This window comes from Ornithinibacillus scapharcae TW25, assembly GCF_000190475.1.
Lineage (GTDB): Bacteria > Bacillota > Bacilli > Bacillales > Amphibacillaceae > Ornithinibacillus > Ornithinibacillus scapharcae.
Map to the genome: position 1 here is coordinate 1 of NZ_AEWH01000040.1, position 43,215 is coordinate 43,215.

The window sequence follows — 43,215 nt, forward strand, 5'->3', positions numbered from 1 at the left end:
TGGATTAAAGAAGTAAAAGCGATTATCCAAACTAGAGATGGAGTAATCCTCCGCACGGCTAATTTAAAAAGTTATGTTTTCAACAGAGTGTTTTATCTTTTTCGCATAACTGTCTTTGTTCTTCAGGGCTTTTCTATAGGATAATTCATCCATCTCAATCCCAGTAACTTTTACACGAAAATGGTAATGAAGATAAAAGTTAAGTCTACCAAGACCACAGCCGAAATCAACAAATTGGTCACTACCATTCACTTCATATTGGTTAAAAAGTATCTCTAATGCTTCATATGGCGTTGGCTCATACGGATAATAATGCGTGACATTGTCAGGGCTTCCTTTTCCGTGCGTTTTTATGTTAAGAAGTTTATCGTAATCATGCTCGTTCATATGTTTTCTCCCTATGTTTGGTTGGTTGACATAATGTTAAGCTAGGATTGGACAAACATTAGCAAATTTACCTATCCTTTAGCTTTTTATATTCTAACGTGATTTAACTTGTATTGGAACATCAACAAGTTTACTATTAAAACTAGAGCTTAGAAAGGACGAACTAGATGGACAAACGAGTTTACTTTTTGATGATTGTATCTTTCATTGTTGGAATGGTTGAATTAATCATTAGTGGATTACTGGACTTAATAGCAGAAGACTTAGATGTCTCATTAGGGGCAGCAGGTTTTCTGGTAACAATCTTCTCCCTAATATTTGCGATTGCGTCACCAATTCTCTTAATCGCTACTGCAAAAATAGAACGAAAGAAATTAACATTAATTTTTTTAGTACTTTTCTTAATAGGAAACATTATTTCTGTCATTAGTCCTACATACAGCGTTTTATTGGTTGGTAGAATTATCACGGCACTCAGTGGAGCATTATTAATCATCCTCTGCTTGGTGTTAGCTCCGAGAATTGTTGAACCAAAATATCGTGGTCGAGCTATCGGAATTGTGTCAATGGGAGTTAGCGGGTCATTAGTACTTGGAGTTCCAATTGGATTAATGCTAGGAGAAGCCTTTAGCTGGCGTGCTCCTTTCATCCTAATTTCTGTATTGACTGCACTTTCCATCGTCGGGGTTTACTTCTGGATGGATAAGGTGGAACCACGCCCATCCATCCCAATCGGAATTCAGTTAGCAACTTTAAAGAGCAGAAGAATCTTATTTGCTCACATTACTACTTTTCTATACATGACAGGACATTCCGTGTTATACACATATCTCAAGCCTTTCTTACAGGAAAATATAGATATGGGGGCAACATGGGTGAGTGTTATCTTCTTGATATTTGGTATAGCTGCCGTTAGTGGGGGCGGAATTGGTGGTACTTTAGCTGACATTCTCGGGACAAAGAAAACCATTATTACCGCTATTATTATCTTCAGTATCGTCATGATGGTGATTCCATACACTACAAGCATTTTACCAATCTTCTTACTAGCACTAGTGATATGGGGGATTATGAGCTGGGCAATATCACCAGCCATGCAAAGTTATTTAATTGAAAGCTCACCAGAGACAGGTGAAATTCAACAAAGCTTAAGTAATTCTTCCTTACATTTCGGGATTGCAGTTGGTGCCTTTATTGGTGGGATTATTATTGGGCAGGCCACCACTCATGTCAATGCATTAGTTGGAGGGATTTTAATCATCCTTTCATTAGGAACAATGTTCATCTCGTTGAATAGTGGAGTAAAAGCTACTCAAAAGGAATAATGCTAATAAGGCAAGCCATAAGAAAGCCCTTCAGAGTAAAAGTACTCTGAAGGGCTCTTACAATTAAGCTACATCATAGCCTTGTTCTTCAACTGCCCCTTGCATTTGAGTTTATTTCTTACATATCGCGATACCAAGAGGGAATTTTTTATCTCCAACACTATCAGCAGGTTGGATTAATACACCCTTTTGATAAAAATACTCCACATTTTCATAGTCATGAAACAAGTCCTTAAATTCCTGAACGGTCAGTTGATGCACATGAAACTCCTGGCCACTAGGCTTTCCTCTCCCTTCACCAAATGGAGTGGAAAGAATCAGTGTGCCACCAGGCTTTAACATCCGATAAATATTTGTTAAAAACTGTTCTTCCTCTTTCACATGCTCAATTGTCTCAAAGCTAATAATACAATCAAAAACTCCTAGCTCTTTCGGTAGTTCCGGATCCACGACATTTCCAAGCCTAAAAGACGAACGAGGATGATAATACGTTGCGCGTGCATATTTCACAGCTTCCTCGCTAATATCAATCCCAACAACTTCCTTCACTGAATGTACGTTAGACTTCGCAATAATGTGGGTACCATAGCCCGAGCCACTAGCAAAATCAAGAACCCTTCCGTACACATACTCTCGTGCAAAATGATATCTTGCTATATGCTCCAGCAATAACCCATTCATTATTTTCATTTTTTCGGGTATCACTCTTTCCCCTGTATCCTTAAGCAATTCCTTCACCGCATTTCTTCAATATATGCTTAGTGTATCACGCCCTAATTTCAGGTGTGAAACTTTTTATACAGAAATGTGATTAAAAGGTATTTTTTTCTATTTATAGCTAAAGCTAGTAGATAAAAAGGAAGGAATAAAAAAATATGATACAATTAGAAACCGAATTAGAAGGTAAGAAAGCATATTTTGGAGAAGCACGAGGTTTGGCTAAGCAGTTTGGTCTTAGTATGTGCGGAAGTTGGGAATATGACGGAGCTTTCTTTGATGCAGTATTGCATCGCGAAAATGGCGAAACAATTTATCTTCGTATGCCATTTCATGTGTTGGAAGGAATATTAGATCGTAATGACGCTTTTATCGAATTCGGAACACCTTTTGTCATCAAGCATGTCGTACATATCGGACTAGATAAAGATGAAAACTCTTTGTTGGCAGCTACAGGTCTTAATCAATTCCAAGAACCACTCGATAAGGATGGATATATTCGAGACAAAACGAAATGGGAAGAAGCTGGTGAAGATGTTTCCAATGAATTCGCCCGTGCAATTGTAGATGTTCGAAACAAATCCATATCGTAAATAAAAAACAACCAATCTTATCATGAGATTGGTTGCTTACATTACAACAGTATTCCAGGATCTGAAAATAATTCCATATTAACAAAAGGCGAGTCTGAATTTAGTTTACCTTTAATTTGTTTTACTAAGACCTTTTCACCTGCAAGCCACTTATTAAAATCGAAAATAACTGGTCTTTGATCTCCTCCTATAGAGAACCATGCTTTCATGTCCTTTGGAAGATAAGCTGCAGTATGGATAGTACCTGCCCAGGCGCCATATTTTTCGGAAAACACACCTTTATCGGTATCATTCATAAGTTGAAAGGCTTGGTATGCGCTCTGCACTTCCGTCCCTAATGTTCGCATTGTTTCCTGACGACTGACGGACTCATCCATGCGATAGCGATTTTCCTCTGTTAATTTTTCAAAATGATTGGTACATACAAGACCTTGGTGCACATCCACTTTTCGTGGTGAAGCCTCTACGACACAAGTCTTCCCCTTTTTATCTAACAGTACATAATTAAAGGAATGCCTGTGGGGTATTTCTCTTAGCAGATCAATCGCCTCTTCAACCGAAGCACAAGATTCCAGAATGATCCTTCCAACCATATTACAGACGAAACCACCGCCTGACTTTTTCCGGTTAACGAAGTTGTAACCCATCGCAAGTCCCTCTTCGTTCAATCCATCAATCCGTCCCGTAAGTTGCATAGAAGGTCCAACCATCGCATATCCTTGGTCAGTAGGTTGGTAGAACATATATTGTCCCTCATAGGAGGCTGGATGGTTATCATAATTCCGAATCAAATAGTCATCACTAGTAAAAATAGAGCAACCACTTCTCCCATACTCTAAATAATAGCCACCGAACTCACGGATCGCATCATGCATATCCCATTTTAGTGCATCTGCCAAACCTGTTATCTCATCCCAAATTCTGGGAGCAAATTTCATCATAGCACTTTTCACTTCTTGTTCATCAATAGAAAAGTGATACTTCCTCTTTGAACCCCACTGTTTTTCACGATTGGGGAAGATAGGGGATTCTCTTAATAATTCACCTTGCATGTATCCAAAATCGTAGTGACTTCCACGAAATTGAATAATATCACTGTATACTCGTTTCATCATACTTTCCCCCTTGATAAACCAGTTTAGATTATTTTCTATGAGATTAAAAAAATTATGCTTCATTGCATAAAAGAAGCAGGATTAGCCAGTCCACTACATGAGGTGATGATGATGTCTAAAGATGAAGAAAAGAAAAAGTTTAATATGCCTAACCAAGCTAATACAGACGGAGAATTCGAGGTACAGAACGGACTTAGAGCAAATTATCCTTTTGACTACTTAAACAAGATGGTTGGGGATTCCGTTAAAGAACATAAAGAATTAGAAGCAGCGAATGAAGTGATTGCCGAGAAGGAAATTGGACAGACCTTTCATAATTCATGAAAAAGAAAAATTCTCTCAAGTATTCATTGAGAGAATTTTATATGACCAAATTAAAAAGCACAATCCTTAAGAATTGTGCCTGTGTTTTATTCTTCTGCCATTGCTTCTGCTTTTGTTCGCTGAACCGTTCCACGTGGGTGATGTGGCGGTGCATAGATTGTATATAGCTTTATTGGCTCATTCCCTGTATTAATCAGGTTATGCCAAGTTCCTGCAGGTACCATAATAGCTGAATCCTCGCGAACCTTTCGCTCAAGTGTCAAATTGTCTCTGCTCTTCCCCATTCGAACAACACCTTGCCCCTCTTCAACACGTAAAAACTGATCTGTATCGTGGTGTACTTCTAAACCGATATCTCCCCCAACAGGAATACTCATCACGGTGACCTGAAGATGTTCACCAGTCCATAAAGCAGTTCGATAATTTTTATTTTGCTCACTTGCCGCTTCAATATCTACAACAAATGGATTCGGGCCGTAATCTTTTAACTGGACTCTAGACTTCATTTTCTCAGCTTGCCAAATGCCCCATCTCATATCTGGTGTTTGATAGTACCCAGTATTCGTATATGTCGGGACATAGTAGGGAGCTGGATATGAATAACCATAAGGAATATAGTACATATCTTCCATCCTCTCACAGAATTTCTAAACTATTCTATGCAAATGGATAGGTAAATGTACATATCATTTCGATTTGATTATCTGCTAAACTTGAAAATACAAGTGATAATGATTCGAACATCCTTCATTAAATTCCGCGTTACATTGCAGGCATCTACTGGTGTTCATATACTCACTTATGGTATGCTCTATCTCACATACACCACACAGGATTGCCTTTACCTCAAATTCATTCTTCTCCCAAACCATAATCTCGTGTTCTTCACACTCTTGATGGCATTGATAGCATGGGTAATATTTATCACAACATTTGAATTTAATTGCAATGACATCTTGCTTGCTGTGATAATGCTTGCAACGAGTCTGATTGTCAACAGTTGGACCATAAACGGTTATCATTTTGTAGCAATCCCTTCTTTTAGAATATCCAATAGATCGATTAGATCTTCCACAATATAGTCAGCATTTACGTCCTTCCACTGGCTATCTTTTTTCCAAGCTCCAATCATTCCTACATTTCGAGCACCTTCCACGTCATTGACTGGATGATCTCCAACAAAAATCGCTTCCTTAGGTGAGACCTGCATTTCTTCTAGCGCTCTTCGAAAAATCAGTGGATTTGGTTTCTTTATCCCTTCCCACTCGGAAATTAAAATACAATCAAAATAGTCCTCAATCCCAAGGGCTCTAATATTATCCAATTGAAACTGACCCTTTCCATTAGTAATCATGCCAAGCTTATATGAGGATTTCTTTAATTCATCTAATGTGGGTATTAGATTGGGAAAAGCCACACAGTGATGATGAAACTCATCTATGTAATCCTGAAGCAATGTTTCCCAGCTTAGGTTAATATTAAATTCCTCGATTAATTGTTGGTAAACTTTATCTTTCCATACATACCCTCTTGCATCTAAATCTATAAACCTATCTATGTACACTTCTTTTGGAATGTGACTTAACCAAGTACGCAATCTATCATACTGTTTACGAATAAAACTTTTTACAGAAGCATCGCGATCAAGTAGCGTATTATCTAAATCAAATATTACTGCTTTATACAATTCATCGCCCTCCAGACCTTTGTTATTCGCTTTTTAAAAAACTGGACCACAATGGATCCAGTTGTAAATTTCTTCAGCCTAAACTCTCCTACGGATTATAAGTAACACAAAATAGACTTTTCTATCCAGTACATAAATTCTGTGCTTGGACTTTGTTTTTCATATTGCTTCATTCTTAAGTACATGTCCATTCCATCTGATACATCATGCCACAGGTCTGTAAACACAAAATCATAATTACCTTTCGCTAGATCATATTTAGCATGTTCAAAGGCATCGGCTTGAATGATGGTAATTTTATCGGCATGTGTAAATTGCGGCAAAATATGAGTCTTAAATAAGTTTACTACATCCTCATTCATATCGACGATTGTTACACGCTCTACGGTTTCCTTTTCTGACACCATATAGGCATAGTAACCAAGTCCAAGGCCATAGGTAAGGACATTACCAGTGGCTCTATCAACAGCTTCCTTCATCGTTTCAATTTCGTTTGGTGTAATGGTCATCCAGATTCGATCGTTTTCTAACACAGCAGGATACACAAATTCTGTATCAAAGAAACCAATCTGTGGGATTTGCCTTCCTGGTTTGGATTGGACGATATCATCACATACAAAGCCCTCATATGGCTTATATTTTTCGTATTTCAGTTCACTGTTTCCTATTTTAATAGATGGTATTTTGATGTTTTTGTAGTAAGGGTTTTGGTTATATTCCGTTGTATCAAGGTGATGAATCATATTAGGAAAATAACTTTGAAAAAAGTCTCGATCAGCTCGATTATCCACTATATCTAAACCAAATGCCGCAGCTAAAATAACCGAGAAAGCATACTCGTGAGACACACCATTACGAACAAGCGCGTCCACCTCTTCTTTTTCTATATAGTCTGGTGCTTTATTTAAATAGTTACTAAGGAAAGCAAATATTTTTTGATTATCTTGTATGACTTTTTGGTCCATTTTTTCACCTATTTTTCATGTAATACATTCATTATATCATGTTAACAAAGTCCCCTTCTCTGCTTTATTAACTCTATTTAACCATTAGTCTCTCACCGCTCACCCGGATAAAACTCATAACGAAACCATTTAAAAGCTGAATCACCAAATTCCCTATGTACAAGTTTGGTTTCGCCTAGTTCTAGTTGGACTTCGAGAAGTTCATCATGGACAACCTCATCCGAATCATTATAAGTGGCTACTCGAACTTGACCATTAAATTCCCACTCTGTATGAAAGTTTTTCGCATATACGTACGTAGCAAGTTTATCCCCATTGTGAAAAGGTTGCACATACACAACTAGCTCTTTAGTGGTTGCTTGATCCTTATTACTTTCATATACCAGCTCTAGTTGTTTTTCTATATCTTCTTGAATGTTTTGTTCCAATTCCTTCGTTCTTTTTTCTTTCTTCTTTCTTCTGTTTTTCCGCTTCTGTGATCCCATCTTGATTTACTGCATTTGAACTAACCTCGTCTGTTTCCACTGGTAAATTAAGATAAATAAAGTAAGATACCAGTACGAAGTTAACTAAAACTGCCATTATCGTTGATTTGATTGTAGTCTTTAGTGGATATTTTCCTAGAATTATTGCCATTAAAGCTATGAACGCTGTATATCGTACAACTCAAAAATGGAAAACGAGAATTGTTTAAGCTTGAATTTCCTGCTAAGGACGGCCAAGTGAACATGTGGTTAGATTATTTTCACGAACAGAGTATACCTGTTTTCTTTACAAATGAAGTGCTATACAGGAAGGATAGAAAAACAATGGAGGATGAGGATAGGATAAAGGCTTTGGATGCAGATAACCTTTTACTATCTGTCCCGTCTGGTGTTGAGTGGAAGCAATTGCGGAAAGAACTTCAGAAAGAATGGAATGATAGGTTCCCAAGACTAAACGGCTTTGGGTCCAAGTCTACAAGTGTACCTAAAGATTATCATAGGTCCCGTCTTAGTTTTGGCTTCAACACGGTTATTGTCTTTGGATCGTTGTTTCTAATTACTTATCTAGTAATTAAGTTAGTAGAAAATGAAGTTATATCCAATGTTCATTTTATCCCAATAGTTATCATGCTTCTATTAGGAGGACTGCTGTACTTCTATTTAATACGAGATCGCTTACGCTGGTTTCATCTGCTATTTTACATCGGAAAAGTATTTCTCTTCAGTTTTGCTTGGTTAATAAGTATAGAAGAAACAGAAAAAGTCACCTATCAGTTTGTTGAGGATATAATAGTTATCTCCGTATTCTTCCCATTAGTCGCTTGGATTCCTTACTTAATCTTAAAACGAATAGGTAATAATAAGACTAAATAATAGAGGAGGATTAGGGAAGGTTCCTTGGTTAGATAAAAATATGGGACAAGAGACCTATCCCCTTGTCCCTTATCCCACGATTTGTACTGTTTTGTCTATTAGTTGTCCATCTTTCATTTGGAAATGTAGATCGCCGTATTTTGTGAGTTCCTGGTCATGGGTAACTAATACAATGGTGACACCTTCTTGATGTATATCGCGCAGGATTTTCATAATTTGATCTCGATTTTCCACGTCAAGATTTCCAGTAGGCTCATCACATAGAATTAATTGGGGATCGTTCATTAGAGCCCTTGCTATGGAAGTACGCTGTTTTTCGCCGCCAGAAATCTGAGAAGGCATATGGCGTTTCCTATGTAACATTCCAACTGCTTCTAATAGACTTTCCGCCTTTTCTTTTACTACTTCTTTTGGCTCATATGGCAAACGTGGTATCATCACATTCGTCAGGACATCAAACTGGTTGAAAAGTTGAAAGTCCTGAAAGATATAGCCGATATAATCCCTTCGGAAACTTCTTCGTTCCTCTTCATCTACGACTCTAGTATCCATACTCCCGATAAGCACTTGCCCCTCATCAACTTGTTCAATAGCAGATAATAGTCGTAGTAGAGTTGTTTTTCCAGAACCTGATGGTCCCGTTACATTTACCCATGTTCCCGAATCAATACTAATATTGATATCCTTTAGAACGTGGATTTTCTCTGTACTCGTTTGATACGTTTTACTAACATGACTAAGCTTTAATTGCAATTCTTCCCCCCTCCTTTACGTTCACTCGGTTTAGGGTATAAATCGAACTGCCTAGCGTTACAGAGAAGATTAAAAGAAATCCTCCTGTTTGCCAAAGAACTGTAGTCCCAGCGATACCCATGAACATCACGGAAATAAGCAAGCTTATTAACCAGCCAATAAAAATCGTAATTCCAGCCCATAACAGAACTTCTTTAACGAAGTAGTTTCTAATAGCCTTTTTTCCCCAACCAAGATATAAGAACAATTGAATCTCAGATAATCGCTTTATCCACATTCTCCTTAGCGATTGATAGACAGTTACTATACTCAATACATAAAGAAGTACTGTAATAACAATAAACAGTCCTTCAATTTCCCCATGTATATAAGACCCAAGTCTAGTCTGTGTAGTTCTTTCAACATTTTGTATTAAAAAGAATGGAAGAAAACAAGTTAATATCGTTATTAGTAGAAGTTGTATACAGGAAGCAAGTAGACTATTACGATAGAACCAAATATTTTGTAATGTAATAGTAAACTTCTGCCCATTAAGTTGTTTCGAATTTCTCCTCACCAATAAATCAGCCCAAACAAACAGTAAAATCAAGACACCACTAAAGCTGCCCGCTAATAAAAGATACCCCCAATTTCCTTCGACCATTCCAAAGACTGTGTATCCAACTAAAGTTATAAAGATTGGTAAGCCCAATAACCAGCACCATTCATTATACCGAGACTTACGAATCAACTTTTCTGACCAGCCAAGTTTTCCTAGTAATAGTTCATCACTTTTCCGATCTGATAATAGATTAAAAAATGTAAATGTAACAAAAGTAATGGCAATTAATCCGTAAAAAATTGTTAATACTACCTGAAGTAGATTCCAGCTTAAAACCACCGTTCCTGAAGCACCTAAGGTTGTAAAAGGTTGAACAACTTTTCCTATCCCTTCGACATCTACAGTAATATCGTGTAAGGATGCACCAGCCACAATATCCACTGTATATCCTTTATCTTTCCACTCATTAGCAAGTTCCTCAATTAATTCGGCTGCTTTCTTATCATAGCCCGTAATTCCTGATACCTTAACACGAATAGCATCTATCGGAGCATTTCCCTTTATCTTTTCCGCCCATTTTAACGATATCAAACCATGAGCCGGAGTTGTAACGAAGCTACCAGGAACTGCTGATGGATGAAGTTTAATAGTAGGCTCAGATTTTAGATAAGGCATATCGCTCCCATAAATCCCCAATGGTGCAGAAGCTAGTTCTTCTGTGTTTTCCTTTATCGAGAAAAAGCCAACATTATAAAATTCAAATGCATCATCTCTATTAATTGGTTCTCTTGCTTCATCTAGTTCAAAGAATTCAACTTCCTGAATATCCCGATATAAGGGTACATGGTATGCATTATCCTTTCCAATTTGTTTAACAGCAAGATTTGTAGCGTCAATAATCTCATATAAAACAGGATTGAGTTGATAACCTATATTTTGACTGAACTTTATACTACTTCCACCTAACATATTTTCACCAGTTCCATCATCAGGTGCAAGTTTCCCATTATCATCTACATAAAGATGAAGGTGTTCAAATGGAGATGGTCCATCCTCTGGTTTAAAAACAAATTTTTCCTCGTTATGCTTTCTTTTTCTACTAACATATTCATCTATAACCTTATGATATTCCTCTGGATACTGATGCACTGCCTGAAGTGGGTTATCATTAATAAAGTGACTGTTCCAATCCATTACTTCTGATTCAGTAGCTACTTCTAGATTATCTAATGTCAAGTGAATAGTATTTGGTACTGGAACACCTTTCAGACTCACAATAGGAATTGCTACATCTTGATCAACCGAATAGATCCATTTACTCTCCACTTGTTCCTCTAATAAGCTTAAATCATAATTTGTTAATTTACCTTCCTCTTCAACATCAACCGCTACCACTTGATGATATGAGGTAGGAAAATAAAACGCAGCAATATCTTCTGAGAAGAAATTATTAGCCACTTCAAAAGAAGAGGGATACCTAATGCTAGGCGAAAAATCATACATGTATGCATCTTCATCATACTTATATGAGTTGACTCCGTCACTTGTATAGTACTCCACTTCATAGTATTTTAGATTCTCTTTCCGTTCAATCATCCAAGTACGTTCTATCGCCGTGAACAACCCAATTGAGGCAATAGGTGCAGCAATTTCAACCTGTGGGTGGCTTTTGATCCCTTCCCATTCCCCTATTGTTATTCCACCATTACCGACACCAAGGTAGTTCTCTTCAATAACATTTAACTGTTTTTCAAGCTCTGTTCGCGCTTCTGGTGGCCTTATTAGAATATCATACGATCCACGGGAAAAATTTGTAATATCCCGTTCCACTTGCTCGTTAGCTGTAGATAGCGAGGAAAACGTGTAAGAAACTGTGCTTATTATTATAATAAGCACAGTCAACACAAAGTATCTTATATTGTTAGAATGCAAATTTATTTTATTCATCTATCTATATGTGATTTCGGCTTTACCATAAAACCAAGGACTAGGTCCATAAGTGGAATTGGTTACCTGTGCTGAGGTTGTAAATATCTTAGAGGAATTGGTACTCCAGGATTTAGTGAACTTTTTACTATATGAACCATATCCCTTTTTATTTGTGCCATCGCCAAAATCAATGTAAAAATAACTAGAACCAGAATAGTTAGTGTTCACAGTTAAGGTATACTCTTTATAAGCAACCCCGTTCAGATAAGCAGGACTGATATTTGCAGTTGTAGCTGCATTTAAATTAACTTTTTCTGAATCAATAATCTCCGCAGCAGAAACCGTAGTCCCATTAAAAGCTATTACTAAAACCAGTGTAAAAAGAGCAAACATCATTTTTTTCATGATAATACCCTCCTCAATTAAATTAACTTAACGATTTTGATTTAACTTTGACTATCTTAGACTTATTAGTGTACATAATGACAAATTCTTTCACTCCTTTCTCCAAACCCGTACACTAGGTACACTATAATTTATTTGGTTAATATTTACAATTTTCTATAGACACATTCAATTCGATAAATTGGTAAGAAAAATTATTTATATACGTTTTAATTTTAAAATTTTTCTAGTATATCTATATAAATAACTATACAAATACTATAAACATAAAAAATCTAGGAAATATTGAATTTAAAACAAAAACGAAAAAAGAGGGACAATAATAATGTAGTCCCCCAAAGAAATTTGAAAACCAATTTTAGCCGAAAGTGTAGCGATTAATAACCCTTACAAAACTAACTCTCCAAGTTCAGCTAGTATTCTTATGATGATTTTCTTCTTCAGATAAATTAGTGAATATTTCGACAACCACCCTTGTAAAATTTCTTTAAAAATTAATGATATCCCCTAAACTCAAATGATTCCCCTCTTGCTCAACGAATTCTTTTCTAGAACCTTTTCATTAAATGCTAATGACCCATTCTTCGGGATACTTAAAATAGTCCAATCCTTATCCTTTATCTGTTTTCCAATAAATAAGATTTGTCCTACATGATAACTAATATGAGAGATTTCCGTTTGGATCGCTTGAATGACACTGATTGGTTCTTGTCTTAGTGTGACCGTTTTATGTAAATCACTACTCTGAAGGTTCTCTATGGTGCCAAAAAGCAATTTCCAACCTTGCTCCCAAATTTGCATTAACCTTTCCATAGAATGACCATCATCAACAAATTCCGCGTCCCTATCTCGATAATCCTTTTCCCCATCTGTAGATAAGAAGTCTACCCATCTAGAATGCATATTACCGCTTAGGTGTTTGATAATAATAGCTATATTATTTGATTCCTCACTAGGTTTCCAGTGGATTTCTTCCTCAGTTAATTGTGCTATTCCTTTCTCCGCACGTTCTTTTAGGTGTTTAAACTGATGCTTAATGATAGTTAGATATTCCTCCTCAAGTGCCATCATCCTTCTCCCTCTCACCTATTTTTAAAAAATATTCTTGTTTTAATATCCCCATATGAACGATGTCATGCCACTTCCCATTACGATATAGTGCTTGGCGGCTAATACCCTCACGCTTAAAGCCAATTCTACTATATAGCCCAACAGCTCTTTCATTAAACGCAAATACCTTAAGGGAAATACGATGTAGATTCAATTCCAAAAAAGCATATTCCAGTAGCAGTAATAGCGCTTCTCTCCCGTATCCTTTCCCCCAAAATTCCTTCTCGCCTATATCGATAATACATTCCGCATTTCTATTCTTCAGGTCGATCTCCACTAGCGAAGTGATTCCAATTGCATTATCTCTATTCTTCTCTTCTATCATATAGCTCTTGGAAGAACGAGAGTTTACTATAACCTCTTCAACGAATTCCCGAGTTTCTTCTAGTGAGTATACGTCTAATAAAGGATTAGTCGAATTCATTACGTCTATATCGTTTCTCCAAGAGTGATATAGCTCTACATCCCCCAATGACATTTTCCGTAACCTAATTCTATTTGATTCAAACAAAATGATCCCCCCTTGTTTCGTTAAGCAATGCTCCCGCCATGCATGGAAAACACATAAAAATCCTCTTCATCCGTTAGAGTCCAGCCATCAAAATAGGAACTCGCATGAAAAACATCTAGAAAAATATTCCCACACTGTACGATGAGAATTGGACATTGTTCTAATAACTGAACATCTTCTATTGTTCTACCAACTAATAACTCATTGACTGTTCTCCACTCTTGTTGATTGGATAGAATATCTGTCTCTCCTAGCAATATTCCATCAGTATCCCTAATCCTCCAAGGGCATTCAATAACGAGCGAGCCCTTTTTAAACTGTATAATGAAATGAATCTCAGTATCAATAGCGATTATTTTTTGACCAATAAATTCCTTAAAGTCAATTTTGCTAGCCTTTGTATGCCATAATTTTCGTGCATGTGTAACGATCATTTGGTGGATCTTATCCAATGTATAGCCATGATCATTATCTCCGTACTGAAAATCGTCCATGACATCACTGATTCCTTGCCATTTTATTTGTTCCTCTAGTAATTCGTGTTGAATGGCACAATCATAAATTTCTTTAACTATTGTCATCGCGTGTTCCGTTGGGGTTAATAATCTCACATGTAGTTGTTGGAGATGAAAGTCTATGCATTGTTCTTTTGAGGGTATTTCTCGTTGGAGGCTATTCATCGCATCTTCAAACATCTGTTCAATTTCAAAAATATTTAACTGTTCCTTCATGCTCATACTAGCTAATTTCTTCACATTCAGATCATCCAAATATAAAGCATGATATGCCCATTTCACGTAATCTGTTGGCTGTACTCTATCCGTATATATTTTGTAATATAACGCTAATAACTCCATCATCTCACGCCATTCTTCTAAAGTTATATATCCCCTTGGAAACTACCTTTTGTAATGATTCTAAGTATACGATTTAACATGTATATTGCAATTGACAAGACAATAATGAGGTATACGAACTGAATAATCGTTAATAATATTCCACTCTTGAACCACTCTTTCATCATAGCCCCACCGTAGTAAATCACACATCCAGCGATAAGCGAGGTTATGATATAGGTGAATAGTATACCAATGTTTTGCATCTTCGTTAGTTTCTCAAGGGTTTCTCGATGTTTGGTTATGAAGTAGATAACTACTCCTATAATCCCGAGAACAGATAGTACGTTATCCATTGTTTTCCCTCCGTTATCCTTTGCTCTAATTTTTTTCCAGGAGAAATATACCGCTTCTAATCGAGATTACTTTCTAATGTTTTAGTCATGATGTAATCCGTTTGTTCTTCATCCCCCATATAAAAAGAATGAGCCCCAGTTTGAATAAATCCCATCTTATGATAAAAGGCAATCGCATTATTATTTTTCTCCCATACACCCAGCCAAATTTTCTTCTTGCCTTCATCCCTTGCAACTTCAATTGCCTTTTCTAACATAACTTTACCAAGTCCGTGCCTTTGGAAAGCTTTCTTTATATAAATTCTTTCGATTTCTAATGAATCCTTGCCCATTATCTCGGACTGCGCTTCATCCCTATTGACCTTTACATAACCAGCTATTTCTTTATCGAAATAGACAAAATAGAATTGGGAAAACTCATTAGTTAACTCCTTTTCTAATTGTTCCTTGTTAAAAGCCCTCTCCAAATAAGCTTTCATATTATCAGGAGAATTCTGTTCTTTAAATGTATCATAAAATGTCTCTTTACTGATTTCTTGAAGTGCATGCAAATCATCAAGTGTGCATTTTCTTATTGTAATCATCAATTCCATCTCCTAGGTCAACATTCTGTAATTGGCTTGATCGTTCATTTTGCAAATCGCTGTTCGATTTCTTCTCGGCAGTAGTCACCAATCCAGCTTTCGAATTTAGCATAGATAGGACGTATTGTCTCTATATCACTTGCGATAACTTCACATCCCCTGTCATCATAAATATAATATATAAGATTTTTTGTCATGTTTATGAAAAACACATCTGGTTCGTATAACTCGTATGGATTATATAATCTTGGCTTTAATGAATGAAAATCCTGGTTACAAATTGCCCTGATGAGTATAGGATATCGAATATCCTCTTTTTGGCATTCCAGATAGAATTGGGAGGTACATTTCCCCTCCATATCATCTTCATCATCAAACATAAAGGGGAGTATTTGTTGTCCTAACCGAATTCGAACATCCTTGCCTTTAATAAAATGACGATAGACTTTTATTTTCTTATTGCTTTTTCTAACAAAATCCCTATTTTGATAGATATTGGTTACCAAGATAATCTTATCATCAGCCGAAAATAAAGCCTCAAAGAGCGCAATTGCTTGTTTATAGACTGTATCGAAATACTCTGGATTCAAGTCATCTGTATCACTTTTCAGTTGATATAAGCCTTTAGCCAAGTCGAAATGAATACCCTTACTCCATTGATGATATAAACTTGGCTTTACTAGTAGCCCAGGAAAATTACTTTCCAAGTAATGATTTAATTTATTCATTTACATCTCCCGTTCTCATTTGTTAACCCTCTGAACTCTCGTCTAATATCCAAGGAATTCGAGCCTCAACATCGACCTGCAAACTAGGACGTGGAAGTTCATCTTCTTTTACTACTAACTCCTTCGTGATCCCAAATGTGAAAAATCCTACAGTAGTAGTATTGGTTTCATTCCATTCTGAATCCGTACAATAACTTCCTTCTATTAATTGACCAACAAAAGGATAACTTGCTATATACAAATGCAGCCCTTTCTCCGTTTTGCCAAACTCAGATAAAAGCATGGGCTTGGAAGGATTAATTCCTAAAATAGTAAAAATACTCTCCATAGTGGGGGAAAAATTTTTAGTTACTTCCTTGAAATTTCTACAGTATAAACAATGACATAAATCTATATCTTTATTATACAATTGTGCGGTTTTATTCCAATCAACATCTAACAACCAATTTTCTAGTCGGATTCGTTTCACGCCTACATCCTCCTACTTTAGAATCAACCCTCATACTAGTCTCTACTATCTAGAATATTAGCAAAAAAGCGATTCTACTCCTAGTAGAATCGCTATCTTTTTACAAAAGGTGATGAACCCCGTATCGGGTCTATAACCCTCGCTATCACTATTTCTTCAATTGTGTATACTGCTCAACAATTCCTTTAAATAATGGAGAATCAGCCTTTAACTCGGTATATTTTTCAATAGCCGCTTCTAATCCATCTTCCTTAATCTTTTGCTGAATTTGCACCGCTTCTTCATCTGCCTCAACATCGTATAACAACGCAGCAGCAATACCTTTTAATAAGTAAATAGGTTCCTTACCAATTTCTTCTAAGTAAAGTGTTGCCGGTCGAACTAGTCGATCACTTGGACCAATTTTCCGAATAGGAGAACGTCCTACACGTGTCACTTCGTCCACAATATAAGAATTAGAGAAGCGTCCCAAAATCTTTTCGATATAGTTGTCATGCTCACTCTTATCAAAGCCATATTTAGCTACCAAGAATGCCCCACTCTCGTTAAGCGCTCCTTTAACTAATTCAAGAATTTGCGAGTCCTCCATAGCACGATTAATCGTATCAATTCCATAATAATATCCAAAATATGCTGCCAGTGCGTGGCCTGTGTTTACTGTGAAGAGCTTCCTTTCAATAAACGGAACCAAGTCTTTAACATAGGTTATTCCTTTAACGGGTGGTTTTTCTCCAACAATTTTCGGTTCTTCTACAACCCATTCATAAAAAGGTTCAACCTTCACCATCAACTTATCTTCATTTACTTGATTGGGAACAATACGGTCAACGGCTGAATCTGGGAATCCAAATCGTTCATCAAATCGACCCTTCTCTTCCTCTGAAAGCTTTTCATAAACTTTTTCCTTCAACAAAGAGCTTCCACCAATCATATTTTCACATGCAATCACATTGAGTGGTTTATCACTTGTGTTAAGTCGGCTACGTAAACCTTCCGTCACTAATTCCGCAATAAACGGTAGAATATTAGGGCCAATAGCTGTTGTTACTAAATCAGCTTCTGCGATAGCTGATATAACATCCTCAGGGTTTGTTGCACTATTGATTGCTCTCACATTTTTAATAATGGTTTCCCCTTGATTAGGCTCAGCAAGGACAACACGATACTCTTGTCTCTCATTTAGCAATTCAACCATTTCGTCATTAACATCCACAAAACAAGTTTCATAACCAGAGTGATAAAGTAAATTACCAATAAATCCTCGACCTATATTTCCAGCGCCAAAATGAACAGCTAACAAATTAATTCACTCCTTCAAAAATCGCTAATACCTCTTCAGCAGAATTTGCTTTTACCAATGATTCAATATTCTCTTCCTCTGAGCAAACAATTGCTATTTTAGACAGAATATCAAGATGTTCATCACCTTTTCCGGCAATACCAATCAGTAGCTTCACGATGTTTCCACCACCAAAGTCTACTCCATCTGGCACTTGTACAATCGATATACCCGATTCTTTTACGAACGACTTAGAGTCCTCTGTACCGTGTGGTATCGCAACAAAATTGCCCATATAAGTTGAAGTTAACGCTTCTCTCTCCAGCATCTTTTCAATATAGCTTTCATCTACATATCCTTTTTCCACTAATACACTACCTGTTAAACGAATCGCTTCCTCTTTTGTCCCTACATTAGCATTTAACATAACATTATCCTTTGATAAAATTTCAGTCATTATCATACACTCCTTATTTTTTGGATTTTCTCATTAAAATAGTTATCAAATCTTATTGTTAGAAGCTCCAAAATGTTGTCCTCATCATTAGATTGAAAGATCCTCATAGCATCTTCACTCTCAATTAATAAGGAGCTTATATAGCTTAATACTTCCATTTCCATATTTGAAGCATCTACAGGTGATAACATAATCATAATATGTTGTACACTCATTAGTGAATTATCCATTCCACTTAGCCTAACCGGATGTTCTAGTCTATAGATGGAGAAAATAGGATGATTAATTTCATTCGTTCTTGCGTGATAAAGAGCCATTTCTGTACCTGGAATACCTAAACCACCATGTTCTTCCCTATTCAAAAGTTCCTGAACGACCACTTCAACCATGCCGATTTTATTCTTAGCAGCCAATGACTGACATGCTTCGAGTAGAAGTTGTTCCTTTGTGACTTGACCAGTAATCTCTCCTAGCTCAAATCCTTCTATAATGGTTTGAATGGTACCAGCCAGCTCTTGAATCTTTTGCATTTCTTCCATAAGCCCTTTTCTTGTTTTGCGAGGGCTTATCGTGTTTTGTACCGTTAAATTAATTTTTTTATTGTTCAATCGACTATTAAGGATGGAACGAATCTTACTAATTTCATCCTGATTAAGCAGTGGACTGACTATGATATAATCCAAGTTACTATCCGGAATAGGGATAGTTGATATAACAAATAAGTCGTCAGTTACTTGCATGTTCTTAAAATCTTGTAAAGAAACATTTTGAATATCCGTAAGCCCAGGAAATTCTTTTTGTAGCCTTGTCACCAGCATTTTTGATGTTCCTATTCCTGTTGAACAAATTACAACCGTTTTAAAACTTCGCTTTTCTTTCATATTGGATAGAGCCGCTCCAAAGTGCATCACCAAATAGCCTATTTCCTCATCAGGTACATGGTGTTCACGAAAAACCTCTTGTACACCACTCTTCACAACTCTAAAAAGGTCACCATAATCCTTTTTGATTCTGTCCAACAAAGGATTACTTATACCCATATTGTTTTTAATTCGATACATAGCTGGCTTTAGATGAACAACAATCCCCTCCAATAAGGACTGGTTCGTACTCAGCTGAACTCCTAAATAATTACCTACATGTTGGATCAAGCTTCTAGCTTTAATTGCTATTTGTAAACTGGTATCCTCCATTAAGTAACTATTATCATGCCGTATCTTAGCACCTTTTAAGTGCATGGTGATATAGGCAACTTCTGCTCTTGGTATTTGGATTTCAAATAGTTGTTCAAGCTGCCCTACAATTTTTTCTGCATATACATATTCTTTTGTGCCTATTTCATTTTCATACAAAGAGGTCTCGGCTTTAATACCTTCGCCTTTTTGTATTCGTTCTATTGCAAGTGCAATATGGACAACCAATCCAATAAAGGCACTCTCGGTCATCGTATAGGGAAGTTCATCTATATTGGATTCAACCACTTTTTCAATAACTAGTAGCTTACTCTTTTCCACAAGACCTAAAAGCCTTTCAGCAATCGTGTCTATTTGACGTGAGGTTCGTCTTTGGATACTCTCTCTTGTTATAGATAGTAATTCTGTCTCATCCAAATGCTCGGAGATCATCGTTCTCATGGTCCTTCTTTTTGCGCTTTCAGAACCCTTGAGTTCTACCCCATATCCCCTTCTTCTAATGAGTGTTAATCCAACTGATTCCATTCGCTCTTCCATTTTAGTTAGGTCATTGCTTACTGTAGCAACTGTTACATTTAAATCATTTGCGAGCCCAAGTAATTTCACGGGGCCATTCGATTCCAATAGCTCACATAAAATAATGGTTTGTCTCTCTTCTGGTGTATATTCTGTTTGATTCAAATTATATAAGAACATTTTTAGTTCTTCGATTTTACTAGGTTCCCCGATTATTTGAATCCCTACACCGGACTTCTTATGTAACATTAAATTCTTTTCTATTAATACATCCTCAACATTTTTTAAGTCTCGATGGATGGTTCGTTCACTCACGCCAATTTGTTCTGCAAGATCTCTTACTGCCAATTCTTTGCTTTCTGTTAAAAGAATCTCAATAATTTTCCTTTCTCTTGCGGAAATGTACATCGTTCTCACTCCGTCCAACTATTTAGACCGCCGTGCCCCACCTTAAGATGTTGACATGATTTGACAATATACTTCTATCTTAGTAGCACTTCAATCCTTTTACAACCAATCAAAAATACAATTTAGTCATATGAGTTGTTGCCAAAATTTAATAAGCCTAGCATTATACTAGGCTTATTATTTCAGTTATTTAGATTTTAAATCATTAATTAATTCTTCATACTTAGGACTGTTTAAGAAGTTCTCTACTGAGATGTGGGTTGCATTCGGCAGTTTCACCTTTGCACGATCGGTTAAATCTTTATGCGTAATTACCAAGTCTGCATCATCTGGTAAATTATTGATTGCTGTGTTAATAACCGTTACATCCTCTATACCAGCTTTTTGTACTTTATTCCGTAGAATAGAGGCTCCCATCGCACTAGAGCCCATCCCTGCATCACAAGCAAATACGATTTTATTGATTTGGTCTGCTTGGATAGATTCTTGTGTGTTCGTCAAAGTAGAAGCTACAGAACTCTTCTTCCCTTTCATTTCTTCCATCTTAGACGTTGCAGCTGATAAATCTTGTTCTTCTTTCTTGTTTGTCTTAAGAATTAGTGCCGCTACTAAGAATGAAACGACTGTAGCTACAATAACACCTGCGATTACTCCTAGATACCCGCCTTTTGGCGTCATCGCAAGTAAAGCGAAAATACTACCTGGTGATGGTGAAGCAACTAGACCTGCATCAAATATAGAGTATGTGAATACTCCACTTACTCCCCCTGCGATTGCTGCTAAAATTAGAGCTGGTTTCATTAAAATATACGGGAAGTAAATCTCATGAATACCACCAAAGAAGTGGATAATTGCAGCACCTGGTGCTGTTTGTTTTGCTGTTCCTTTTGCAAAGAACATAAATGCTAATAGAATTCCTAGACCTGGTCCAGGGTTCGTCTCAAGCATGAACAGTATTGACTTTCCTGCCTCTGCTGCTTGATCAACACCAAGAGGAGTTAGGATACCATGGTTAATTGCGTTATTTAAGAACAATACCTTCGCTGGCTCGATAAAGATATTTGCTAAAGGCAATAAATTAAGATCTACAATCCATTGAACTCCTGAAGCAAGTGCATTACTTAAACCTTCAACAACCGGTCCAATCCCTTTAAAAGCGATTAGTGCTAAAATAGCCCCAAGGATACCAGATGAGAAATTATTCACTAGCATTTCAAAGCCAGATTTAATTTTTCCTTCAACCGCTTGGTCGAACTTCTTGATTAGGTAACCCCCAACCGGTCCCATAATCATAGCTCCTAGGAACATCGGAATATCAGATCCAACAATAACACCTATTGTTGCTGTTGCACCGACCACTCCTCCACGGATATCATGAACCATACGCCCACCAGTAAAACCGATTAATAATGGCAGTAAATATTTGAGCATTGGATCTACTATTGTTGCGAATTCTTCGTTCGGGCTCCATCCTGTTTCAATAAATAATGCAGTTATAAGTCCCCAAGCAATGAATGCACCGATATTCGGTAGTACCATTCCACTTAAGAAGCTACCGAACTTTTGTATTTTAACTCTGATGTCAGACTTCTCCTTTGAGTTTTGACTCATTGTCGGTCTTCCCCCTTACTTTTAATTAGTACTTTATACCCTTATGTTAAAGCGTTTGCAACGGAGTATCAATCTAATCAAAAGTGCAATTTGTCAAAAACATTGTTGACAAGATTTTAATTAGATTTAGTTCGATCGTACAATTGACTTTTATATACCTATATTTACCTAATTAAAACAAATGATTCTTTTAATAAACACAAAAACACCTTCGAACACGGTATCTCTCTTTACCATTTCAAAGGTGTTTCAAGTATTTATTTTTTCCGCTCAATTATCAGAAGTTGGACGGACCGCAAAACTATTGTTTGTTGGGGTTAAGGATTGTTTCGAGAACAGTTTAGCTAGCTTTTTTCCTTCTGTAATATCAACTATTGTAAATTTATCAGGTGAACTTAAACTGGTCTTTATTAGACGCATCTTAGTACCTTCACGATCAGAAGAATCACCCCATGTTGTATCGTTAACTATCAAATAAATGGAATCGTTAACGATACGCGCCGTATAAAACATTTCATTTTGGACCTTGATGTCATAGGATTGAACAAGCTCCGTTTTATTCGTATCAATATTAGTCTTCATTAATTCTGCCCGTTCATTAAACCAATACAATTCATTACCAACCAGTGCCTGCTGATCCGTGTAATACGTATAAGAGCTTAATTCATTACCGTAATGATCGGTAGAAACAGCGATTCGGTCTAGTTCAAATGTACCCTCTTGAATATTCCATTTCATCAGATTGGTTTGAACTTCATCGTTAACAACCTCTGCCTCGCCGATTACATGAACTGTATCATCTTTTTGTGCAACCTGTTGAGAAATTACGACTGGCTCCATATCAGGATTAGGTAATTGATGGGAGGATAAAACTTTCGGTTTTAGATCATCACCAACAAACTCAACTAGTCCCATATGACCACCTTTATTAATCCCATTCGGTAAATCGAAACTAGATGATACCCCGTAAAGCTGTGTCCCCGCAGTAAAAAGGTAACTGTAAACGCCCTCGACAATTGTCTCTTTGCGTTCTCCCTTATGTTGATACGTGATGCGTGTATCATAGCCATCTTCACTAAAGCCAATGTCAAACCAGGACCATACACCACCATCATCATCGACAGAAGAACCGTATTGCGCCGTACCCTCTAACAAGTCCGTTGTTTTCTCAGCCTTCTCTACCTCTCCCTCGTTGTTAATATAGTATTCATATTTATAATCTGAGAGATAGAGACCATCTTCTGTCCAGTTAACATTGGCACGGTCAAGATTATATGTCTTATAGGCATCCCATTTCCCTTCATCATCAAACAATAGCAATACATTTCTACCGTTTTCCTGATCATCTTCATTCCACAAATCTGCTGAAAATATCATGGCATACGATTTACCGGAAAGATCAATTTTATCCACTTCAAACAAATTAATACTCGCTTCACTAACAATTCTCTTTTTATCTGGTTTGCTTTTATCTTCTGAACAACCCGTTGCGATCACAATCAAAAGAATTAAGAAGAGGATTGCGTTAAAGTGCGTTCTTTTCATAAGTTTATTTAGAAGCATATGTCACGGTTTTAGAGGAATCTCTGATGTTAGATGGGTAAACACCAGGTCCACCGTTGCCATCTAAATTAATACCAACTGACTTTTCATAGGCAAACCAAACCAAGCCAGAGCAGTTTAATCTAGACGTTGTCAACTTATTAGCAGCAAAGTTTAAATCATACGGCTTATTTCGTAGGTTATTATAGGCATAATTAGCTGCTTTATTACGATTCGTTTGGGTTGTTTTAACATACTGCATTTTTATGCCATTCTTTAATCCTATTTTATTGTAGGCACTTTCCGCTTTGCTTTTCTTCCCTGGTCCAGGTGCATGAACGACTGTAGTAGTTGTATAGTATATAGCACTATGTCCATGATTTATCCCTGTCCATGCTTTGGAATACATGACATCACCTTTATACTTTGCTTTTCCAGGGGCTTGGTTTGGAGAGCTATTATTTTGTATAGTATTTTTATTACTTTCTAGTTCAATTTTTTGTGTAAGGGCCTCTTCATAAAATAGATCCAGTGATTCAGCTTCCGTTAGCCCTTCTGAATTTGCATATTCTTTAACCATAGAAGCAATTTCTTCTGAACTCAATTCTGGATTAACAAGCTCAATTGTTGATAGTTTCTCTTCATTTTTAAAATCCACACTTCCATTTGCCGATGCTATACTCGGAAATGTACCTCCTGTGACTAGCATCACTGTTAGCAATCCGGTTGCCCCTTTTCGAACCCATTTCATTTTACTCATTAACATCTTTCCCTTCATAGTATATGATGTTAATTACCTATAATTCCCTATTTTAGGAATGGATGTAAAACTATAATAATTATAACAAGCGCTACTTTTAAAGTATATGATATATCTTTCCTATATTTACCAAATATTCATAGGTATTCTACCTCAAATTGTTGGAGTATTGATACGGGTTAACATAAGAATTTATAACTACTTCTATATATTTTTTCCTATCAATAGAGTAAAGATCTAGGGAACTATACCAAGGTTTGCCCATCTTGGGATGGCGTTGTATCTAATAACAAACTGAATGCTGATTAAAAACCATACAGTAGAATGGAACTCTAAATAGCAATAAAATCACAAACATCCGCCTGTGATTTTATTGCTATCAACTACCGTCTTAATCCTGATCTCTTATGGTGTATAGAAGTTTCTTAAGCTGTTTTTCCTTTGAAGAACCAAATACAAAGCAAATGTACTATAAAGAATGACAGAAATAAGGTTATCCATGTTAAGTACCAATCCCAATGAATGTATTTAATTAGGTCCGTATGTTTTTCTAATATAATCTCAATTATAGACATTACAGTACAAAAGCCAGCATAATAACCAAACCGAAAGAGAACACTTCGACCATTTGGATACCATACATTAAATGCAGCACATATTACGGGGAAAACATAAAACTCAAACGTGAAACTCGTTCGATTAATCGTAGGAAATAATCGCACAGGATATTCAATCAACCCGAACTCTACTACGACTAATCCAAGTAAGAAAGTCAGAACCTGTTTTAATAAGAAAGCCACCACCGCGAGCCTTAACTTACTTTTGGGAATGAAAAAAAGAATTCCAGTAGATATAATATATGCTGATAGTAATATCCAAAATTCAGTGGTCATTTGGTTCACTACCCTTTGTGCGGATTAATTCTTCCTTATAGAACCAATTACAGATAAGTACACTTACAAAAAAGATAAACCCAATATATATCCACATCCCCGACCAGGTAATCCGTCCATATTCTAACAAATTGGTATATCTTTCAAGTATTACATCAAACAACGTAATCGAAGAGACCCAAAATAAATAGTATATTATTCTATATGGTATACTGCTATTTACTCTCCTATTGACGTAGTAAATAGAAAACAACACGGGATAAAATAAATAGTTGATAGTAATAGTGAGGTCTGTTGCTTTTGGTAGCACACGGACAGGGGCACTTAATAAGTCATATTTAAAAGAAGGCATATCGCAGAGCCAAATAATTCCCTGAAACACCATGAAGGATAGAATTCCCTTCCGCCTATTGTTACGTGGAATAAGTAGAAAAAAACCAGCAATCCCGAATAACCACATTGCAGCTAAAATAACATAGTCCGTCAGCATATAGGAACTCCTCATCTTGTTAACATCATACTTAATTTATTAGCAAAAACCGGGGTTTCTATTCTCTAATTATCCTGATAATTACTGACATTTATGCATTACTAACAATCTGTTCTATCCAAGTGGGTAATACGATAGGAATAGAAAAAGCTGACTTTCATATTTGAAAATCAGCTTTTTCATTCATATAGTTAGGCTTCCACATCATAGCCCTGCTCTTCTATTGCTTCTTTCATGGTATCAACATTTACCTTTGAATCATCAAACATAACTTTTACAGAACCCGCTTCTAAGTTAACTTCAGCTGCTGATACACCATCTAATTTTTTTAATGCACCTTCAACTGACATTTTGCAGTGACCACATGTCATACCTTGTACATTTATCGTTTTCTCCATGATTCTTTCACCTCCTTTAAATAGGTTGTCTTAGATTTTTACTCGTTTTAAACGAAGAGAGTTTGTTACAACACTAACTGAGCTTAAAGCCATTGCTGCACCAGCAATCCATGGTGCAAGTAATCCAATAGCTGCAACTGGAATTCCCGCTGTATTATAGCCGAATGCCCAGAAGAGGTTTTGACGGATATTTAGAATTGTCGCATGACTGATTCTAATGGCTTTTGGAATTAATAATAGCTCTCCACCAAGAATCGTAACATCTGCCGCTTCAATCGCAACTTCCGTACCTGTGCCAATGGCAATTCCAATATCAGCAGTTACCAATGCCGGAGCATCGTTCACACCATCACCAACCATTGCTACCTTTTTACCCGTATCTTGAATCTCTTTAACTTTATCAGCCTTTTCTTCAGGCAATACTCCGGCAATTACTTGGTCAATCCCTACTTGCTTAGCAATTGCTCGAGCTGTTCTTTCATTATCCCCTGTTAACATGATTACTTCTAAGCCTTGTTCTTTTAACTCTTTAATTGCTTGTGGTGCTGTTTCTTTAATGGTATCCGCAACAGCAACCATACCACGATATTTTCCATCAATAGCTATCAACATCGCTGTTTTGCCATTGACTTCATATTCAACTAATATCTCTTCCTTATCTCCAATATCAACTTGGTGATTATGCATTAGTTTTCGATTACCTACAAGTATTTGTTTCCCAGTGATCTTCGCTTCTATACCATGACCAGGTATTGCAACAAACTCATCCACTTCGACAAAATCAACATCTTTTTCTGTTGCATAAGCGACAATGGCTTCTGCAAGTGGATGTTCCGATCCTTTTTCTGCACTAGCTAATAATTGTAGTGTCTCTTCATCACCAGTGAAGTCCGTTACTTCAGGTTTTCCTTTTGTAATGGTCCCTGTTTTATCAAGAACGATAGCATTTAACTGATGCGTTCTTTCTAAGTGTTCTCCACCTTTAAACAAGATTCCACTTTCTGCCGCTCTACCTGTTCCAACCATAATGGAAGTTGGCGTTGCTAATCCTAATGCACATGGACAAGCGATTACAAGTACAGCAATTGCTGCAACTAATGCAGGTTCAAATTCGCCAGGTTGAACAAACGCTATCCATACAATAAATGTTAAAATGGCAATTACCACAACAATTGGCACGAAATATCCAGATATTATATCAGCCAAACGCTGAATTGGTGCTTTCGATCCTTGAGCTTCTTCTACAACTTTTATAATAGAAGAAAGCGCAGTATCCTTCCCTACTTTTGTAGCTTCCATTTCAACCGAACCATTTTTATTTATGGTTGACCCAATTACTTTCGCCCCCGGATCTTTCTCAATAGGAATTGATTCACCTGTAAGCATGGATTCATCTACAGAGGTTCTTCCTTTCACAACAACACCATCTACAGGTATTTTCTCCCCAGGTTTTACAACTAACCTATCGCCTACCACGACTCCTTCAATAGGAATCATTACTTCCTTACCACCTCTGATGACACGAGCTTCTTTTGCTTGTAGGTTAAGCAATTGAGAAAGTGCATTCGTTGTCTGGCTTTTTGCTCGAGCTTCTAAATATTTACCAAATAAAATCAATGTAATTAACACAGCACTTGTTTCAAAGTATAAGTGTGGCATATACTCAGGATTACCGATGGTTTTAAATGCCTCGTATAAACTATAAAAATATGCAGCACTCGTTCCTAATGCAACCAATACATCCATGTTTGCTCCACCGTTCTTCAGGTTCTTATAGGCACCAACATAAAATTGCCATCCGATAATAAATTGAACAGGCGTTGCTAACGCAAATTGGAACCAAGGATTCATGAATATATGCGGTATATTCATATTAAATAGGTGAACCAGCATGGTTACGAGTAGTGGGACAGAAAGTATAGCCGAAACAATCAACTTGATTTTCTTACCTCGAAGTTCTTTCTCCTTATACGATTGCTTTTCTTTTGCTTCTGCCTTTGGTTTCGCGTCATAGCCAGTATTCTTGATTTTTTCAATCAAGGTATCTACATCGACTATGCCAGGATTATATTCAATCGCGGCACTTTCCGTCGTTAAATTTACAGTAGCATTCGTTACTCCTTCTTGCTTGTTCAGTACCTTTTCTATTCGGGTTGAACACGCGGCACAAGTCATTCCAAACACATCAAGATCGACTTTCTCCTTTAAAACACCATACCCAATATTTTCGATTTTCTTCGTAATGTCATCAAGAGAAGTTTCTTCTGGATTATAGTCAATAGATGCCTTTTCCGTCGTTAAATTGACCTGAGCTTCAACTCCATCCATTTTATTTAATGTTTTTTCAATACGGTTGGAACACGCGGCACAGGTCATTCCTGTTATACCTAATGTTGCATGATTTGTTTCGCTCATAGCTGCTCCCTCCTTACTTGGAGAATTGTTTTAGGACTTCCATTAATTCCTCAATCGTTTCTTTACCTTCACCTTGTCTAATCGCATCACTAACACAATGGTTGATGTGTCGCTCGGTAACAGCGAAACCTACATTTTTTAAAGCCGATTGAATTGCACTTATTTGTACTAGAATATCTACACAGTATCGGTCTTCTTCAACCATTTTCTGTATTCCACGAACCTGACCTTCTATACGTTTTAAACGGTTAATAACTTTTTGCTTTTCATCTTGAGTTCTTGGTTTACTTGGGTGATCATGTAAGAATTTATCCAAATGAATCACTTCCTTTTATTTTATACTTATACTATACCCCCATATGGTATTTTTGTCAAGAAGAGACATTCTATTTAGCGTTCTTCCATGAAAATTACCCAACAAGTGGTTCATATTATTTGGTTGAACGAGTAAACAGAAGTGCCAACACAGCACCAACCAAACCTATAATACCTCCCCAGAAAAACGCCTGTTGAAAACCATCATTCAATGCAACTACCTGTGACCCAGATGTGCTAGTGGCCGTTGTTGCACCTGCTATAGCTACTATTACAGCTAGACCTACTGCTGACCCAATTTGGTAAAAAGTATTGTACAAACCAGATGCAATACCTGATTTTTCTGATTCGACCTCTGCCACGGATGCTGTTGTAGCAGGTAAGTAAGCAAGTGCATTACCTAGAGATGCTATTAATGAGGCCAATAGCACATTAGTCCAATAGCTACCGTCTACTGTAGCAGTTTGTGAAAATAAAATACCCCCTACTCCAAGTAAGATAAACCCACTAATCATAGTTTTTTTGATTCCAAACCTATCCATAACCTTCTCTGCTATTAAGATCATAAATAGTGCCATAAAAATTGGCATCGGTAGCATGGCCATTGCTCCAACAAATGGAGAAAGCTGTAATACCTGTTGCAAATATAAGACAAGTATATATACAAGCGGGAACCATGATGCTGCTATTAAGAAAACAGAAACGTTCCCTATAGACAAGTTAGGGGTCTTAAAGATGTTAAGTGGCAGGAGCGGTTCTTTTATCTTAGACTGGATGATAATAAATAAGACAAGTAAGACTGCACCAATAGCCAATGGAAGCACAGTATTAACAGACTGCCAGCCATTATGCTCTGCTGTAACGATTCCATATACAATTAACATCGAAGAAACAGTAACTAGAATGGCACCGATATAATCGACACGACCAGTAGCTTTTCTTCTCGTTTTTTGCAAAAGCTTTGGAGAAAAAATAAGCACGATTATACCAAGCGGTACATAGATTAATAACGTCCAGCGCCAACCTAGAAGTTCTGTTATGACGCCACCTAAAACAATACCTAATGCGCCCCCTGCTGCACCAGAAAGTCCCCAAAATGCAAGTGCTTTACCCATTTCTTTACTATTAGAAGAAAAAAGTAGCATAATCATCGACAGTGCTGCAGGGGCAATAAAAGCAGACCCTAATCCTTGAACTGCTCGAGATGCATTTAGACTCATCTCACTCCAAGCTAACCCTGCAAACAACGATGATACAATTAACACGATGACACCCAAATTAAATATGCGTCGATTACCGAATAAATCCGCTAATCTCCCTCCCAAAAGGAGAAATCCTCCAAAAAACACAAGAAATGCACTCATTACCCATTGTAAGTTTTCTTGACTATAACCAAGCGTATCTTGAATAGATGGTAATGCAATCTGAATAATGGCAGAATCCATCATTACAAGGAAATTGGCAAAACACAATAAAACTAGTGCTTTCCAACGCATTGGATCTGGTTGCGAGATTGATTGTGAATGTGTAGACATGATGTACTACCTCCATTTTTATTTTTTACAGTATTTTGATTCTAATTCTAAATAATGAGCGTCAGCCCTTAACTATCCAGTCACTTCCTCTTTACCTATCCGCTTCCAGAATTTAAAAAATGTCTCCCGTTTTTTGCCCATTTTCGAATAAGTATCAATAATCTTTTCTACAGTATCGTACAATTCCTCTGGAGTTATATTTTCCTTGAGTAATGAACCAACCTCCGCATCCATTCCTTTCCCTTTTCCACCAACATATAAATTGTAATGATCCTTAAACTTCATAACTCCTATGTCGCTTACCATAGGTTCTCCGCAACCAATTGGACAGCCTGTATAAGCCATCTTCAGCGTGAAGGGTACTGGCTTTCCGGCAAAACGGCGATTTAATTCTTTAGCCACTGGCATCCCTTCTCGTTCTTCACCTTTACAAAAATTGCAGGTTCGCAGACTTTTAACGAAGTTACCAACTGGGTAACAGGACAGCCCAACCCGTTCAAATTCCTCTATAATCTCCTCTTTTCTATTCTCTGGAATTTCTATATAGAGTTGTTGAAAAGTAGTCAATTCAAGTTCATCATCCGCATTCATATATTTAGAGATTGTTACTAGTTGTCTTGCATCTAATTTTGCTCCAAACCCTATCCCACCATTTATAGCAATCTTTATTTTTTTATCTTCAGTCTCCACGCTTATTCCCCTTTCCTCTCATATACACTTACCATACTGGGGGAGGGTATAATTTTATTTAAAAAATATACCCTATCCAATTATTTACTATCTAAATTTAACAGCTGCTTTATTTCATCCTTATTTCTCTCGAACCCTACAAAACTAACCGATTTTCTCCTCACCCCAAACCTGGATGGACTGGAAAATATAAGTGCTGGTACTATTCTATTTCCTGTTATCTTGATAAGATCCTTTTCTTTTGACGGTTGTTTTACTAAATCGAATTCCTTATGAGGAATTCGATAATTTTGCAGGAATTTCTTCAAGTCCTGGCAATCTGAGCAGGTAGGTCTAGTGTAGACTTCCAGATAATACTTCTTCATCTTAACCTTCCCCCCTTAGGCATATTACTAATCGTACTTACTCTGTTACTTCTATGACAAAAGGATAAACATATTTCTTATCACCAAACTTAAATTCTGCCCAAATTTTGTACATTCCCGCTTTTGAAAAGTGTGCTTTAAAAGTTGTCGTGTCTTCTGATTCTGGATGGACATGAATATACTGGTTGACTTTCTCATCGACAACAACCACATGACCCAAGGCACCTAGATGTGGATCTGGTATCACACCGTGCGTATGAAAGACCAATGGTACTTCTTCATTAGTAGTAGCGTGCACGGCATTTAAAGTGACCCTCTTTCCATCTATCTCTTTTGTCCAATGGTCCATTCCTGCAAATCCCACTTTACTTGTTTCCATACTACCAACCTGAACAGTAATTGGCGTAATTTTATAAGCTTTTTTAACTGGTGAAATATCAACAAACGCTTGATAAGTTCCATCAGTTAGAACTTGATTGACAACATAGAGTCCTTGTTTTTCTTTTTCTGGATGCAAATGATAGTACTTTTCTAAATCATTACTAACAATGATGAAATGCATCGCTTTTTCATGTTGTATAGCAAGTTCAGGTGGAATACCATTATCATCTTCCAATTTAATTAGAATTTTTCCATTGTTGTACGTTACATCTATTTTAATCTCCGATTCAACATGATGAGCATGATGATTGTGTTTACTATGATCCATTATTTCTTCCTCCTTCTAAGCTATAAGGTCATCTTGCATACAAAATTATTAAATCATATTTAATTCCACCCCATCTTACCATACCCCCGTTAGGTATTGTCAAGAGGAAAGTTTACATTAGCTTCGAAAGCTTAGTGGCTAGTACGAAAAATAAACTATACATAGACAAATAAAAATACCCCAAAAGCAAGATTTTCACTCTAACTTATGGGGCGCAAATTATATTGAAGAAGATATTTATTTCTGCATTAATGATGGTGGTGATAGTGTCCAGATGATTCTGCTTTCGCTTTACATAATATTGAATCGCTATGAAGATGTGCTGTTGTTTCCAATTGAATCGTCATATGGTGGATGTTTTTGTGTTCAAGATCATGTTCGATTTGATGAAGCATTCGCTCACTTTCAGCAATGGACATTTGATCATCTACAACCGCATGGCAGGAAAGGGCATTCAACCCGCTTGTAATCGACCAAATGTGTAAATCATGAACACCTTGAATGCCTTTTGTATTTTGGATTGTTTGGACCACTTCGTCAACATCTACGTTTTGTGGCGTTCCTTCCATTAGTACATGTAGCCCGGATTTAGTAACATAATAGCCGCTTCGTAATACAAGTGCAGCAACTACAACACTTGCAAGTGGGTCTGCCCAACCCCAACCAAAGAACATGATGAGCAAAGCAGCAATAATGGCGCCAATAGAACCAAGCATATCGCTAATTACATGTAAATATGCTCCACGCATATTCAAGTTCTCTTCAACATCTCCACCACGCATCATGACCCATGCAACCAAAATATTAATTAAGAAACCAATCGTAGCAATAATTAACATTCCAGTTGATGCAACTTCAGGTGGATTTTGAAAGCGTTGAACCGCTTCATAAAAGATATAAATTGCAATTAGTACAAGAGTTACCCCATTCAGAACAGCTGCCAATATTTCAAATCGTTTATACCCGTATGTTTTACTATAGTTAGAAGCTTTTTCCCCAAGTGAAAAAGCCAGTAATGCAATCCCAAGTGATATTGCGTCACTTAACATATGTCCCGCATCCGATAGTAACGCAAGACTGTTCGTCATGAATCCGCCAACAGCTTCCACAATCATATAACCGGTAATAATGATAAAACTAATCATTAACGTCTTTTTATTCGCACCATGTGAATGATCATGTCCATGGTTGTGTCCCATATTAAGCCCCTCCTAAACTAATGGTGTGCAGCATGCTCGATTGCCTGCTTTAACAAGTTCATAACGTGAACATCATCCTCCGAATAAAACAGTGTTGTCCCTGCCCTCCTATATTTGACTAATCTTAGATTTTTTAGGAATCGTAATTGGTGAGAGACACTCGATTGACTTAGATTTAACGTCTCTGCTATATCATTGACGGAACGCTCCCCAGTACATAATAGGTTCAAAATGCGAATTCTAGTAGGGTCGCTCAATGCTTTGAACGTTTGCGAAACGACAAACAACGTCTCTTCATCTAATTCTTTTTTTCTTTCATGAAACGTCTCCTCATGTTTTAACTCTTCACTCATCATTTTTACCCCTCTATACTATTTTTATTATTATATGAACATATGCTCATATATAGAATATGATGTTCTACAATAAATGTCAATTAGTTTGAACACCTAATTCAGAAAGCATTCTAAATTATAGTTATTCTAACAGATAAAAAGCCATGTCCGACTATAGGATATGGCTTTTTATTCTTTCTATTTGTGTTCAAGGACAATATATCTTATCCCCTTTCAAATGGTATTCATTCTAGAATATCTTTAGTTTTTGCATCTCGTTTAAGTTTAAGATCAAGTGATTTTTCATCTTGATATTCTATTTCTATATAACTGGATTTCTCATCACTATTAGAAGCCTTCCTAAAATCGGGAAAAGAGGTATATTCGGTCTCTTTCCAAACCCAGATACCGTCTTCACCTTTTTCAGCATGGAAAATATTGCGTATTAATTCATTATCATTATTTGTTTTAAAATAATTGGCAATAAATATTCGCGATGGCCCAGCAGTCATAATGTTTCTTTCAATTATATTGTTGTTTATGTCATGCTGTAATAATAACTGTCCGCCGTCTAGCCCTTTTGTATCATTTCGATACAGGATATTTTCGGCGATTAAAGAATTCTTAGTACCTCCCCTGTTCTGATCATATCCTCCAATTGATATTCCTGAATAAAAGTTTTGATAAACCACATTATTAATAATAGTAATATTTTCTGCGTAATGGTTAGCATGCTCTGATGTTGCCTCTATTCCAATATCACTTTGATACACTGTATTCTTCTCTATGGTTATATCTTTTCCGCCGTCTACATAAATACCCCCAGCTACATATTCCTCTCCGTATGCCGGGTTCCCAAAAGAAGATATTTCGTAAACCTTATTATCTTTTATAACTCCATTACGTACAAAATCGTGCTTCTTGTCATTTGCGACACCTTCATAACCAATCAAATCGATACCAATATTATCGTTTCTCCTAACTAGATTGCCGTCCACTTTAAAACCGTCAATATTTCCATTAAGAACAATCGATTCACTTGAACCAAGCTTTAAATCTTCTACGGTATTCTGGACAATATTTATATCTTTCATGGATTCTGTACCATATATGGCGATTCCATGAGCATTTCCATCATCTGCAAGTGTTTCTATACGGTGGACATGGTTATTTTCTAACGTAATATGGCTACTTGAACCCGTAACATAAATCCCCATAACCGTTTCATCTGTTAAATTTGTCGTTAAATCCTGTATTGTTATTCCACTTATTGTAATGTAATCTTTATCATGAATTGTAATTAAAGAAGTATCTCCCTCTTTATTTGTTAGCTTGCTACCACTAATAACTACTTCTTCTTGTTTATATGGTTTAAAAATTATGGGCTTGGATTTCGTACCACTATACTGTACAACAAGCGGTTCCTCGTAAATTCCTTCCCTAATCAAGACAGTAGTTCCTGCCTTAGCTTCTGAAGCAGCTTTTTGGAGTGTGCGAAAAGGCTCCGATTTCGTGCCCTCATTTTGATCATCACCATTCATAGCTACATATATGGTATTATCGTTGTTAGAATTTACATAGTTCAATACCATAACAATCATCACAGCAGTGACAATTAGGGTTATTATTAAAGATTTTTTCATCATTACCCTCCAAAGGAAAAACATCTATTTACTCTCTTATACTTTAGCTACTATAAGACTATTACAATTCTACCAAACTTTTTTAAAGTAATTTAAGTCAGTTACAAGATAATCCTTATTCGGTACATAAAAATATTCACAAAAAGGGGTGCTCACAAAAATGAACACCCTTAATAGTAAAACTGTAAAACTATTAATTTTTCCTCGCTTTCGACTGCACAAATGCTTCTTTCACTTGGCTTAAAAGCTCACCATCTTTTAGTAACCTGTATCCTGTAGCTGCGAGTGCTTTTGCTCCCTTTATAAGCGCAGCGTCTCCTTCTGGCGATTTAGCTGCTTCCCTAAATTCATTGGTATGCGCAATGAGATCATCCGGGCCAATCTTAATATGAGGATGAGCTGTTGGAACCTCGTAACTGATATTCCCAGCATCCGTAGAACCTTTACCCGATTCTTTAACTGTCCAAACCTTTTCTCCTACAGCCTCTAACTCTTCTTGTAATATAGAATCTAACACCGGATTCAACACAAAATCTTTAACTTCATTTTGAAAACGATCAACTTTCACCGTTGCACCGGTTGCAAGAGCGGCACCTTCTGCAATTGCACGTACCTTTGTCGATACTTCCTCTGTCTTTTTCCATGATTCCGCACGTATGTAGAATCTTGCAGATGCATATTCAGGAATAATATTTGGTGCATCTCCACCATGGGTAATGATTCCATGAATTCGGACATCTGTCGGAAGCTGCTGACGTAAAGCATTAATCCCAACAAATAGCTGAATAACTGCATCTAATGCATTAATTCCCTTTTCAGGAGATCCAGATGCATGGGCAGATTTCCCATAAAAATGAAAATCAAGTGGGTCAACGGCAAGTGACTCGCCTGTTAAGGATGTTTTTCCCGATGGATGAATCATAAGAGCGGCATCTATCTCTTTTAAATACCCATGCTTTACAAAACTGCCTTTCGCACTGCCATTGGGACCGCCCTCTTCTGCAGGTGTTCCTAAAACCACTACACTTCCGCCTGTTTCTTCTAGTGTCTTAGAAAGTGCAATCGCAGCTGCTACGCTAGTCGTCCCAATAATGTTATGACCACAGGCATGCCCTAGACCTGGAAGTGCATCATACTCTGCAAGAAACGCGATAGCTGGACCTGGTTTTCCACTGTCTTTCACCGCATAAAAAGAAGTTTCATGTCCAGCAACGGCTGTTTCTACTTTAAATTCTGCATCTGTTAAGGTCTCGACATGCTTTTTACTTGCAAAATACTCCTGATTTCCGATTTCTGGGTTAGCATGTATAGCCTGGCTCGTTTCAATATACTTTTGTTTATTAGATTCAATTGACTCATGAATTAACTCTATTCCGGATAATGTTTTACTCAACCTAATCTCCTCCTTATAGTCCTTCAAATTGTTCTAATAGCTCATCCTTTGATATATCAACTACTATAGAACCACCATTTGTATCAGCTTCCACTGCCTTCACGACTTCCTCTTCATGATACAGCTCGACAATTTTTTGATAGGTTTCATTGTTTTGATCATCTGAGCGTGCAGCAAATATATTCACATATGGCAAAGCATTTGGATCATCACCATCTTCTAGATAAATCGGATCCTTCACTGGATCAAATCCTGCCTGTCCAGCAACACCATTATTGATAACAGAGGCAGCCACATCAGGTAATACACGTGGTGTTTGCTGAGCAACAATCGGTAGTATTTCTAGATTTTTTGGATTCTCTACAATTTTACTTGGGTCACCGAATAGGCCAAAGTCATCCGCTAATGTAATTAAGCCTGCTGATTCCAATAATTTCAGTGCGCGAGCTTGGTTAGAAGGATCATCCGGTATGGCAATTTTGTCCCCTTCTTTAATTTCGCTAACATCTTTCACCTTTTCTGAGTATATCCCCATCGGTGCAATGACAGTTGCCCCAATTGGTACAAGATCTAAATCGTTCTCCTCATTAAATTGGGCTAAGAACGCAATATGCTGGAAAGAATTAAGATCAATTTCCCCGTCAGCTAATGCTTGATTCGGTAATGTGTAGTCCGAAAACTCCACTAGTTCAATTTCAATTCCTTCTTCTTTCGCCTTCTCTTTTAAAATCGGCCATACTTCACCATCTGATCCTGTTACACCAATCTTTACTACTTCCCCATCACCTGATGCCGTATCATCTCCACAGGCTGCTAATGTACCAACTGCTATTAGGATAAGTAAAATACTAAACCACTTTTTCATCTTTCTGTCTCCTTTTTCCGTAGTTTTATAGATTCATAGTTGCCCATTTAAAGCGTAATCATCGTCTCATTATCTTTCTTGATAATGTATTTCCAATCCACTGTGCGACCTGTACTAGAATAATTAGAATAATTACGGTAACAAGCATGACACTACCATCAAACCGTTGGTATCCGTAAGTCATCGCAACATGCCCTAAGCCGCCCCCACCAACTGTTCCAGCCATAGCGGAGAAATCGATTAAACTTACCGTTACAAAAGTTAAGCCTAAAATGAGCGGACCGAGTGCCTCTGGAATCAACACGGTAAAAACGATACGTAAAGGACTTGCCCCCATCGCTTTAGCCGCTTCAATTACTCCAGAGTCAATGCTGACTAAGTTGTTCTCGACCACTCTCGCAATACCAAACGCGGAGGCAATGGTCATCGGAAAAATAGCTGCCCACGTTCCAATCGTCGTCCCGACCACTGCTCTTGTTAAGGGACTAATTGCTACTAAAAAGATGATAAACGGAACTGGACGAATAATATTAATCAAGAAATTAAGCAAATGGAACAAAAATTTATTCTCTAATATATTTCCTGTTCTTGTAACAAACAGTAGTAAACCTATCGTTATACCAAGAATTGAACCTAGAATGAGAGTCATAATGACCATTAGCAGGGTCTCCCCGGTAGCTTCCACAATACGTGGCCAAAAAGTACTCCAATCAACCTTCATTTATATTCACCTCCTCCACACTCACATCTTTTGCTAATTCCGAAAGTACAGATGAGATATGATCCTCTGGACCTTCAAATGAAACAAGCAGATTTCCATATAATCTCTCCTGAAGCTCTCGTACAGATCCATAGACTATATTCACGTCCACACCGAATTTTCTTGTTACACGAGAGAGGACAGGGTCACTAGCAATTTCACCTTTAAAGATGGCACGATATAAGTGCTTCCCACCTTTTTTCCTCCACTCCTCCAATAATGATTCAGAAGGTCTATCTTGCTGAACCGATTGAATAAAACGCTGAGTAGTAAGATGCTTAGGATTGGTAAAAACATTAAAGACGGAGTCTGATTCAATTACTTCTCCATTCTCCATCACTGCTACCCTGTCACATATTTCTTGTATGACATGCATCTCATGCGTGATTAATAAGATGGTGATTCCTAATTCCTTGTTTACTTTTTTGAGAAGACGAAGAATTTCCCCAGTAGTGTCAGGATCCAGCGCTGAGGTCGCTTCATCACAAATTAAAATATCGGGGGAGGTGGCAAGCGCTCTAGCAATCCCTACCCGCTGCTTTTGCCCACCTGATAATTGTTCAGGAAAATCCTTTGCCTTATCTGTGAGCCCCACAAAGCGAAGAAGCTCATCCACGCGTTCATTTATCTCTTTTTTTGGCACACCTGCCAATTTTAAAGGATACGCGACATTTCCTGCGACTGTTCTAGAAGCGAATAGATTAAAGTTCTGAAAAATCATCCCGATTCGGCTTCTCAGCTTTCTAACCTCTTTCTGTGACAGCGAGCCGATATTAACTCCTTGCACTTCAATTTCACCATTTGTCGGACTCTCCAATAAGTTCACAAGCCGTAATAATGTACTTTTACCAGCACCACTAAATCCGATAATCCCAAAAATTTCCCCCTGTTGAATGGTGAGGGACACATTTTTCACCGCGTCCACCTTACGATTGCCAATTTTAAAGGTTTTCGATATATTCCGAAATTCAATCATGTGCTTGTTCCACTCCTGTTCTAAAGAATTATGTATACAACAAAAAAGACCTTCCTTTTTTCTTATCCAATAGAAAAAAGGAAGGTCTCATGTTATGTTATCACATGAAACAACTTCCTTCTTATCTTTCAAATGTACATGACATTTGCAGGAATTGGCACAGTGTTAATCGATATTAACCCGCTGCCGAGACTTCATAGGGCCTGATCCCTCGGTCTCTCTGGATAAGAAGAAAATTTCAAAATTTATTAATTTGTAAGATATGATAACTACTATAGTACCTAAAGACACAGGTGTCAATCTTTTTTTAGACTTTTTATTTTTACTTTGAGTATTACTGTCAATACATTCATCATCATACTACATCTGCAAAGTGAAGATTGGATTTTAAATCAAAGAGGAGGAAGATTCCGATGAAAGATATTTTCCTTGTAGCGGGAACCTCTGTAGCAACCGCTTTCATGTAAAAATTTGATAGAAAAGACCACATTGTATGAATCATAAAAATAGAGCGTGTCTATCAATACAGGATTTTCGGGAAAGATAAAAATTTAACCAAAAAAGGAGGAAATTATAGTATGGAGAATGCAGGAAGAAATTTAAGTTTGCCAATTGCTGGTGTCTTATTAGCTGCTTAATTGGTGGTGTGGCTTGGACATCTATTGCTATCAACAGAATATAAAATAGGCATTGTTACCTGGGTCATTGAGGGATTATCTGGGCATTTAGTATATTATCTCTCAAAGAGTAATGTAGTGGTTTTCCATCAGTTCATAGCTGTAGTGAGAAGTCTAATAGGGATATTGTTAAGAATATACTTCATTTTAGGTTATTACATTATCTATAGTATTTCAAGTATTTTCCAAGAGGAGACTATTTCACTATTTATTGACAATATTTCTTTGTGGCGGTATGGATATCGTTTTGTACTACTGATAGCTGTAACAGCATGGCAATTACCATCACAGCTTAGTCAAAAATCTAATTCAAAGAGTCCGGCATCAGAACCGGCTATAGAATATCTAGTGGAATAATACATGCAATAAAAACTTCGACTTTTCAGTCTCGAGTGGAACTCGTTTCTGGAAATCGGAGGTATTCCGTTTGCTTTACCAATATAACAAGAAGCAACTATTAGTACCAGTATTGTAAAAAGTTCTCTTTTATTGGAGGAGGGGAAGGTTGGAGTTATGAGAAACTCTACTTTATGCCAATCTTTTGATTATACAATCTTTAATTCCAAGAGAACCTCCCACCTGTTTTCCCTACTAATTATTCTCCGCCAGGAACTCCCAGTGCTTCACCAGTAATAGCCGCAGCACCGTCAGATGCTAAAAATACAGCTGTTGCTGCAATTTTAGAAGGCTCAAGTAAACGTCCTAACCATTGATTACCATTATATTAGTTTTCAATGCTTCTACTATGGAAGTACCATCCTTTTCTGCCAGTTCAGGTAATTGTTTTTCTTTTAGTTCGTTACGAGTTGGAACGTAGATTGGCATTAGCTGTAAAACCAATTTGTCCATATTTTGCTGCAACATATGCAGATTTATATTTATCAGGTCTTCTTCCGTTTCCTGAAGGTATAGTAATGAATAGACCATATTTTTGTTCCTTCATTGCTAGAAGTACATGTTTTGTTTAAGAATGTTCCTTTTAGAATAACATCTACTACTATGTCCCTTTTTTTCTTTCATGAATCCATAATTAGGTGAAATAAACTGAATTCTCGCATTGTTAATTAGAACATCTACTGTTCCACGGTCTGCAATAATTTGTTCTACTGCACTTGAACGTTTTGTCGCATGTTAACAATTAACATTCTAGAAGTAAGAATTCTTCAATATCTAACGGGGTACTATCTTCATACTATGTAATTTCTTGTATTTTTCCTGATCTAAATCTTTTAACATTTTGTTTGTTAACTTTAAATATTCTTTCTTAACATATTTAATTAGATTGAATGTTAGTTTCTCGATTCCTGATATAATAATATTAGACTGGCCAAGTAGGTATAACTTTACTACAATGTTTGTTATCCCTTAACTCTCATATTATAAAAGTTTATCCATCCATCTGTTAATTTGGTTTCAAATTAAGTCTATTGATATTCCTACATAGATATAATTGACAACTTCCAGCTATCATCAGTTCCCATTTGCTGTCATACCATATTCCCGTATCCACTACTTCTCCGAGCTTTCCTAAAGTCCTATTATAATACGGATTTTGCCTTCATCGTTCCAATTAACATTACGAGAACTCCAATTTCATTAATTATAGGGGTTAACTAATCCTCTCAATTTTCCTTGTTTCTTTACTTAAAAGTGGTAATGCAGACATTAAAATTACCCATGTACCCGCAACATAAAAAATATATCTAACAGGTATTACATCTGCTAAATATCCTCCTAATAGAACTGTGACCGGCATTATTGATGCAGAAATGCTAACTACTAGTGAATCTATTCGGGCGCGGAATTCTTCCTTTACTAAGGTTATTAAAAGAGTTCCAAAAACAACACCATAGAATACACTACATATCATTTGTATTGAGAGCAAAATCACCGCTATCATTAATTGGTCAAAAAAACCAATTAATATCATACATAAACCTGCTATGATATTACTAAAGCTTAGCGTAATAATAGGTTTAATTTTCTTAGCTAATCTTCCAACGAATAATCCTGCTAGTATCGAAACGCCGATCCCTGAAGCTTCTAAAAGTCCGTATTGAGTTGCATTTGCCCCATATTGAGTTTTAAAAATAACAATATAAAGATGACCAACCGATATTACATTAACTCCCATATTCATTAATGATAGTATTAATAAAGTTTTTTGTTGCTTCAGAGTGTTGATACCTTCTTTTAATTCTGCTAAATAATTTTTTCTTGTCAGTACTTTCTTTTCATTCTTTTTATTCAAGCTTTTTGGTAGAACTAACCAAGTTGTTAATAGTGATGCTAACAGGAAAATAATAGAATGAGTTAACATTACTCCTATAAACCCAATGAATGAAAATAATATTCCTGCTATAGCCTTACCTAATACTGACGCGGAACGCTCTACAGAGGACATATATCCATTTACAACTACGATTTTCTTCATACCTACCAATCGTGGTAGCATTCGTCCTACAGAAGGGTTTATGAACGCTTGGGCTACATCATTAAGTATAACCATAGCTAACACAATAAAGATTATTAAATTGTTTATTAATAGATATGCTGCTATAAGTATTAGACCTATTAAAGCAAGTACTAAATAGGCTTTAAACATTGCTTTCTTGGGACTAGTGCGATCAACTAATACACCAATGAAGGGACCAAAAATAACATTAACTATAAATGATATAGTATATATTACTGAAGTTAAAAATGCAGAATTGGTCTCTTCTAATATATACCAAGCAATACAAAGGGTGTAGATTGCATCTGCAAGTACTCCAAGTCCCGTAGAACTAATAATTAATGTCATATTTTTTTAATTGGAAGACTCGAATCTTTCTCTTCGTATACTTCTTCCATTATATTCCTCCTTCAATAACCAAATAATAATTATATGTTAACTTATTAATTCTAAATATTCAATGTTCATTTTAGTAATTTTTGTAAAATTCTGTTGAAAACGAATATTTAATATAGTAAGATAATAAACGAGGGAGAGGTAATAGTTTGATATAGGAATAAGTACTACCTTTTAGGGTAATGCTTAGATACTACTTTTATTTAGTATATTATATCAGCCTGTTTTTATTTTATTGATAGGGGGA

At 36.7% G+C, this 43,215-nt stretch carries 48 protein-coding genes and 1 riboswitch; of the genes, 5 read left to right on the forward strand and 43 right to left on the reverse strand.

The genetic code is table 11. The annotated features are described in order from the left end of the window. Positions 1-63: 63 nt before the first annotated feature. Positions 64-387: a class I SAM-dependent methyltransferase gene (locus tag G5W_RS22130; RefSeq protein ID WP_010096213.1), complete on the reverse strand. Its 324-nt coding sequence runs from the start codon at positions 385-387 to the stop codon at positions 64-66. Positions 388-554: 167 nt separating this feature from the next. Here G5W_RS22130 and G5W_RS0109630 point away from each other — a divergent pair, with 167 nt between their 5' ends. Further along, positions 555-1,712: an MFS transporter gene (locus tag G5W_RS0109630; protein ID WP_010096214.1), complete on the forward strand. Its 1,158-nt coding sequence runs from the start codon at positions 555-557 to the stop codon at positions 1,710-1,712. A gap of 111 nt (positions 1,713-1,823) precedes the next feature. Here the strand turns inward: G5W_RS0109630 and G5W_RS0109635 are convergent, their stop codons facing one another. Then, positions 1,824-2,441, reverse strand: coding sequence for a class I SAM-dependent methyltransferase (locus tag G5W_RS0109635; RefSeq protein ID WP_029191079.1), 618 nt, complete (start codon positions 2,439-2,441; stop codon positions 1,824-1,826). Between the two features lie 146 nt (positions 2,442-2,587). On the opposite strand from G5W_RS0109635, the gene G5W_RS0109640 reads away from it, so the two are divergent. After that, positions 2,588-3,022, forward strand: a complete 435-nt coding sequence (locus tag G5W_RS0109640) for a YugN family protein (RefSeq protein WP_010096216.1) — start codon at positions 2,588-2,590, stop codon at positions 3,020-3,022. A gap of 41 nt (positions 3,023-3,063) precedes the next feature. Here G5W_RS0109640 and G5W_RS0109645 read toward each other — a convergent pair whose 3' ends face one another. After that, positions 3,064-4,134 (reverse strand): C45 family autoproteolytic acyltransferase/hydrolase, encoded by a 1,071-nt coding sequence (locus G5W_RS0109645; RefSeq protein ID WP_010096217.1) that lies wholly within the window; start codon positions 4,132-4,134, stop codon positions 3,064-3,066. A 57-nt stretch (positions 4,135-4,191) separates the two neighbouring features. On the opposite strand from G5W_RS0109645, the gene G5W_RS20865 reads away from it, so the two are divergent. Further along, positions 4,192-4,461 carry a hypothetical protein gene (locus G5W_RS20865; RefSeq protein ID WP_010096219.1) on the forward strand — a complete coding sequence of 90 codons (270 nt, stop codon included), beginning with the start codon at positions 4,192-4,194 and terminating at the stop codon, positions 4,459-4,461. A gap of 86 nt (positions 4,462-4,547) precedes the next feature. On the opposite strand, the gene G5W_RS0109655 is transcribed toward G5W_RS20865, so the two are convergent. The 5 genes from G5W_RS0109655 to G5W_RS0109675 all read right to left on the reverse strand — a co-directional run bounded on the left by G5W_RS0109655 (position 4,548) and on the right by G5W_RS0109675 (position 7,598). Beyond that, a complete protein-coding gene (locus G5W_RS0109655) occupies positions 4,548-5,084 on the reverse strand; it encodes a cupin domain-containing protein (RefSeq protein ID WP_010096221.1) in 537 nt (178 codons plus the stop codon). 84 nt (positions 5,085-5,168) lie between these two features. Then, entirely contained in the window at positions 5,169-5,483 is a 315-nt protein-coding gene (locus tag G5W_RS0109660) for a CHY zinc finger protein (RefSeq protein WP_010096223.1), read from the reverse strand. Next, positions 5,480-6,148: an HAD family hydrolase gene (locus tag G5W_RS0109665; protein WP_010096226.1), complete on the reverse strand. Its 669-nt coding sequence runs from the start codon at positions 6,146-6,148 to the stop codon at positions 5,480-5,482. Before G5W_RS0109665 ends, G5W_RS0109660 begins: the two co-directional genes overlap by 4 nt. 95 nt (positions 6,149-6,243) lie before the next feature. Then, the gene (locus G5W_RS0109670; protein WP_010096228.1) at positions 6,244-7,113 is read right to left on the reverse strand and encodes a spermine/spermidine synthase domain-containing protein; all 870 of its coding nucleotides are present in this window, start codon (positions 7,111-7,113) and stop codon (positions 6,244-6,246) included. A gap of 92 nt (positions 7,114-7,205) precedes the next feature. Further along, positions 7,206-7,598: a hypothetical protein gene (locus G5W_RS0109675; protein WP_010096230.1), complete on the reverse strand. Its 393-nt coding sequence runs from the start codon at positions 7,596-7,598 to the stop codon at positions 7,206-7,208. Positions 7,599-7,799: 201 nt separating this feature from the next. Between G5W_RS0109675 and G5W_RS0109680 the strand changes: the two genes are divergently transcribed. Continuing rightward, positions 7,800-8,471: a hypothetical protein gene (locus G5W_RS0109680; RefSeq protein ID WP_010096233.1), complete on the forward strand. Its 672-nt coding sequence runs from the start codon at positions 7,800-7,802 to the stop codon at positions 8,469-8,471. Between the two features lie 69 nt (positions 8,472-8,540). Here G5W_RS0109680 and G5W_RS0109685 read toward each other — a convergent pair whose 3' ends face one another. The 32 genes from G5W_RS0109685 to G5W_RS0109840 all read right to left on the reverse strand — a co-directional run bounded on the left by G5W_RS0109685 (position 8,541) and on the right by G5W_RS0109840 (position 39,440). Continuing rightward, positions 8,541-9,224 carry an ABC transporter ATP-binding protein gene (locus tag G5W_RS0109685; protein WP_010096235.1) on the reverse strand — a complete coding sequence of 228 codons (684 nt, stop codon included), beginning with the start codon at positions 9,222-9,224 and terminating at the stop codon, positions 8,541-8,543. Further along, entirely contained in the window at positions 9,208-11,667 is a 2,460-nt protein-coding gene (locus G5W_RS0109690) for an ABC transporter permease family protein (protein WP_029191080.1), read from the reverse strand. Before G5W_RS0109690 ends, G5W_RS0109685 begins: the two co-directional genes overlap by 17 nt. A 45-nt stretch (positions 11,668-11,712) precedes the next feature. Then, positions 11,713-12,099, reverse strand: coding sequence for a hypothetical protein (locus G5W_RS0109695; RefSeq protein WP_010096239.1), 387 nt, complete (start codon positions 12,097-12,099; stop codon positions 11,713-11,715). A 513-nt stretch (positions 12,100-12,612) separates the two neighbouring features. Then, positions 12,613-13,170 (reverse strand): DUF1572 family protein, encoded by a 558-nt coding sequence (locus G5W_RS0109700; RefSeq protein ID WP_050801664.1) that lies wholly within the window; start codon positions 13,168-13,170, stop codon positions 12,613-12,615. Further along, positions 13,157-13,723 carry a GNAT family N-acetyltransferase gene (locus G5W_RS0109705; RefSeq protein WP_029191081.1) on the reverse strand — a complete coding sequence of 189 codons (567 nt, stop codon included), beginning with the start codon at positions 13,721-13,723 and terminating at the stop codon, positions 13,157-13,159. Before G5W_RS0109705 ends, G5W_RS0109700 begins: the two co-directional genes overlap by 14 nt. Positions 13,724-13,740: 17 nt before the next feature. After that, positions 13,741-14,580, reverse strand: coding sequence for a hypothetical protein (locus G5W_RS0109710; RefSeq protein WP_010096242.1), 840 nt, complete (start codon positions 14,578-14,580; stop codon positions 13,741-13,743). A 20-nt stretch (positions 14,581-14,600) separates the two neighbouring features. Further along, entirely contained in the window at positions 14,601-14,912 is a 312-nt protein-coding gene (locus G5W_RS0109715; RefSeq protein ID WP_010096243.1) for a hypothetical protein, read from the reverse strand. Between the two features lie 56 nt (positions 14,913-14,968). Next, complete coding sequence (gene paiA, locus G5W_RS0109720; protein WP_010096244.1) at positions 14,969-15,496, reverse strand: spermidine/spermine N(1)-acetyltransferase; 528 nt, start codon at positions 15,494-15,496, stop codon at positions 14,969-14,971. Between the two features lie 44 nt (positions 15,497-15,540). Beyond that, positions 15,541-16,224, reverse strand: a complete 684-nt coding sequence (locus G5W_RS0109725; RefSeq protein WP_010096248.1) for a DUF3885 domain-containing protein — start codon at positions 16,222-16,224, stop codon at positions 15,541-15,543. 22 nt (positions 16,225-16,246) lie between these two features. Then, a complete protein-coding gene (locus tag G5W_RS0109730) occupies positions 16,247-16,693 on the reverse strand; it encodes a hypothetical protein (protein WP_010096249.1) in 447 nt (148 codons plus the stop codon). A gap of 148 nt (positions 16,694-16,841) precedes the next feature. After that, a complete protein-coding gene (locus tag G5W_RS0109735) occupies positions 16,842-17,993 on the reverse strand; it encodes a mannitol-1-phosphate 5-dehydrogenase (RefSeq protein WP_010096250.1) in 1,152 nt (383 codons plus the stop codon). Between the two features lies 1 nt (position 17,994). Further along, a complete protein-coding gene (locus tag G5W_RS0109740; RefSeq protein ID WP_033445644.1) occupies positions 17,995-18,435 on the reverse strand; it encodes a PTS mannitol transporter subunit IIA in 441 nt (146 codons plus the stop codon). Next, on the reverse strand, positions 18,432-20,546 hold the full coding sequence (locus tag G5W_RS0109745; RefSeq protein WP_010096252.1) for a BglG family transcription antiterminator: 2,115 nt from the start codon (positions 20,544-20,546) through the stop codon (positions 18,432-18,434). The genes G5W_RS0109740 and G5W_RS0109745 overlap by 4 nt, the downstream gene beginning before the upstream one ends. Before the next feature lie 186 nt (positions 20,547-20,732). Beyond that, positions 20,733-22,157 (reverse strand): PTS mannitol transporter subunit IIBC, encoded by a 1,425-nt coding sequence (locus tag G5W_RS0109750; protein ID WP_010096253.1) that lies wholly within the window; start codon positions 22,155-22,157, stop codon positions 20,733-20,735. Between the two features lie 270 nt (positions 22,158-22,427). Next, entirely contained in the window at positions 22,428-23,702 is a 1,275-nt protein-coding gene (locus tag G5W_RS0109755) for a hypothetical protein (protein ID WP_138919012.1), read from the reverse strand. A gap of 4 nt (positions 23,703-23,706) precedes the next feature. After that, complete coding sequence (locus G5W_RS22790) at positions 23,707-24,459, reverse strand: YiiX/YebB-like N1pC/P60 family cysteine hydrolase (RefSeq protein ID WP_010096257.1); 753 nt, start codon at positions 24,457-24,459, stop codon at positions 23,707-23,709. Between the two features lie 425 nt (positions 24,460-24,884). Continuing rightward, the gene (locus tag G5W_RS24660) at positions 24,885-25,352 is read right to left on the reverse strand and encodes a CBO0543 family protein (RefSeq protein WP_010096258.1); all 468 of its coding nucleotides are present in this window, start codon (positions 25,350-25,352) and stop codon (positions 24,885-24,887) included. Beyond that, entirely contained in the window at positions 25,342-25,842 is a 501-nt protein-coding gene (locus G5W_RS0109770) for a CBO0543 family protein (RefSeq protein WP_010096259.1), read from the reverse strand. The genes G5W_RS24660 and G5W_RS0109770 overlap by 11 nt, the downstream gene beginning before the upstream one ends. Positions 25,843-26,033: 191 nt before the next feature. Beyond that, positions 26,034-26,240 carry a copper chaperone CopZ gene (copZ, locus tag G5W_RS0109775; protein ID WP_010096260.1) on the reverse strand — a complete coding sequence of 69 codons (207 nt, stop codon included), beginning with the start codon at positions 26,238-26,240 and terminating at the stop codon, positions 26,034-26,036. Positions 26,241-26,270: 30 nt separating this feature from the next. Further along, entirely contained in the window at positions 26,271-28,655 is a 2,385-nt protein-coding gene (locus G5W_RS0109780; RefSeq protein ID WP_010096261.1) for a heavy metal translocating P-type ATPase, read from the reverse strand. A gap of 13 nt (positions 28,656-28,668) precedes the next feature. After that, the gene (locus G5W_RS0109785; RefSeq protein WP_010096262.1) at positions 28,669-28,971 is read right to left on the reverse strand and encodes a metal-sensing transcriptional repressor; all 303 of its coding nucleotides are present in this window, start codon (positions 28,969-28,971) and stop codon (positions 28,669-28,671) included. A 115-nt stretch (positions 28,972-29,086) separates the two neighbouring features. Continuing rightward, on the reverse strand, positions 29,087-30,505 hold the full coding sequence (locus G5W_RS0109790; RefSeq protein ID WP_010096263.1) for an MFS transporter: 1,419 nt from the start codon (positions 30,503-30,505) through the stop codon (positions 29,087-29,089). 72 nt (positions 30,506-30,577) lie between these two features. After that, on the reverse strand, positions 30,578-31,195 hold the full coding sequence (locus G5W_RS0109795) for an NAD(P)/FAD-dependent oxidoreductase (RefSeq protein ID WP_010096264.1): 618 nt from the start codon (positions 31,193-31,195) through the stop codon (positions 30,578-30,580). 80 nt (positions 31,196-31,275) lie between these two features. Then, the gene (locus G5W_RS0109800) at positions 31,276-31,560 is read right to left on the reverse strand and encodes a glutaredoxin family protein (protein WP_010096265.1); all 285 of its coding nucleotides are present in this window, start codon (positions 31,558-31,560) and stop codon (positions 31,276-31,278) included. A gap of 37 nt (positions 31,561-31,597) precedes the next feature. Then, positions 31,598-32,269, reverse strand: a complete 672-nt coding sequence (locus G5W_RS0109805; RefSeq protein ID WP_010096267.1) for a hypothetical protein — start codon at positions 32,267-32,269, stop codon at positions 31,598-31,600. Between the two features lie 248 nt (positions 32,270-32,517). Beyond that, entirely contained in the window at positions 32,518-33,468 is a 951-nt protein-coding gene (locus G5W_RS0109810) for a cation diffusion facilitator family transporter (RefSeq protein ID WP_010096268.1), read from the reverse strand. A 17-nt stretch (positions 33,469-33,485) separates the two neighbouring features. Further along, positions 33,486-33,821, reverse strand: a complete 336-nt coding sequence (locus G5W_RS0109815) for an ArsR/SmtB family transcription factor (protein ID WP_010096269.1) — start codon at positions 33,819-33,821, stop codon at positions 33,486-33,488. A 227-nt stretch (positions 33,822-34,048) separates the two neighbouring features. Continuing rightward, complete coding sequence (locus G5W_RS0109820; RefSeq protein ID WP_010096270.1) at positions 34,049-35,446, reverse strand: DUF1565 domain-containing protein; 1,398 nt, start codon at positions 35,444-35,446, stop codon at positions 34,049-34,051. A gap of 193 nt (positions 35,447-35,639) precedes the next feature. After that, positions 35,640-36,839, reverse strand: a complete 1,200-nt coding sequence (locus G5W_RS0109825) for a M20 family metallopeptidase (protein ID WP_010096271.1) — start codon at positions 36,837-36,839, stop codon at positions 35,640-35,642. A 13-nt stretch (positions 36,840-36,852) separates the two neighbouring features. Beyond that, positions 36,853-37,704, reverse strand: a complete 852-nt coding sequence (locus G5W_RS0109830; RefSeq protein ID WP_010096273.1) for a MetQ/NlpA family ABC transporter substrate-binding protein — start codon at positions 37,702-37,704, stop codon at positions 36,853-36,855. A gap of 58 nt (positions 37,705-37,762) precedes the next feature. Continuing rightward, positions 37,763-38,425: a methionine ABC transporter permease gene (locus G5W_RS0109835; RefSeq protein ID WP_010096275.1), complete on the reverse strand. Its 663-nt coding sequence runs from the start codon at positions 38,423-38,425 to the stop codon at positions 37,763-37,765. Next, a complete protein-coding gene (locus G5W_RS0109840; RefSeq protein ID WP_010096276.1) occupies positions 38,415-39,440 on the reverse strand; it encodes a methionine ABC transporter ATP-binding protein in 1,026 nt (341 codons plus the stop codon). Before G5W_RS0109840 ends, G5W_RS0109835 begins: the two co-directional genes overlap by 11 nt. 118 nt (positions 39,441-39,558) lie before the next feature. Beyond that, positions 39,559-39,671, reverse strand: a riboswitch (SAM riboswitch). A 410-nt stretch (positions 39,672-40,081) separates the two neighbouring features. On the opposite strand from G5W_RS0109840, the gene G5W_RS0109845 reads away from it, so the two are divergent. Then, positions 40,082-40,474 (forward strand): hypothetical protein, encoded by a 393-nt coding sequence (locus G5W_RS0109845; RefSeq protein WP_138919013.1) that lies wholly within the window; start codon positions 40,082-40,084, stop codon positions 40,472-40,474. A gap of 238 nt (positions 40,475-40,712) precedes the next feature. Here G5W_RS0109845 and G5W_RS24035 read toward each other — a convergent pair whose 3' ends face one another. The 3 genes from G5W_RS24035 to G5W_RS0109855 form a co-directional block, all read right to left on the reverse strand. Continuing rightward, positions 40,713-40,796, reverse strand: a complete 84-nt coding sequence (locus tag G5W_RS24035; protein WP_202798742.1) for a hypothetical protein — start codon at positions 40,794-40,796, stop codon at positions 40,713-40,715. A 120-nt stretch (positions 40,797-40,916) separates the two neighbouring features. After that, on the reverse strand, positions 40,917-41,060 hold the full coding sequence (locus G5W_RS24040; protein ID WP_202798741.1) for a hypothetical protein: 144 nt from the start codon (positions 41,058-41,060) through the stop codon (positions 40,917-40,919). Between the two features lie 666 nt (positions 41,061-41,726). After that, positions 41,727-42,920, reverse strand: coding sequence for an MFS transporter (locus G5W_RS0109855; protein ID WP_010096279.1), 1,194 nt, complete (start codon positions 42,918-42,920; stop codon positions 41,727-41,729). Between the last annotated feature and the right edge of the window lie 295 nt (positions 42,921-43,215).

Excerpts from the sequence above, each read along its gene's own strand:
- G5W_RS22130 (WP_010096213.1), bottom strand. The coding sequence starts at position 387 with ATGAACGAGCATGATTACGATAAACTTCTTAACATAAAAACGCACGGA.
- G5W_RS0109630 (WP_010096214.1), top strand. The coding sequence starts at position 555 with ATGGACAAACGAGTTTACTTTTTGATGATTGTATCTTTCATTGTTGGA.
- G5W_RS0109640 (WP_010096216.1), top strand. The coding sequence starts at position 2,588 with ATGATACAATTAGAAACCGAATTAGAAGGTAAGAAAGCATATTTTGGA.
- G5W_RS0109645 (WP_010096217.1), bottom strand. The coding sequence starts at position 4,134 with ATGAAACGAGTATACAGTGATATTATTCAATTTCGTGGAAGTCACTAC.
- G5W_RS20865 (WP_010096219.1), top strand. The coding sequence starts at position 4,192 with ATGCTTCATTGCATAAAAGAAGCAGGATTAGCCAGTCCACTACATGAG.
- G5W_RS0109655 (WP_010096221.1), bottom strand. The coding sequence starts at position 5,084 with ATGTACTATATTCCTTATGGTTATTCATATCCAGCTCCCTACTATGTC.
- G5W_RS0109660 (WP_010096223.1), bottom strand. The coding sequence starts at position 5,483 with ATGATAACCGTTTATGGTCCAACTGTTGACAATCAGACTCGTTGCAAG.
- G5W_RS0109670 (WP_010096228.1), bottom strand. The coding sequence starts at position 7,113 with ATGGACCAAAAAGTCATACAAGATAATCAAAAAATATTTGCTTTCCTT.
- G5W_RS0109675 (WP_010096230.1), bottom strand. The coding sequence starts at position 7,598 with ATGGGATCACAGAAGCGGAAAAACAGAAGAAAGAAGAAAGAAAAAAGA.
- G5W_RS0109695 (WP_010096239.1), bottom strand. The coding sequence starts at position 12,099 with ATGAAAAAAATGATGTTTGCTCTTTTTACACTGGTTTTAGTAATAGCT.
- G5W_RS0109700 (WP_050801664.1), bottom strand. The coding sequence starts at position 13,170 with ATGATGGCACTTGAGGAGGAATATCTAACTATCATTAAGCATCAGTTT.
- G5W_RS0109710 (WP_010096242.1), bottom strand. The coding sequence starts at position 14,580 with ATGATGGAGTTATTAGCGTTATATTACAAAATATATACGGATAGAGTA.
- G5W_RS0109715 (WP_010096243.1), bottom strand. The coding sequence starts at position 14,912 with ATGGATAACGTACTATCTGTTCTCGGGATTATAGGAGTAGTTATCTAC.
- paiA (WP_010096244.1), bottom strand. The coding sequence starts at position 15,496 with ATGATTACAATAAGAAAATGCACACTTGATGATTTGCATGCACTTCAA.
- G5W_RS0109725 (WP_010096248.1), bottom strand. The coding sequence starts at position 16,224 with ATGAATAAATTAAATCATTACTTGGAAAGTAATTTTCCTGGGCTACTA.
- G5W_RS0109740 (WP_033445644.1), bottom strand. The coding sequence starts at position 18,435 with ATGATAATGACTGAAATTTTATCAAAGGATAATGTTATGTTAAATGCT.
- G5W_RS0109745 (WP_010096252.1), bottom strand. The coding sequence starts at position 20,546 with ATGTACATTTCCGCAAGAGAAAGGAAAATTATTGAGATTCTTTTAACA.
- G5W_RS0109750 (WP_010096253.1), bottom strand. The coding sequence starts at position 22,157 with ATGAGTCAAAACTCAAAGGAGAAGTCTGACATCAGAGTTAAAATACAA.
- G5W_RS0109755 (WP_138919012.1), bottom strand. The coding sequence starts at position 23,702 with ATGAAAAGAACGCACTTTAACGCAATCCTCTTCTTAATTCTTTTGATT.
- G5W_RS22790 (WP_010096257.1), bottom strand. The coding sequence starts at position 24,459 with ATGAGTAAAATGAAATGGGTTCGAAAAGGGGCAACCGGATTGCTAACA.
- G5W_RS24660 (WP_010096258.1), bottom strand. The coding sequence starts at position 25,352 with ATGACCACTGAATTTTGGATATTACTATCAGCATATATTATATCTACT.
- G5W_RS0109770 (WP_010096259.1), bottom strand. The coding sequence starts at position 25,842 with ATGCTGACGGACTATGTTATTTTAGCTGCAATGTGGTTATTCGGGATT.
- copZ (WP_010096260.1), bottom strand. The coding sequence starts at position 26,240 with ATGGAGAAAACGATAAATGTACAAGGTATGACATGTGGTCACTGCAAA.
- G5W_RS0109780 (WP_010096261.1), bottom strand. The coding sequence starts at position 28,655 with ATGAGCGAAACAAATCATGCAACATTAGGTATAACAGGAATGACCTGT.
- G5W_RS0109790 (WP_010096263.1), bottom strand. The coding sequence starts at position 30,505 with ATGTCTACACATTCACAATCAATCTCGCAACCAGATCCAATGCGTTGG.
- G5W_RS0109800 (WP_010096265.1), bottom strand. The coding sequence starts at position 31,560 with ATGAAGAAGTATTATCTGGAAGTCTACACTAGACCTACCTGCTCAGAT.
- G5W_RS0109805 (WP_010096267.1), bottom strand. The coding sequence starts at position 32,269 with ATGGATCATAGTAAACACAATCATCATGCTCATCATGTTGAATCGGAG.
- G5W_RS0109810 (WP_010096268.1), bottom strand. The coding sequence starts at position 33,468 with ATGGGACACAACCATGGACATGATCATTCACATGGTGCGAATAAAAAG.
- G5W_RS0109815 (WP_010096269.1), bottom strand. The coding sequence starts at position 33,821 with ATGAGTGAAGAGTTAAAACATGAGGAGACGTTTCATGAAAGAAAAAAA.
- G5W_RS0109820 (WP_010096270.1), bottom strand. The coding sequence starts at position 35,446 with ATGAAAAAATCTTTAATAATAACCCTAATTGTCACTGCTGTGATGATT.
- G5W_RS0109830 (WP_010096273.1), bottom strand. The coding sequence starts at position 37,704 with ATGAAAAAGTGGTTTAGTATTTTACTTATCCTAATAGCAGTTGGTACA.
- G5W_RS0109835 (WP_010096275.1), bottom strand. The coding sequence starts at position 38,425 with ATGAAGGTTGATTGGAGTACTTTTTGGCCACGTATTGTGGAAGCTACC.
- G5W_RS0109840 (WP_010096276.1), bottom strand. The coding sequence starts at position 39,440 with ATGATTGAATTTCGGAATATATCGAAAACCTTTAAAATTGGCAATCGT.
- G5W_RS24040 (WP_202798741.1), bottom strand. The coding sequence starts at position 41,060 with ATGAAGGAACAAAAATATGGTCTATTCATTACTATACCTTCAGGAAAC.
- G5W_RS0109855 (WP_010096279.1), bottom strand. The coding sequence starts at position 42,920 with ATGACATTAATTATTAGTTCTACGGGACTTGGAGTACTTGCAGATGCA.